Here is a 46,579-nt window from a genome sequence, read left to right as displayed (position 1 = left end):
AAACAGGACAAACAAGATAAACAGGACAAACAAGATAAACAGGACAAACAAGATAAACAGGACAAACAAGATAAACAGGACAAACAAGATAAACAAGATAAACAAGACAAACAGGATAAGCAAGTACAATCGGAAAATGTAATAATAGTACCCACTGATTCGCACAGCTTAGATGTATGGGATGAAATTTCGCTAAAAGAAATACAAGCTGGTGAACATACAAGTTTATTTGAAAAAAAAAGCAATTATCAAAACATTGATTTACTCCAAGTAAGCGATATTCGTCTATATTTGGATAAACAGCTACAATTTAGTTCCATCGATGAGCAAATCTATCATGAAGCACTTGTTCACCCGATTATGTCAAAGGTAATAGATCCAAAGCGTGTTCTCATATTAGGCGGTGGCGATGGTCTTGCTTTAAGAGAGGTTTTAAAATATGAAACGGTTACCCATGTAGACCTCGTCGACTTAGACGAAGAAGTGATTAAGATGGCTCGCAATGTTCCAGAATTAGTTTCTTTAAATCAACAAGCATTTTTTGATGATCGTGCAAATGTACATGTATGTGACGCGAAAGAATTTCTGAAATCTCCTTCCTCTTTATATGATGTAATTATTATTGATTTTCCTGATCCAGCGACAGAGGTGCTAAGCACTTTATATACAAGTGAACTTTTTGCCCTTATAGCTACATTCCTAACTGAAGATGGAGCATTTGTCTGCCAATCTAATTCACCTGCTGATGCACCTCTTGTATATTGGAGCATCGGTAACACAATTGAAAATGCCGGATTAATTGTAAAAAGCTATCATACAATTGTTCCTTCTTTCGGAACTGACTGGGGATTTCATATTGCTGCTAACTCCTCGCTTGTACTCAATCAAATCGAACAATTTTACGTAGTACCATCCCCTCGAACATTACCTTCTCTTCTTACTCCTTTATTTCAATTTAAAGAAGAACAGTTAGAGCACCGTAATAATGCCGTTTTAAATTTAGAATCTGATCTTACCCTACATCATTGCTATCAAATAGAAATGGAGTTTTAACAAGGAGGCTACAAATATATGGACTATTCTACATTTGGGCGTCATATAATAGTAGATTTATGGGGCGTAGATTTTTCTCTATTAAATGATATTCATTTTTTAGAGCATCATTTAATTGCTGCTGCGAATCGCTCTGGTGCTCACGTTTTAAATGTAAGTAACAAAGAATTCCACCCATATGGAGTGACGGTATTAATTTTATTATCAGAAAGCCATCTCTCTATTCACACTTATCCTGAAAAGGAATTTGCAGCCATTGATTGTTATACTTGCGGCACATCTGTTGATCCTCAAAAAGCCATTGATTCTATAATAAGCGTTTTAAAACCAGACCGTATGCATATAAAAAAATTAATTCGTGGTGTAGGAGAATTTGTTACTATCGATTAGTTATCACCCCCATTTATCCATGAAAAAGGAGGCTTGTTAATATAAAAATACCATCAGTGGAACTTATAACACTCCACTGATGGTAAGCACACATACATAGTTTATTCACCCCGCTATTCGCCGGGCAGTAAAACCCCCACTGATTAAAGTTTCACTTTATCTTAATTGATGATTTAATGTTGCTATTTTTCGTTTCCAATATAAAGTCATCATAAACCATATAATGAAGCTCACTTTACCCTTTCATTTTTACATAAACCTGGAAATAACACATGCAATCCTGCGTAAGTGGCCCTCTTATTGTCATAACTGTCTCTTTTAAAAACATGAAAAAACCTTGCATAAGCAAGGTTCATTCAGCTACTGACATCTTCCTATATAATTCTACAAACTCACTCGCCAATTCCTTCACTGTAATTGCGTTCATTAAATGATCTTGCGCATGTACCATCAGCAGGGTAACTTCTGTCTTTTCCCCGCCAGCCTCTTTCTGTATGAGCTCTGTTTGTAAACGGTGCGCCTCTTGCAATTCATTTAACGCTTCTTGTAGTTTAGCTTCTGCTTCCTGAAATTCACCACGCTTCGCGCAATCAATTGCTTCCATTGAACAACTTCTCGCATTTCCCCCATGCAAGATTAAATGAAAAGCTTTCGTCTCTATCGTATCCATTTTAGTTCTTTACTCCCCCTTTTCTTCAGCTAATTTTTGTTTATCCCATATTTTTAAGAATGGTAAGTAAATAAAGAATGCTAGTGCAAAGTTAACAAGTTGCAGAATAACACCTGAAATTTTCCCACCCGATCCTAAATATCCACTAAAAAGAATAGGTGTCGTCCAAGGTACAGCCGCTCCGCTCGGACGAGCAACTAATCCCCATTCCATTGCAAAATAAGAAACAATCGTTAACACAACTGGCACCAATATAAATGGAATAAGTAAAAGTGGATTCATCACAATCGGCATACCGAAAGTCACCATTTCATTAATATTAAAAATACCTGGAGCAATCGATAATCGTCCGATACTTTTTAATTGCTGACTTCGTGCAAATAATAACATTCCTACAACTAAAGCAAGTGTTGCACCAGAACCGCCCATATAAATCCATAAGTCAAAGAACTGTGCAGTAATCGTATTCGGTACGTCTTGCCCAGCCTGAAAAGCAATTCGATTTTGGTCCATTAACGACAACCAAATCGGACTCATTACACCACCAACAATTGCAGCACCATGAATTCCGCATGCCCAAAGCACATGGACAATGATAACTGCGATTACCGCACCCCAAAGGCTAGCCCCAAGTACACTAAGTGGCTCTTGCAGTAGCTTCCCTACAACATTATGAATACTTCCGAAAGTTGTGTGTTCAAAAACCAATCTAATGATCCAAACAACTGTCACAACAATAAATCCTGGAATAAGAGCAGCAAATGAACGTGTTACTGCAGGTGGAACTGTCTCAGGCATCTTTATAATCATTTTTTTCTGTACAATAAATCGGTATATTTCAGTAGATATAATTGCAATAATCATCGCTACAAATAAACCTTGACTTCCCATTAACGCCGCTGGGATTGCTCCATCTACAATCACACTTTCCTTAGTGCTTGGTATAATATATGCAACTTGAAATGGAGTCGCAAGTAAAAATGTCACAAGCGACAATGCCCCGGATGCTAAAGCATCCACTTTATAATATTCTCCAAGCCTGTAAGCGATTCCAAAAACAGCTATTAAAGCCATTATATTAAAAGTTGCACTAACTGGATACCCCAAAGCTGTTTGCCAATTCTCACCAAACAACCCTGCCATAAAATCATTATAACCTGGTATTGGTAATGCACTAATAATAAGAAAAAATGATCCAATAATTAAGAAAGGCATCGTTAAAATAATTCCATCACGTATAGCTTGCAAATGTCTCTGTTCTGCAACCTTTCCTGCCACTGGCATCACATATTTCTCTAAAAACCGTATCATCTATCCCACTCTCCTCATGGTTTCATTGACAAAGCTGCTTGTAAGATAGCTTCTCCATTACAAAGCCCGTAATGGACGGATTGAATTACATCAACAGGTATTCCCTTCTCTTTACATAATTCTTTCATTTTCGGTAATAAATAGCGTACTTGCGGCCCAAGTAAAAGTACATCTGCATCATCAATATGATTTCGTACTTCTGAACCTGATACAGCCCAAATCTTTACCTCTATCCCCTTTGCCCCTGCTGCTTTCTCCATTTTTGTAACTATCAAACTGGAAGACATTCCCGCTGCACAGCAAAGTAAAATATTCATCCCGCTTCCCTCCCCTTTTTCTACACCTAATTTATGGTGCAGCCCTTGCCACCACTAGGTTACAAATATATATGTCTAGATTTCTAACTGTATGCCGAGCTTAAAAACAAAAATTTCTTGGTTTTCATGCTATTCCATCTATCGTATTTTCCTAGTAAAGATGTCTCTAACTCGCTATAATGATTCAGTATGATTTTTTTTATAATCGATAGGAGGGTTTATTTATGAAGGCATATCGCTTTCCACTTATTTTATTATCTTCTATCCTAATTGGTGGTTTCATTGGTTATTTCATGGGTGCCGATGCAGTTGCTTTAAAGCCGCTTGGTGACATTTTCTTAAACTTAATGTTTACGATTGTTGTACCTTTAGTATTCTTTAGCATCGCGTCATCTATTGCTAATATGGATGGATTAAAACGTTTCGGTAAAATTATGTCTAGTATGGCTGGAACTTTCTTATTTACAAGTATTTTAGCTGCTATTTTTATGATTATTATCGTGAAAGTATTCCCGCCAGCACAAGGTGTTGTATTAGAACTAACACAGCCTGATAAAGCTGAAAAAGCAGTTAGTGTTGCGGATCAAATCGTCGGTATCTTAACAGTATCTGACTTCTCGAAGTTACTATCTCGTGAAAATATGTTAGCCCTTATTTTCTTCTCTATCTTAATGGGGATTGCAACTTCAGCAGTTGGTGAAAAAGGTAAACCGTTCGCTACATTCCTACAAGCTGGTGCAGAAATTTCAATGAAAGTCGTATCTTTCATTATGTACTACGCTCCAATCGGACTTGCTGCTTACTTCGCAGCATTAGTTGGTGAATTCGGGCCACAACTTCTTGGAACTTACTTCCGAGCAGCAATGGTATACTATCCTGCATCTCTAATTTACTTCTTTGTATTCTTTACGTTCTATGCATACCTTGCAGGTCGCAAGCAAGGTGTTCAAATATTTTGGAAGAACATGGTCTCTCCTACAGTTACATCACTTGCAACTTGTAGTAGCGCCGCAAGTATTCCAGCGAACTTAGAAGCAACGAAGAAAATGGGTATTTCTTCAGACGTTCGTGAAACAGTTGTCCTTCTTGGGTCTACACTTCATAAAGACGGATCTGTTTTAGGCGGCGTATTAAAAATTGCTTTCTTATTCGGTATTTTCAACATGGAATTCGAAGGACCGAAAACATTGGCAATCGCACTTGTCGTTTCTCTATTAGTAGGAACTGTAATGGGTGCCATTCCAGGCGGCGGTATGATTGGTGAAATGTTAATCGTTTCTCTATACGGATTCCCGCCAGAAGCATTGCCGATTATCGCGGCAATTAGTACAATTATTGATCCTCCTGCAACGATGTTAAACGTAACAGCAGATAACGCTTGTGCCGTAATGACAGCTCGCCTTGTAGAAGGTAAAAACTGGATCAAAAACAAATTTGCTTAATAGATAGAAAGAAGATGCTCGTTTCGAGCATCTTCTTTTTTTCGTTATTTATTAATATCAATTACTATCGCCACAAATTTGTTGAAATCTTCACAAATATTCCACACCTATCATCCATTCTCCGTACTATAATCATGTATGGAAAAGGAGATGGACACAATGACACAAAGCGCACCAGAATTTAAAGTTTTGCAAAGCATTGCATTTCTTGCTGTCGTTTTGCAAAGTTCCTTATTATATACAATGAACCAAGGAAATGTCTTACTCGAGCAATCCCTCATTATGGGCATGCTATTTAATCTTGCAAAATTTTCAGCACCTGCATTCATATTTATCGTCGGCTTCCATTTAATTCGGCTATATACGAAGCAACTCGTTTACAGAGAATATATTTATGAAAAAGCCGCACATTTACTCATTCCTTATTTCTTCTGGTCTATTCTTTATCTATTAACAACAAACGATGTCATTACACTACAAGGCGGAATAAAAAGTTTATTACTCGGAACGGCTGCACCTCATCTTTGGTACGTTATTATGATGTTCCAAATTCACTTATTGTTCCCTTTGCTATGCACACTATTTTATTGGTTTCAAAAACGAACAGAAAATAAAAAAGACATATACAAATATATGACCATTTTCGCTTGCCTATATTTCCTTTTAATGTGGTACTCTTCTCACTACATTTTTAATGGAGAGAAATTGACGAGCTCAACCATTTTACATTATACAGATCGTTCCTTCTTCTTCTACTCATTCTATTTCGTCATGGGAGGAATAGCTGCTGTCGCATTAAAAACTTGGCGTTTATTCGTCATGAAACATATCCCGCTCATAACAATACTATTTTTCATCTTATTTTTATTCATCAATTATGAGTTATTTAGTTTTTACGGCGTGAACTCTATTCATTTAACTGTTTCTACTTATTTAAAACCATCTATGTTTCTATATATCGTATGCGAAATTATCATACTATACGTGCTATCTATTACAATTGTACAGCGACGCGGTTTCTTATATAAAGCTTTACGATTTATCGGGAATTACACGTATGGTGCTTATTTAGCTCATTTTTTCTTCTTACAACTATGTACAAAATTTCTTTCTTTATTCACATTGCAAGAAAACACAATATTATATAGCCTATTATTATTTATACTAACAGCCACAATCTCTATTTCAGCAATGGTCATTTGCAGCATACTACCATTTCATACTTGGATTACAGGGCCTTCCCCTACGACAAATATGAAATGGGCCAAGATTGCCATTCGGAAGAATCATGAAAAAGTATTTAAACCATATATTTGATATAATAATACCTATATAAAAAAAGAAAGCAGGAGACACCTATGATTACTCAAATCGGACAAATTATATTATATGTAAATAACCAAGATGAATCAGTGCAATTCTGGACAGAAACAGTAGGATTCCAAATCGTTGCGGAAGAAAATAACGGTCAAGGATTTCGATGGATTGAAATTGCGCCGGCAAAAGAGGCTGGAACAAGCATTGTCCTTCACGATAAAGCGTTAATCGCGAAGATGCAACCTGAATTAAACTTAAATACACCGTCTCTAATGTTCTTCTCTACTAACTTAGATCAACTATATAAAGATCTTTCTGAGAAAAATGTCACAGTTGGACAAGTTGTAGATTTACCTACTGGTAGAGCCTTCAATTTTGCTGATAATGAAAATAATTACTTTGCAGTTATGGAAAAGAAATAAGAAAAAGCTATCCGGAAAAATCGGATAGCTTCTTTTATTTTAAGAAACTTGTTCTGCACTTTTTTCTCTATGCTGTATATGACTCGTGATCCAAGCAATCCCTCCAGCAACAACGAGGTAGCATAACAATATTAAAATTTGCATTTGTAATTGCGACCAATCTCCTAAAGAGATAACATCTTGTAATCCTCTAAGGGAATGAGACATTGGGAGAAACTGTCCAATTTTGCTAAGAACAGCTACATTTAATTCTCCTGGGAAAGTCCCCCCACTCGTCGCTAATTGCAGGACAAGGAGCGTTACCGCTGCGAACTTCCCAACAAGACCAAATACGGTTACTAACATAAGAATAAACGTCATGAACGTAAAGGAAATAACAATACTTGATAAAACAAAGAGTGGCACACTGGCAACTTCTAATTTCATAACATCTAGCACAACTACATCTACAAGTAGCGCTTGAATAAGTCCAATTAAATATACCAATCCTAGTTTATTAACAAAGTGTACCGTTCCACTTACCTTCATATTTTGTCTACGGCCAAGCGGTAAAATATTCGATGCCATAATTCCACCAACATAAAATGCAAGCGATAAGAAATATGGTGCAATACCTGAACCGTAGTTAGGCACGTCAGAAACTGTTGACTTCACTAATTGAACTGGTTCTGCAAACATCGTATTGCGTGCATCATCATTGCGAACATCTGCTATCTTCTCTGCGCCCTCTCCCAATTTCGTGGAAAGTTCTTTCGCACCCTCGTCAAGTTTAACAAGTCCGTTCGTTAACTTCTCAGCACCGTTATTTAGCTCCGTTCCACCACTCGCAAGCTGATTTACACCTTCTTGTAGAGAAGTAAATCCATTCCCCCACTTCGCAAATCCATCAGCTAAATTCGAAGTGCCATCTGCTATCTTTTTCGTTCCAGCAGTAGCTTCACTTAACTTAACTCCGAATGTATTCATGCCTTCTTCAACCTTATGCTGACCGTCAGCAAGCTTCTTCGCGCCTTGTGTCAATTGTTGTTGGCTATTATTCAAAGTATTTGTTGCTTTAGCTAATCCATTAGAAGTAGCAACGATTTTTTGAAAAGCAGGATCTTGCTGTGCTTCTGGATGATTTTTCATGTACTCCTCTAATTGTTTCTTCATACTACTTGCCGCATCATCCGCTTTTACTTGTCCCTCAGCAAGTTTCTCACTTCCGTTCACCCATTCATTTGTACCGGCACTTAATTCACTAACTCCTGATTGTAAAGTTTTTTCACCTTGCGCTAGTAACTCCATACCACTATAAAGTGATGTCGCTCCTTGACTAAGCTCATTTGCTCCCCCTGTTAACGCCGATTTGCTAGAGGCAAGCTTACCACTTCCTTCTTTCAACTTCACTGTCCCGTCACTTAAACGATTAATACCATCTGCAAGCTGATTCGCCCCATTTTTTGCATCCGTCGTTCCTTCATGTAACTTCCCAGCACCATTACTTGCATCACTCAACCCTTGTTCCAAATCTTGAAACTTTGAAAAGACACCTTCTGTATAAGATTTCGTAATACTATTTGAGATTTTTGTTTTCATATTTTCAACAGCTGTCGTTCCAATTTGAGCTGCTACAAAGTTTTTACCTGGATTTACTTTATACTGTAACCTCGCCGGCTCTGGTTTCTCATCCATAAGTGTACTTACCTTTTTAGAGAAATCCTCTGGAATCGTAACAACCATATAATACTTGTCTTCTTTTAGCCCTTCATCAGCATTTTTTTCTGATACGAAATGAAAAGCCAGTTCCTTATTCTCTTTTAAATTTTTAACAAAATCGTCTCCTGCATGAATTGTTTTTTCATCCATCGCAGCACCCTTATCTAAATTTACAACTGCAACAGGTAATTTATCTAATCGTCCGTATGGATCCCAATATCCAGCTAAGAAAAATCCTGAATAAATTAAAGGAACGATTAACAAAAAAATTAAAGCGATACGTCCATGTTTATGGTTCCACATCGCCTTCCAATCTTTAAATATAAGTTGAATTCCCTTCATGAAACATACTCCTTCTCCTAATTTAACACCCTTCGAATGGTTTAACAGATTCACTATACACGTCACTTTCCATACTGTATAATACATCTTTAATTATAAATTCATTCCTTTTGGTCTATAGAAAGGAGATTCGAAATGGAACTTCTTCAATTAAAATACTTTCAGACAGTCGCACGACTAGAACATATGACAAAAGCAGCTGAAGAATTACATATCGCGCAGCCTTCACTCAGCAAAACAATCGCTAGACTAGAAAAGGACTTAGGCGTTCCATTATTTGATCGCCAAGGTCGACAGATTACATTAAACTCTTTCGGAAAAGTATTTTTAAAACGAGTAGAACGTATTCTTCATGAATTAAGTGAAGGAGAACGAGAAATTAAAGATTTAGCTGAATTACAACAAGGCTCTATTACACTTGCAGTTTCTATTCCAAGAATATTACCCGAGCTACTCGGTTCTTTTTTACTAGAACATCCTAATGTTCGATTCCAGCAATTTCTTGCATCTACTCCTTCTATGAAAAGACAACTAGATAATATGGAAATCGATTTTTGTATCTCATCTGTGCCAATTGAAGGCGAGGAAATAGTTTGGGAACCACTTATTACAGAAGAAATTTTCTTAGTCGTTCCTTCAGGCCATCGGTTATCAAACCGCGAAAGTATTCATCTACATGAAGTAAAAGACGAACCGTTCATTAGTATGAACACTGGTTACGGATTTCGGCACTTAACAGATGAATTTTGTAAAGAAGCTGGTTTCACTCCGCATATCGCTTTTGAAGTAGATGAACCAACCGTGATTAGCGACCTCATTAAGCAAGGTCTTGGCATCGCATTTGTTCCAAGCTTAACTTTATTAAAAAACTCTACTTTAGCACCAAATAAGTTACGTATTATTGAACCTAATTGCGAGCGAACCATCGGCTTAAGTTGGTCGAAGAAACGTTACTTATCAAAAACTGCCCAGCAATTTCGTGAATTCGTGATTGATTACTTCTCCAATATTAGGGCGTAAAATTATATCGCTTTACAAACAAATAACGACACAAATAGAAGGTGCCACCCTATAGGATGGCACCTTCTATCTCTTGCTCTTCTCTAATTCCATTTCAGCTAAAAGTGGTAATACATTATCGAAAATATGTGTATTATTATTCTCACCTGTTACATATCCACCATAATATCTACTAAATACATTATCATTTCGAAATGTAGTCATCCGGTCATACAATTCCTTCGCAAACTTTGTATCACCTGTTTGTAATACGTACAAAATTGTTAATCCATAAGATGCTGGTGATTCATAGTTTACAGTTTGTTTTCCCGTTTCTAAGTTATAACGACCGTATAACTTTCCGTTCTCATGGAATTTTTTCTTTATAAATTCCAAATAAACATCTGATGAAAGACCACCTAAGCTACGATGATACGCAACGTAGGATTGATCAATAAGATTCACTTCTTTATCGTATGTAAATGTACCATCTTCTTTATACTCTTTCGGAAACGCCCAACCCTCTCTCGGATAATCTGCTAAAAACTGAACTACTTCCTGATACTGCTGTGCAGAAATTTTTCCGTACTTTTTCATATACGAGAATGCATGAGGATTTATGTAAGATGTTGTTGTAAATTTATTTTGTTTACCTGCATCTGCATCATAATAATCCACGTAATAATTATCTTTTTTATTATAACGAAGTACAGCATTGCTCAATTGATCAGCAAGGTTTTTATAGCGCTCTTCCTTATACATTTCATAAGCACGATATAATTGTTCAATAATACGAAGATCATCTATAAGTGCATTGGTGGCTGACTGCATTTCTCCCTTTTCAGAGATTTTCCATAAAATGATGTGATCCTTATGTACAAAATTATTTTGAATAACCTTTACTTGTTCATCGAATAGTAACTGATCATCTTTATCAAGCGTATATTGTAACCATAGTCCTGCCGATTCTGATAAAGCTTCACGGCCCTTCGCCTCACCTGTTCCTGCCTTTGTATCTGCTAAACGGTAGGTTGCAAGTGTTCCATTTTCATTTACCATATGCCTTAAAATAAAATGCTCCGTACGGTTTCCTTGTAAAGCTGACCAAAATACAATTCCGCCTAAAGCGATTAAGAGAATAATCCCAATCCCTATATATAAACGTTTTCGCAAACTTTTCACCTCTTTAGTAAGGCTAACCTTAATTTTATCAGAACATACGCGAATATAAAAAAGACAATCCTTTAGATTGTCTTTTTTCGCATTACCCCTCACAAACCTCTTTAGAAGGTCTATATAGCGATTCCACAAGTCGATCATATTCACGACGCGTAATTTCTTTATTATATAACTTTAATAATAAATCTCTATGCTCTTTTGAAAATGCCATCTTTTTAATGACTTCAGGATACATAAGACACCCTCTCCATTTCACATAAACTTCTTCATTTCATAAACGTAACACGCTGAATTAGAACTTATGTTCGCATAAAAGATTATAAAATATTCTTCTTTAAAAAACAAACAAAATATTACCTAATATATATTTCTTTCTTTTTCAAATATTCAAAACTACGTTAACACATTCTCTTTTTTTAATGCATATATATTTTTGGCATTTTATTGAATAAATCTTCCAATTCAATCAGAAAATAATGGCAAAAAAGAAGAGGAGTATACATATGGATACCGTAACATTAGCAAGAGCATTTTTTGGTTCTTCATTAGCATTCCACATTATCTTTGCAACACTTGGAGTTGGGCTTTCATTGATGATTTTTATAAGTGAAGTACTCTATCACTGGAAGAAAGATTCCGACTATGCCATTATGGCAAAAAGATGGACAAAAGCTTTTGCGATTCTTCTCGGTGTAGCAATTCCAACTGGAACCATTGTTGGTGTGCAAATTTCACTACTTTGGCCTGGCTTCGCTAAAATTGTTGGGCAAGTTATTTCCGTGCCGTTTCAAATTGAGATTTTCGCCTTCTTTTTAGAAGCTTTATTCATGTCTATTTATGTATATGCAGCTGATAAACTACCTCCATTTATGAGATTAGTCTCGTTATTTTTCGTTATGCTTGGTGCCACTGCATCTGCCGTGCTTATTACATCAGCAAACACATGGATGAATACACCTGCGGGCTTTTCAATGGGACCAGATGGCTCAGTTTTTAACGTTGATCCGTGGAAAGCTTTCTTTAATCCAAGCTTTGGCACAAGTGCATTCCACGTCGTTATTACAGCTTATGCAGCCGGAGCAGCCGTCATCGCTTCCATCGCTGGATTTAAATTATTAAAGAAAAATTTAAGTGCGCGTGAAATTGCTTATCATAAAAAAGGATTATTGTTAGGTCTTGTCGTTACATTTATCACAGGTGCTACGATGTGGATTTCAGGACACGAATCAGCTATTGCCTTACATAAACATTCACCTGAAAAACTAGCATCTGCTGAAGCTCTGTTTGAAACGACATCACACGCCCCTTTATCGATTGGCGGGGTTGTGGATCCTAATACACTTGAACTAAACTATGCACTCGAAATTCCGAACATGCTCAGCTTACTAGTAGGACTCGATCCTAGCACCGTCGTAAAAGGGCTCAATGAATTCCCTCAAGAAACGTGGCCACCATTTTATACACATACACTTTTCAACTTAATGGTTGGAGCTGCCGCCTTTACCTTTGCAGTTGCAGCGATTGCTCTCTTGTATTGGTACTTTGTTTATCGAAAAAAAGGGGCGGAGTTACCGAAGTGGCTTCTTTGGGGCACTGCAGCATGCGGACCAGTTATGATGCTCGGTATTGAATTTGGATGGATTTTCAGTTGTAGTGGTCGTCAGCCATGGACAATTTATGGCATGCAACGCACAATAGATGCTTCTACACGCGCTGATTTCGTCGGACCTTTATTTGTTCTATTCATCATTTTATATATCGGACTCGCTATTTTAACAGTCTTTGTACTACGGACATTCTTTAAGAAACATCCGTTAAAGAATGACTTACATCACCAAGGAGGCGATTCTCGTGCATGAGGAAAGTATTGCAATCATCATCTTATGGGCTCTTATTTTCGTATATAGCATACTCGGGTCCATTGATTTTGGAGCTGGTTTTTGGGGCATGGTATACGCTAAACATCCGACGCTCGCTGCCAAGCTTGCTAATCGGTACTTATCACCAACTTGGGAAGTAACAAATACGTTTCTTGTCTTTGTCGTTGTCGCTTTTCTCGGTTTCTTTCCAAAAGCGGCCTTTACCCTTGCAACCGTTATGTTCGTACCCGTTATGTTAATTTTAGTACTCGTTGCGATTCGCAGTACATTTATGGTATTTGCTTACTCCCTGCCAAAGTACCAACACCTTCTTCGAATTATTTCAGGTATTACTGGGCTCTTAATCCCAGCTCTATTAATTACCGTTCTACCCGTTACAGAAGGTGCCTATATTACGATGTCTGAAGGAAAAGAAGTGCTCCTTTATGGAAAGCTTCTTTCTAGTCCTGTTATTTATTGTTATATGCTCTTTGGACTAACTTCGGAACTATTTCTATCATCTCTCTTTCTTGCTGATTTTGCGAGAGAACAAGGTTCAGAAGATGCATATAGAATTTATAGAAGAAATGCCATCATACTTGGTCCTGCAACGCTCGTGACTGCTATTATCGCTCTCGTTGTAATGGACCCTGAAACACACTGGCTTATGCAAGGCTTAATAAAGCAATTCCCATGGTTTACAGTCTCTATCGTTTTATTTGTTATCGGATATTCCTCCCTTTGGTGGACAAATAAGAAATATGGCACACTAGGATTTCCTCGCATTGCAGTTTTAGCTGTCGTCGCTCAATATGCATTTGCAAGCTACGCTTACGGCGTCGCCCATTTACCGTATATCATTTACCCGGACGTAACTGTATTTACAAGCTTTACGACGGTCGAAACATTCTATGCACTTCTTATTCTTTACGCAATCGGAATTGCAATTTTACTACCCGGATTCATTTTCTTCTGGAATTTATTCTTGAAGGATCGAACTTTTTTGAAGGAAAAATAATAAAGTGAAACTTTAATCAGTGGGGGGTTTTGTTCATCCCCCACTGATTATTAGCCTGCACCAATCGGGCGTTTACGGGCAGTAAGGCTCCCACCTAACTTCTTTGCTCCAGCCGAATTTTGAGGTGGGAGTCTTACTGCCCGGCAAATAGCGGGATAAACGAGGGGCATTCGTACATAGAATGCCCCTCATTTATTAGACGTCTATCCTAATAGTTATTACACTACCACTGATACTTGTCCTATAGCTCAAAAAACACATATTCACTCCATTCCATTATATGTCTAGTTCTTCTTATTTCCTGCTGAATATACTACCAATATAAACTTGAGACAAGCTACATTTGTTCAAGGGAAAATAGAAAGGTAGGTTAAATATGAGCATTGAAATATGGATTACTATTATTGTATTCTTCTTAACGATGATTGTTATCTTTTGGCGACCTCGTGGTTTAAATGAGGCGTGGCCGGCAGCAATTGGCGCTGGTATTATCCTCATTACTGGACTTGTATCAAAGCCAGATGTCATGGACATTATAAGTAAAATTGGAGGCGCCTCCATAACGATATTAGCGACCATCGTTATGGCAGTTATATTAGAAAGCTTCGGCTTCTTCCATTGGGCTGCAGCAAAACTCGCAAATTTAGCGAAAGGTTCCGGACACCGCTTATACTGGTATATTCAATTACTATGTTTTCTTATGACCCTTTTATTCAATAACGACGGTAGTATTTTAATTACAACTCCGATTTTAATTCTTCTTCTAAAAAATCTTCAATTAAAACCTCACCAACAAATTCCTTATTTATTAAGTGGCGCTTTAATCGCTACTGCATCTAGTGCACCAATCGGTGTAAGTAATATCGTAAACTTAATTGCATTAAACATCGTCCATATGACTCTTTATATGCATACTGCTATGATGTTTGTACCTGCAACATTAGGATTATTGTTTATGTCATGGCTCATGTATACAGTTTTAAAGAAAAAACTTCCGAAAAAATTACCTGTTTCTTCATATGATATTGAAGAAATTTTCTTCACAAAAAACTTTCATCCGTTAAAAGGGAAAAATTCTGTTGATACGAAACAAAAACGTACAAAATTTATGTTAAAAGTATTAGGCTTCGTCTTCCTTATGCGCTGTCTTCTATTCGTTGCATCCTTCTTATCCATCCCAATCGAAATTGTTGCTGTACTCGGTTCAGTCGTTCTTCTCATCTGGAGATGGTACTACCTACGAACAAACCCTATCGATATTTTGAAAAAGACACCGTGGCACATTTTAGTTTTCGCTTTCTCTATGTATGTAATTATTTACGGGCTTCATAACGCAGGATTAACAGCAGCACTTGTAAGTTGGCTCGAACCAGTTGTAAGTCAGCATCTACTCTATGCCAGCTTTGCGATGGGCGGACTTGTATCAATCCTCTCTAACGTCTTCAATAACCACCCTGCCCTTATGATTGGTACAATCACATTAACAGAAATGGGACTCGATCCAGTCACATTAAAAACGATTTATCTCGCAAATATCATTGGTAGCGACATCGGTTCACTATTATTACCAATCGGTACGCTAGCTTCCCTCATTTGGATGTATATCCTGAAACAAAACAAAATTAAAGTGAAATGGAAAGACTATTTAAGCGTATCTCTCATCGTTATCCCACTCACAACAGTCGTCACATTATTCCTCTTATACTACTGGGTACAGCTATTCTTCGCCTTATAGACAATAGAAGCCCCCTTTGCTACCGTCTTAGCAAAGGGGGCTTCTTCTATATTTAAGTTAGGTACAGTGTGATCAATCAAGTAAAGAGGTGTAACGTGTTATTGATATAAGTGACTACCAGTTTCTTTGAATTCTTCCGCTTTCTCTTTCATTCCTTTTTCAATTGCTTCTGTCGTTTCTAAATCATTTTCTTTCGCATATTCACGAATATCATGTGAAATTCTCATACTACAAAACTTCGGTCCACACATTGAACAGAAATGAGCTGTTTTCGCCCCTTCTGCTGGCAATGTTTCATCATGATACTCCATTGCGCGTTCAGGATCTAAAGATAAATTAAATTGATCGCGCCAGCGGAATTCGAAACGCGCTTTTGAAAGTGCATCATCACGCTGATGAGCCGTTTTATGCCCTTTCGCAAGATCAGCCGCATGCGCAGCGATTTTGTACGTAATAACCCCTTCGCGAACATCATCTTTATTCGGTAAACCTAAATGTTCTTTCGGAGTTACATAACAAAGCATCGCCGTTCCAAACCAGCCGATCATCGCAGCCCCAATCGCTGATGTAATATGGTCATAACCTGGTGCAATATCTGTCGTTAACGGCCCAAGTGTATAGAACGGCGCGCCCTGACAAATATCAAGCTCTTTCTCCATATTCTCTTTAATTAAATGCATCGGTACATGCCCAGGTCCTTCAATCATAACTTGCACATCATGTCTCCAAGCAATTTTCGTCAACTCACCAAGTGTTTCAAGCTCAGAGAATTGCGCTTCGTCATTTGCATCTGCAATCGAACCTGGGCGTAATCCATCTCCAAGAGAGAACGAAACATCGTACTGCTTCATAATTTCACAAATCTCTTCAAAATGAGTATATAGGAAGTTTTCTTTATGATGGAATAAACACCACTGCGCCATAATCGAACCACCACGCGAAACAATACCTGTCGTACGCTTTGCAGTAATTGGAATGTAGCGAAGTAATACGCCGGCGTGAATCGTAAAGTAATCAACGCCTTGCTCCGCTTGCTCAATTAACGTATCACGATACACTTCCCACGTTAAATCCTCTGCAATTCCGTTTACTTTTTCAAGCGCTTGATAAATGGGCACAGTTCCAACTGGTACAGGAGCATTACGAATAATCCACTCACGTGTTGTATGAATGTTTTTACCTGTAGATAAATCCATAATCGTATCTGCACCCCAGCGAGTCGCCCACGTCATCTTCTCTACTTCTTCTGCAATAGAAGAAGATACGGCAGAGTTTCCAATATTCGCATTTACCTTCACATGGAAATTACGTCCGATAATCATCGGTTCTGCTTCCGGATGGTTAATATTCGCTGGTAAAATCGCGCGACCTTCCGCGATTTCCTTACGAACAAATTCAGGCTCTATCCCTTCACGAATCGCAACATATTCCATCTCAGACGTAATAACGCCATTACGTGCATAATGCATTTGCGTAACATTTGCACCTTGCTTTGCTCTAAGCGGCTGGCGATCCATTTGCGGGAAAACAGGTGTATGTTTCGAAGCCACTTTCACACCGTCATCCTCTGGTTTCACTTCACGTCCTTCGTATGCTTCTACATCTCCGCGCTCCAGGGTCCAAGAATGACGCGGCGTTGGAATCCCCTTTTCCAGCTCCACTTTATAGGCAGGATCTGTATAAGGTCCACTCGTATCATACACACGGATTGGCGGATTTGGGACACCGTTCGTTTCGCTTTGTGCAATCTCGCGCATCGGTACCTTCATACCTTCACGCGGTCCATCCACATATACTTTCTTACTTCCTGGTAAACTCGATTTCAATTCAATTTGCTCAGCTGAAACAGATTGTTTCATAACTTTTGTTGCCCCCCTGTACGTGACAAGGACGAGATATGGCCAGCGTATGCCAAAATAAAAAGAGCCAGGTCCATAAAAAAACAAGGACCTGGCTCATAAAGGCATAATTATGTAAAGCCGTTAACTTCCCTACGCTGGTACGAGCCAGATCAGGTCCAAAGGGTTAAGAAGTTCACGCGCTTCTCTCTCAGCCTACGCATACGTTAGGCACCCCTAGTTTATCACTGATTTAATTTTCAATACTTTCCCATCATACACGATAATCTGAAAAATGCAAAGTCTATTTCTTTTGCTGTTTAAGGAATCATCCAAGTTAAATAATAAGCCTGTACATAAGTCATAATCCCAACAATAATTACGAAGAATAAACTATGCTTCACTGTAAAGCGGAACAGATCTGATTCTTTCCCAGCAAGACCAACTGCCGCACAAGCGATTGCAATCGATTGCGGAGAAATCATTTTACCTGTTACACCGCCCGTTGTATTTGCTGCAACGAGAAGCACTTCAGGCACGCCAATTTGCTGTGCTGTAATTGCTTGTAAATTCGAGAACAGTGCGTTCGCTGACGTATCTGATCCTGTTAAGAATACGCCGATCCAGCCTAGGAATGGTGAGAAGAACGGGAATAACCCGCCAGTTCCTGCTAGTGCTAACGCTAATGTAGAAGATAAACCCGAATAGTTTGCGATAAATGCGAATCCTAATACGAATCCGATAGATAGAATTGGCATTTTTAGTTCGTTTAACGTTTCTTTAAATGTTGCTACTGCATCTTTTGCACTCATTTTTAAAATAAAGATAGAAATGATACATGCAATTAAAATCGCTGTTCCAGTTGCTGATAAAATATCTAATTTCAGGACTGCTTCATAAGGCGTTGGCTTATTTACTATCGGCTCTGCTTTCATTACTAAATTGTGCAATCCTGGAATTTCAAACTTAACTACAAGGCTTTCTAAAGCCCCTCCTGGAGCGAATAACGCCTTAAAGAAACTTTGGCTCCAAATCACAACCATCACCGTTAAAATAATGAACGGAGACCATGCTTTTACTACTTTTCCTACTGTTAGTTTCGGCATAGATGTCGCAGCCGTTGCTGCTACTTCACTATTTGCTTGTTTAGACTGATAGATTTCTTTCGGCTGCCAAACTTTTAAGAAGAGCGATAAACTTACTAAACTTACAAGTGCCGATGTAATATCCGGAAGTTCTGGCCCTAAGAATGTCGCTGTAATAAACTGCGTAATTGCAAATGAACTACCCGCTACAAATAGAGCAGGCCATGTTTGTCTTACCCCTTTAAATCCATCCATTAAAAATACGATAAAGAACGGAACAAATAATGATAAGAACGGTAATTGATGTCCAGCCATTTGTCCGATTTTATGCGGATCAATACCAGTTACTTGTCCAGCTACTGTAATCGGAATTCCCATCGCTCCGAATGCTACTGGTGCAGTATTTGCGATCAAACAAAGACCAGCCGCATATAAAGGATTTAAGCCAAGACCTGCAAGAAGCGCTGCCGTAATCGCTACTGGTGCACCAAATCCTGCTGCTCCTTCTAAAAATGCTCCAAATGAAAAACCGATCAAAATAACAAGTAAACGATGGTCATTCGTAATTGATAATACAGATGCACGAATAACATCAAATTGACCTGTTTTCACGGAAATTTTATATAAAAATACTGACATAATAATAATCCACGCAATTGGCCATAATCCGTATAAGAAACCGTATCCGGTCGCTGCCATTGCCATTGTGAATGGCATTTTATAAGCGAATAAAGCCACTAAAATTGTAAGTACAACTGTAATAAATCCTGCCACATACCCCTTCATGCGGAAAACTGCTAAAGCTAAGAAAAAAAAGATAATCGGAATAAGTGCGACCGCTGCAGAAACCCAAATATTCCCGAACGGATCATAAACTTGTGTCCATGTGTTCATTGTTCTCTCCCCCTCAATAATCCCCTTTTAAATAAACATAACCCCATCAATAGGCTATCAGGTCATCATACCTTTAAGTCTAAAATAAAAAACGTTTAAGAAAACGTTTTCATTAATTTTATCACAACAATTTTCATTTAAAAAGATTTTTTTGAAGATTTTATCATTTAAAACAGAAATCTTACAAAAGAGTCACGTTCTTGTAATGTTAATCGATAGGAAGCTCGCCAAATTTACTGCATACTAAAGGTATAAACAACGGACATTACTTATGAGGTGATATATATGAACGGAAACAAAATATTAGCAGCTTTATCATACTTTAGTGTACTATTCGCGCCTATCTTATTCCCTATTATCGTGTGGATTGTAGGCGATTCGGAAACAAAACCACATGCAAAACGTGCTCTATGGACACATATCATTCCAAGCATCGCTTCATTTATTGGATTAGTTATTTTAGGAATTATGGGCATCGGATCTGATCAGCCAGATGTAACACTTGGAATCGGAGCAATGATTGTTCTATGTATTTGCGGAATCATTAGCTTATACTACTTCATTTGGAATATCGTAAAAGGTGTTAAAGTGCTGAAAGCTTAACTTTAAACAAACGTTTGATTAAAAAGAAACTGTCGCATGATGATAAATGAAAATTTATTAGCGATTCGACAAGGAATATCGACTTAACTACAAAATGCGACAAGCATAACCTACCTATTAATAAGAAAAAACCGTCCCAAAATACCTTTTGGGACGGTTTCTTTATCTTCTGCGTTTCTTCTTTTTTCTCATCATTTTCTTTCGGCGTGTGTTCACTTTATCCGCTATAATGTGGAGCGTACTCGCCACTACAATACCCATTACGAACGTTACAATTTCAACCTCATATTTCTTCGCAATTTCTATTAAATTCCCATCGAGTGCGATTACATTTAATAGGAATAAAAACGGAGAAAATACGATTAACATGTATGCGATACGAATAATATCACCAATTATAATCGTATGTGTGAAGAAGGAACGATGGGGCATTACGCTCCTATATGGATACCAAAAAATACGGAGTAACCCCCATTTATTATACGCATTACTATACGTATCTAAATCAGGTGTTAAAAATGAAGTACCTACTAAAAATCCGATTGCAAAAGTTAATAAAAAATCAAAATTTGTTAATCCATACGAAAAGAGCATAAACAAAACAACCGGAAGGGATATTAAGTTTATTTTCGTATGCGTTCTTCCTGATGGCATAATGCACTTCCTCGCTTACGTTCGCCCTGTCACTCTATGACAGTTCTCACCTATTGATCTAATTTCTGATCGATAAATGATGTGTCTATATCCGAACCAAACCATTCTGCCAACTTCACTCGTGCCTTATCTTTCACATCTTCATTAACGTATAACGACGCTTGTAATAATGCAGCCGTTAACGCCCCTAAATCATCCGTATAACCAACTCCAGCAATGAAATCTGGAATGGCATCAATCGGTGCAATGAAATAAGCAAGTGCTCCAATTACAATAATTTTCACTCGTTTTGGAACATCAGGTCTTTGCAAAACGTAAAACAACAATAAACTCGCATAAATTACCGACTGCCCTGCCTGCTTCGCAACATGTTTTATTTTTTTCCAAAACACTTCAACTGAAAATTTTTGTTTCATTTAAAAGCCTCCCTATTTTTCAAAAAAAATAAGCTACAATATGTTATCAGTAAACGTTCATCAAAATTACACATAATCTATCAATGAAATTTCATTGTAACAAACAAAACCAAAAAGAACAAGTGTTCGTTAATTTTTCTACATTTTCCTTCATATAATAGTTTTCTAGACACCGATTTTAAAGTTTCTATTCCATATTTCTCAACAAAAAAACTTTCAATTTCACTTAACATTCTTTTCTATTTTTGTTATATTTTCTAGTTGACGGGTATATAAACGAATGTTAAAGTTTTCTCTGGTAGTGACAAATCACATACAAAAAATGTAAAATGTTATAGTGTTTCTCAGAAATGAATTTTGTTGTATAATACAGAAATGACGTTATGCTTATGAGCAGCAAAAGAAACCAGAAAAGGGTATGCATAGTTAAAGTCGTATATGGGTGAATATAGAAGCTCTAATTATGGCAAAAGAAACTATGTATTTTTTATTTTAACATTTTTCGCTCCAAAATCGACCAAGCCTGATAGAGAAAGGGTGGAAATGAATGAAAGAAACCTTGAAATCACAATTTCAAAATGTGCGTTTCACTTTATTCGTAGCTTTGGCCGTATGGCTAAAAACCTACATCATTACACGCACTAGCTTTGATTTAAAACTTGAATCTTTCATGCAAGAATTCATTTTATTCATTAGTCCATTAGCAGCATCATTACTGTTTGTGGGACTTGCATTATTTGCAAAAGGTAAAAAACGTAACTATATAGCACTAGGAATTAACTTTATCTTAACGTTCATTCTCGTTGGTAACGTAATGTTCTACGGATTCTACAATGACTTCGTTACTTTACCAGTACTAGGACAAACGTCTAATTTCGGAAGTTTAGGTTCTAGTGTGAAAGAATTATTTAACTACAAAATCATCCTTGCATTTGCGGATATTATCGTCTTCTTCGTTCTATTGAAGAAGACGAAAAATTTTGCACCGACAGAGCGTGTAGCACGTCCGATGCGTTCCCTATACTTCGTATCAACAATTGCTATTTTCTTCGTAAACCTAGGATTTGCAGAAGCTGAGCGTCCAGAACTATTAACACGTTCATTCGACCGCGTTATGCTTGTTAAAAACTTAGGATTATATGTACACCAAGCATACGATCTTGGCTTACAAGCAAAATCAAGTTCGCAAAAAGCATTTGCCGACGGTAGTAAGTTACAAGAAACAGAAAACTATGTAAAAACAACACAAAGTAAACCAGATCCAAATATGTTCGGTACTGCAAAAGGGAAAAACGTAATTGTTGTCTCTCTTGAGTCATTACAAACATTCTTAATTGGTGCAACAGTTAACGGACAAGAAGTTACACCATTCTTAAACCAATTTGCGAAAGAAAGTTATTACTTCGATAACTTCTTCCATCAAACTGGTCAAGGGAAAACATCTGATGCTGAGTTCTTAGTAGATACTTCGTTATATCCGCTAGACCGTGGCGCTGTATTCTTCACACACGGTAACAACGAATATACAGCAACTCCAGAAATTTTACGTCAGCAAGGGTACCACACATCGGTATTCCACGCAAACAACGCAACATTCTGGAACCGTAACATTATGTATCCGGCACTTGGTTATGATCGTTACTACAACGAGCTTGACTACAAGATTACGCCAGAAACAAAATTAAACTGGGGATTAAAAGATATCGAATACTTTGATCAGTCTATCGATATGTTAAAAGAAGTGAAGCAACCATTCTATACTCGCTTCCTTACTTTAACAAACCATTACCCATTCACTTATGATGACAGTACGAAATTAATCGACGAATACAATTCAGGTGATGGCGTATTTGACCGTTACATGGTAACTGCTCGTTATTTAGACGAAGCAATGAAACACTTTATTGAGCGTCTAAAAGCTGAAGGCATCTACGACAACTCTGTGATCGTATTCTACGGTGACCATTATGGTATTTCTGAAAACCATAACCGTGCAATGGCACAGTTCTTAGGAAAAGAAGAAATTACTGCATTTGACCATATGAACTTACAAAAAACACCGATGTTTATTCACGTTCCAGGTCAAAAAGAAGGTAAAACAATTTCAAAACCAACTGGTGAAATTGACATTAAACCAACTATTCTAAACTTACTTGGTGTAGATTCTACGGATCAAATTCAATTCGGTCACGACGTATTCTCACCAGACAATAAAGGATTCGTTGTTCTTCGTGACGGTAGTTTCATTACGGATAAGTACATGTACACGAACAGTACATTCTACGACCGTAACACTGGTGAAGTTGTACAATTACCGAAAGAAGAATCTCAACCACTAATTGATCGTGCCCAAAATGAATTGAACATGTCAGACAAACTCATTGAAGGTGACTTACTTCGCTTCTCTGAAAGTAACAAGATTAAAACTGGTGAAGTAAAAACAGCTATTAAAGAAGAAAAGAAGAGCGCTGAGTAATCTCAGCCTCTTTTTTTATTTTCTGCTATCCTTCCTCTCCTATTCATTAACTTTAAAATTACATAACCTTCACCGAATATTTACACTACATTAATGAAGTATCTTTATAATAAAATATGTAAACGAGGTTTCACATATTTCTTATCTCTCATCTGTAATAAGATCCCTTTGAGAAATATGTGCACCATTTGTTTTCAACTTTCTTATGATTGTCTTACTAAAACTTTTAATAAGAAGATGTCCCTACGAAAGATAGCTACCCTCCTTGTGCAGCATTCAATACGAATGTTGCTTTTTTTATTTCAAAAAGCAGGATTCTCATTTACTATTTTCGAATTTGTATATACAAAATGCTATAAAGTGAAACTTTAATCAGTAGGGGGGTGTTCATCCCCCACTGATTATTAGCCCGCACCAATGGGGCGTTTACGGGCAGTTCATCTCCCACTTAACTTCTTTGCTCCAGCCGAATTTTGAGGTGGGAGTTTTACTGCCCGTTAACGCGGGGTAAATCACCACTACTTCTCTATAATTTATAAATACATATACGTCATATGAAGAGAATTGCTCACATAAAAATAACTAGAGTGCTTTTTATTCATGTACTAACGAAAGGATGGGACGAAAATTGGCATACGAAAAATTTGTACTATGGAATGATGCAGTTATTGATACAACAAAACATAGCGCGTACATAGAACTTGAAGAAAGAGGCTTGCAGTTTGGAGATGGTGTCTATGAAGTTATTCGCCTATATAAAGGGAACTTTCACTTATTAGATCCGCATATCACAAGGTTATATCGCTCCATGGAAGAAATAGAATTATCACTTCCTTTCTCAAAAGCAGAGCTTATTATCCTACTTTACAAACTAATTGAAAGTAATAATTTCCACGAAGATGGTACTATTTATTTGCAAGTATCTCGTGGTGTACAAGCCCGTACCCATACATTCTCATATGACGTCCCTCCGACAATCTATGCCTATATTACAAAGAAGGAAAGACCAGCTTTGTGGATTGAATATGGTGTACGTGCTATATCAGAACCAGATACGCGCTGGCTACGCTGTGATATCAAATCTTTAAATTTATTACCCAATGTATTAGCTGCTACGAAAGCTGAACGCAAAGGTTGTAAAGAAGCACTTTTCGTACGAAACGGTACTGTAACTGAGGGGAGCTGTTCTAATTTCTTTCTCATAAAAAATGGAACTCTTTACACACATCCAGCCAATCACCTTATTTTAAATGGCATTATTCGTCAATATGTCCTTTCCTTAGCGAAAACCCTTCGCATTCCAGTACAAGAAGAACTGTTCAGCATTCGCGATGTTTATCAAGCAGATGAATGCTTCTTTACGGGAACGACTATTGAAATTTTACCGATGACCCATCTCGATGGAACTGCGATTCAAGATGGGCAAGTTGGGCCTATTACAAAATTACTACAAAGTTCATTTTCTCAAAGCCTTTTAAAATCTAACAGCACATCTTACTAAATCCGAATAATCTTCTCATTTTCTACATCAAATATATGTATTCAAATGGAAATCAAGGTGTAGATTTATACCTTGATTTTTTCTTGTAATCTTTTTGTCATATTCAGATTCCCGCATAAGTCTTGACAGTAATCGACATGCTCTTTAGAATTTTTAACAGTTGGTAAATATTTCTTAACTACATTACAGACAGAAAGGAATCGACAAATTATGAAAAAATACCTTGCCGGTCTTGCGGCAGTGTCTGTAGCAGGAGGAGCAGCACCTACACTTGATAGCGTTCAAGCTGCCCCTGAACAAAACACACAAAAAGCTGCTACACAAACTGTCCAAGCTTCCGCATCAAACAGTTCATCTTATACGGTGAATGCTAGCGTGCTACATGTTCGTGCAGGATCAAGTACTTCTCACGACATCATCTCTCGCGTTTATAATGGTCAAACATTAAACGTAATTGGAGAAGAAAATGGTTGGTTCAAAATTAACCATAATGGGAAAACAGGTTATGTGAGTGGTGAATTTGTATCAAAAAATGGAGAAAAAACAAATAACAATGTAAGTACAGGTGGAAACAATAAAGTTACTGCTGATGTATTACGTGTACGTACCGCTCCTAACACTTCTAGTTCTGTTTCAGGACGTGTATATGAAGGACAAACATTAAACGTAATTGGTCAAGAAAATGGTTGGGTGAAAATCAACCATAATGGACAAGTTGGCTATGTAAGTGGCGAATTCGTATCTGGTGTTTCTTCTAATGCAGGTTCTTCAAACAACAATACGAATAATACTGTAAAACCAGCAAGCGGAAACTATACAGTAAACGTATCTTCCCTTCGCGTTCGTACAGGTCCTAGCACTTCTCATACAACTATAGGTTCTGTGAAAAAAGGACAAGTCGTACAAGTCGTTGGTGAAGTTCAAGATTGGTTCAAAATCAATTATGCAGGACAAACAGCTTACTTAAGCAAAGACTACGTAACAAAAGGCGGTTCTAACGAAAACGCCACGCAAGGTAACAACCAGGAACAAAACAATAATGTAACTGTTCAAACTGGTGGCACTTACGTCGTTAACGCAACATCACTACGTGTTCGTACGGGCCCTGCTACTTACCATAGCGTAATTGGTGGCGTATTAAATGGTACGAAATTAAACGTAGTTGGATCTGAAGGTAGCTGGTTTAAAGTTAATTATCAGGGAAAAACTGGCTATGTTAGCAGCGAATTCGTAAAATTCGTTAAAGGTGGCACTACTACTCCTGAACAACCTGAGCAACCTAACCAAGGTGCAATTGGCGACTACTACATTAATGCTTCTGCACTAAACGTACGTAGCGGCGAAGGTACAAATTATAGAATCATAGGCGCACTTCCACACGGACAGAAGGTTCAAGTAATCTCTGAAAACTCTGGATGGAGCAAAATTAACTACAATGGTCAAACTGGTTACATCGGAACACGTTTCCTATCTAAAACACCAGTTGGGGGCGCAGTAGATAATAAGCCTAACGACAACCAAAATAACAATCAAAACAATAACAACAATAATACAAACAATAATAGCGGTGACAGTTCTTCTATTCTTGCATACGCAAAATCTATGCAAGGCGTACCATACGTTTGGGGCGGTACTTCTGCTAATGGTGTTGACTGCAGTGGTTACATCTATCACGTATTTAAGAAATTTGGTCATAACATTAGCCGCCAAAGTGTTGCAGGATATTGGAGCAGCTTACCACAAACTTCAAGTCCACAACCAGGTGACTTAATTTATTTCAAAGACACTTATAAAGCAGGTCCTTCTCACATGGGTATCTACCTTGGCGGCGGATCGTTTATCCAATCTGGAGATAAAGGTGTAGCAATCGTTTCATTAAACAACTCTTATTGGAAAAGCCATTTCTTAGGGTATACAAAAGCACCTTAAGTGATAGTTTCAGAGCCTTCTAGTTTACTAGAAGGCTCTTTTTTAAAGGGCTCAATATAGTAATCCCCTTTCATTCTCTCTACGCAAAAATTATGCGTTCATTTCTCTATTTCATACACTATATTCTATAAAAATTATCCAAAACGTTATCATAATGTATATATTTCCACAAAAAACATAACCTATTTCATGTCGATTCATTTTATATGTGTTTTTTCAAAGAATTTTCTTTTTATTTAAACTTTTCGTTAGACGTTTGACCTCCGATGTCCATTATGATACGTTACTTAAGATGTTATATTCGCAAAAGTATAGACAACTGGTTTATACACTTTTTTACTATGAGGAAGGAGCATACACTGCATGAATGTTTTATGGGGAATTGGCGGCGTGATTGGAGTATTAGCAATCGCTTTCTTATTATCTTCCAACCGCAAAGCTATTAATTGGCGCACAATTTTAATCGCGCTAGCATTACAAATGTCATTTTCATTTATCGTATTACGATGGGATGCTGGAAAAGCAGTTTTAAAACACGCTGCTGACGGTGTTCAAGGATTAATTAATTTTTCTTACGAGGGAATTAGGTTCGTTGCTGGGGATTTAGTCAACGCAAAAGGACCTTGGGGATTTATCTTCGTGATTCAAGCACTACTTCCAATTGTATTTATTAGTTCATTAGTTGCAATCTTATATCATTTCGGCATTATGCAGAAATTTGTTAGTATTATTGGTGGCGCATTAAGTAAACTTCTTGGAACTTCGAAAGCAGAAAGTTTAAACTCAGTAACAACTGTATTTTTAGGACAAACTGAGGCACCAATTTTAATTAAACCATACTTAGCACGTTTAACTAACAGTGAATTCTTCACTATTATGGTAAGTGGTATGACAGCTGTTGCCGGATCAGTTCTTGTCGGCTATGCAGCAATGGGAATTCCGTTAGAACACTTATTAGCAGCAGCAATTATGGCAGCTCCATCAAGTTTATTAATTGCAAAACTAATTATGCCAGAAACAGAAAAAGTAGATAATAACGTTGAACTTTCTACAGAACGTGAAGACGCAAACGTTATCGACGCAGCTGCACGTGGTGCATCTGAAGGTATGCAACTTGTTATTAACGTAGCAGCAATGTTAATGGCTTTCATCGCATTAATCGCTTTATTAAATGGCTTATTAGGATGGGTTGGTTCTTGGTTCGATATTAAACTTAGCCTTGATTTAATCTTCGGTTACTTACTATCACCATTTGCAATCTTAATCGGGGTTTCACCGGGTGAAGCTATACAAGCAGCAAGCTTTATCGGTCAAAAACTTGCAATCAACGAATTCGTTGCATACGCAAACTTAGGACCTCACATGGCAGAGTTCTCTGCAAAAACAAATCTGATTTTAACATTCGCAATCTGTGGTTTTGCAAACTTCTCTTCTATCGCAATTCAATTAGGTGTAACAGGAACATTAGCTCCTACTCGCCGTAAACAAATTGCACAATTAGGGATTAAAGCAGTTATCGCTGGTACACTAGCGAACTTCTTAAACGCAGCAGTTGCAGGTATGATGTTCCTATAATTTAATGTAAAGTCTCCTCTTTAAAAGAGGAGACTTTTTTGTATACCATAAATATATTTTTCGAATATACTAAACAATTAATATTTAGATTATATGTTACAACGATTAGTATGTCTGTTTATCTTTTTTGCAACGAAAGGAATACTATTTGATGTCACACTCTAAAAAAAGAATTCCAGCTACACGGTCCATTTATTAATAATTGTGCATACTACAAATATCCTACATGAATCATCTTTAAGGAGGAAAGTTTCGTGAAAGATAAATCCTATAAAGTCCTTTCTATGTGGATTTTGCAAATTTTATTTTATTTTACTACTGTACATGTGACGAAATATGAGCACGCGCTCATTTTTACAATTATATATGTCATCATAAATGTACTATTCCTATTTTTAGCTGATAAAACAGCATTTATTTTCTTTATACTGGGAACGATTATTTCAGTATTCTATTTATTTTATGAAGCGTGGCTTTACTTATGGAGTACATCAGATCAATGGGAATACATCATTACCCACTTCCTGATGGCAGCTAACTTCTTCCTTGTTTATATTTCAACCCACTTATTAAAAAAGGTTATCCTTAAAAATAGAGAGCTAACTGAGCGAGTGCTTGAGCAATACATTGGAGAATCCAAATTATTAACAAGACAAGAATTCGAAAGACGACAAGCATTATTAAAGACTGCGATGAATCGCCGCAATGAAACAGGCATTATTATTTTCTTTGATTTCACTTCCTTTAGTAAATATACGAAGGAAAGTGTCATGGATCGTGTAGCTTCATTATTAGTTGATACAGTAAGAACTAACTTTGACCTTGCTGCTGAATATGACAGCAACACATTAGTCATTTTATTACAAAACACAAATGAAAATGGTGCTGATATTGTAATGAACCGTCTACAACCAAAAATGGAGCAATGGCTTACCGCTGAAGCAATTCAAGATATTAAAATAAAACGAGAACAAATCAACACAAAAGGACAAACACCATTATGATGACACTCGTTATACTCCTTTTATTCCTTCTGTTCTGCGTACTCGTATTTTGGATTAGCATCACATTTTCAATTAAATATGTACTTATTTTTACTGCCTTTCTATTCTCAGGCCTACTCGTTTACTACTCTCTCTTAACACTCGCGGGCTTAATTCATCGAAATAGTAAACGAAAAGATCGTACGCTAGAACATTATCCAAGTGTAGATATTTTAATACCCGCCCATAATGAGGGCGTCGTTATTAAAGATACATTAGAAGCGATGGCAAAGATTGAATACCCAGGCAAATTAAACGTTTATTTATTAAACGATAACTCTCAAGATGAAACACCTGAAATTGGCGATGATTTCGACAAAGCTTATGCTCATATTCATCACATTCGTGTACCACCTGGCGAACCGAAAGGAAAATCGCGTGTATTAAACTACGGTCTTAGCATTTCAAATGGTGAATATTTCTGTGTTTACGATGCAGATAATCAACCTGAACCACATGCACTACGAATGCTCGTAGAACATGCTGAAACCATCCAGGATGCCGTTGGAGCAGTTGGACACGTTCGTACAGTAAATGAAAAGAGAAATTGGCTCACACGAATGATTTCATTAGAATTTCAGATTTTCCAGCTCCTTATGCAATCTGGACGCTGGCTATTATTCCAAACAGGCTCACTGACCGGAACAAACATGCTCCTTCGTCGTTCCGCATTAGAAGAACTTGGCGGCTATGATCCTTACGCAATTGCAGAGGATGCCGAATTAACATTGAGAATTACCCAAAAAGGCTATCTCTTACCAATCGTCCCGGAATCGATTACATGGGAACAAGAACCTGAACATTTAAAAATCCTTATTAAACAACGTACACGTTGGCTTCAAGGAAACTTATATATTTTAGAAAAAATGTTTTCTTCGCTAAGCTTCTTTAAAGGAAAGCTACTCGTCCACTCCTTACAGCAAGTTTTAGTATATGTCGTATTTTGGCTATTCTTAATCATTTCAAACGTTTGGTTTGTAATTGGACTGCTCGGGATATTCCAAATTCAATACAGCATTCCATTACTATTTATGTGGTATGTCGCATATATTACATATGTTTCTCAATTATTTAGTGCCCAGAGCGTCGAACGAACCTTTACACCAACCAACATTTTCATAAGCGTCATTATGTACTTTACGTACGCACAGCTCTTTACGTATTTGTTTATTCGCAGTCTCATTCTTTACTTACGTGCAAAGAGCAAGAAACAAGTAATTGGCTGGGATAAAACAGTACGATTTAAAAAGGAAAAATAAAGTGAAACTTTAATCAGTGGGGGTTATTCATTTCCCACTGATTATTAGCCCTCACCAATCGGGCTTTTACGGAATAAAAAATAAGCACAGAGCGCCGTAAGCTCTGTGCTTATTTTTTACCGTAATACTATATATCAGACAATACCCCTTAGCTGAAAGTAATTTCACGTCCATCCCCCAACGAACGATCGACCTTCATTTATATACGAAAAAGTGATTGCTATTTTTGTAGAACCAGTTGCTTTTCTTGCTGCTCTTTGCGCGTTTCAGTCTTAGGTTCCGTGCTTTCTTGGACATTGCGATGTGCCACACGTTTCAAACAAATATGCTTCCACTTTCTTTCGTAACGTTTCATTATTCTAGATGTCCCCCTTGAATGCGATTTAAAACTATTTGAAATCGCTTACAGGAAATAATATAGCACATATACATAAAAGTGACAACACATTTCCGACATATTTTTGTCAAAAATATGAACATAATTTACACAATATCGAATATTGTCGAAACATATCGATTTTCCTTTTCGAACTACTGATATCACCCTTTTCCTAATAGATGCATTAAAAAGGAGCTGATATAAAATCAGCCCCTTTCCTTCTATTATTTATGTTGCTTCATACGCCCTTCTTTTTGCAACTCTTTAAATAGTGCTGCAATCATAAAGAAAATAACAAATACAAATGGGAATGCCGCGATAATCGACGCAGTTTGTAGCGCCTCTAATCCACCAACATACAATAAGATCGAAGCTAACGCTGCTAGAACAATACCCCAAACCATTTTGATACGATTTGGTGGGTTTAAACTACCATGTGTCGTTAACATCCCTAGAACAAACGTAGCAGAATCTGCTGATGTAATAAAGAATGTTGAAATAAGTAAAATAGCTAACACACATAAAGCCGATCCCATGCTACCCATTTGGTCTAACATAGCAAACAATCCTACTTCTGTGCCCATCTCTTTAATTTGGTCATATATATTCGCTCCGTCGAACAATTCCATGTGAATACCTGTTCCTCCAAAAACAGAGAACCAAAGTGCACCGATTATTGTTGGTACAAGTAGCACACCGATCACAAACTCACGAATTGTACGTCCACGTGATACACGAGCAATAAACGTACCTACGAATGGTGACCATGCAATCCACCATGCCCAGTAGAAAATTGTCCATGACTGAATCCACTGATTTCCGCCTTCATTTAATGGACTTAAACGGAAACTCATGCTTGGCAATTCTTGAATGTATGATCCGATTGTTGAAGTGAAATAATTCATAATAAAGTTTGTTGGACCTGCAAATAATACAATTATCATAAGTGCAAACGCTAAAATAATATTCGCATTACTTAAATATTTAATTCCTTTATCGAGTCCCGTTTGTGCAGATAACATATAAAGAACAGTTACGATTCCTATGATTACTAGCTGTGTCGGTAGTGAGTTCGGAATGGATGTTAAATAACTAACACCACCTGCAATTTGCTTCGCCCCAAGTCCTAATGATGTTGCCACACCAAATACTGTCGCAAATACAGCTAGAACATCAAACGTATGTGCAATACGGCCATGTTCACCGCCTTTAAATAGTGGACCCACTGTCGCACTAATTGTACTCGCTCTTCCTTTTCTAAATGTAAAATACGCAATACATAATGCTACAAGTGCATATAATCCCCACGGATGTAATCCCCAATGGAAAAATGAGAAACGAAGTGCAAGACGTGCACTCTCTTCAGTCGCACCCTCTCCAAATGGAGGTGTGTATAAATGATTCAACGGTTCTGCAACGCCCCAGAAAACCAAACCGATTCCCATGCCGGCACTAAATAACATAGCAAACCATGTCATATAACTATAATCAGGTTCATCATCATCTTTACCTAAACGAATCGAACCGTACTTAGAAACAATTAAGAAAATAGTAATTCCTAAGAAAATAGAAACGGAAATAATATAGAACCAACCAAACTTACTAACTAACGCAGCTTGAATTGCCGTCGTTACATTTCCTAAGCTACCTTTTCCAATAATAGATTCGGGAATAATCCCCCAAAGTGTAAATACAATACATAATGTTAATGAGACAATAAATGTTTTCGTCAGTTTCCTCATCAAATCCCCCTTCGTATGTTTCATTTCTTGTAAATGACATAAATTCCGATGTGTTAAATCGGATAGAAAACTATAGTTTTGCGGTGATTTTCTTTCGGCGCTCTTAGTTTTGCCTTCACCAATTAGAATTCTTATGGACAGCCTTACCTTCCGTATAACCTTTTCACTCTGCAAGAGCTATAAGATAGGAATACTACTGTCAAATTGCGTGAGAAAAATGCGGATGGGAAGAGATTTTCCCAAAAAAGGATGTGTTACAGATGTAAAAAAGGGCAGATTTGTTCTTTACAACCCTTTCTTCTTGTAACAATTATGCGGTTTTTTTGCTAGTATATAGCGCATGTTTATAACTTCACAAACGAGATGTTTATGTTTATATAACTATATTACCCATAAAACGGTAAAATACTCAAGGAATGTAACTGTATAGTAATCATTATGTAACACCTCTGCAATATTTTTATTTGCGTCGAAAAAAATATGTTGCATTAAATATTTTGAATATAACTAGAAACCTAATAATGATATGGAATGAAAAACGCTTCCTTCTAATTCTAGCTATATTACAAAGTGTTAACGACTTATTACGAATGGTTTGTAATTGTGTGTTTTCCCAAAATCCGAAAAAATCTGTTGCTATAATGAGGACACGAAAACAAACGCAATGGAGGCTATCATGAAAAAATTAATTGGTATAGCAACAGCAGCAGTTTTTGGTCTTGGGATTTTCACATCATCTGCTAGCGCAGAAACTGTTGTAACAACAGACGTACTAAACGTACGCGAAAACCCTACTACTGAATCAAAAGTTGTCGGTAAATTACTAAACGGTAATAAAATAGAAGTTCTAAATACAGAAAACGGATGGTCACAAATCAAATTAGATGGTAAAGACGCATTCGTAAGTACAGAGTTTACAAAAAGCTCTTACTATGTAACAGCTAACGTATTAAATGTACGTGCTGAAGCAAACACAAACTCAGAAATTCTTGGAACGCTTAAGAAAGATGATATGATCGAAACAACGAACCAAGTACAAAATGAGTGGTTACAATTTGAATATAACGGGAAAACAGCTTACGTTCATGTTCCTTTCTTAACAGGTACAGCACCTGTTATTGAGAAACAAGAAACGCCTGCTCCTGCTAAAGCTGCAGCACCTGCACCAGCTCAAGCTCAAGCACCTGCACCTGCACCAGTAAAAACGGCTACTAAGCCTGCTGTGAAAGCTGCTGAAACTAGCGAACCTTCTGGTGGTCGTGAGTTAACAGTTGAAGCTACAGCATATACAGCTCACCCGAGCGAAAATGGCGGCACATATGGTGGCCGTGTATTAACTGCAATGGGTCATGACCTAACAGCGAACCCAAACATGAAAATGATCGCTGTTGACCCGAAAGTAATCCCATTAGGATCTAAAGTATGGGTAGAAGGTTATGGAGAAGCTATCGCTGGTGATACTGGCGGTGCAATTAAAGGTAACCGTATCGACGTTCTACTTGGATCAGATAGCGCTTCTCAAAAATGGGGACGCAAAACTGTTAAAGTGAAAATTTTAAAATAACCAATGACTGCTAAAGCCGGTTCTCTTTGTTGAGAGCTGGCTTTTATTTTTTATATAATACATATAAGGAGGCTATGCCCATGAATGTACAAGCAAAAGTAGATTGGATTGGTACACCCAAACCGTACATATACAAAGATGAAGTGACATATGACGCTACTTCAATTGATTTCTCACTCGCAAACAATGACAATCGCTATAAATTAATTGTGCTCAGCCATGAAGAAAATACACATTACAAAATTGTGCAATATGGAATAAAACCAGGCTCTCAAAAGCCATTCCCTATTGATATTCCATTCGAGCAAGGAATGCTACCGCTCATAGAACAAATATTAAATGATCCATATGTACAGGCGATATTAAAGCAAACACGATCCTAATTGCAAAAAAGGGTATCACCTAGTAGAATTTTCCGACTAAGTGATATCCTTTTTATTTTTCCTTAGTAAACACGAGTAGAGAAAATTATATCAATGATTTTTCCGAATATATCTATCATAACTTACAATATATCAACGGTTCGACATGAAATATCGATTTACCGACAAAGATTGAAAATAGCGGCGCTACATAAAAAAGAGACTGTTCAAAATTGAACAGCCTCTCTCTTATATTAACGAGTCGGACCAGATACTTCTTCTGACTTCAGCGTATTATTCGCTCCAAGAGAATGGTACAATATCTTTCCATTTCCATTAACAGTAACGATATGGTCATTATTAAAGCTTTTGAATTTTACAGAGCCATCACCATAACGAATATGATATTCTTCATATGTCGTTACTTTATATTTCGTTTCACTTTGACGCTCTACATTACGAATTTCCATTGTTAATAAATCTTCTGTAATTCCTTTTTTGTGTAGATATTGCAAGTAATCACGGTCTTCCTTATACGATTTCCCGCTCTTATCATAATCATTTTCAATTAAGCTAAAATCATTTAATGCAATTGCACGCACGTTATTATAAATATGATTTTGTACAAAGTCACCAACTGCTGATCTTGAAGCTTCTTTCGGGAACTTTAAATAATATGTGCTTTGGTCTCCAACTTTGATGCTTTCAGATTTAATGACACCAAAATCAGTGTTTTTCTCTAAATGTACTTCTACCGTTTCATCTGTCGGTACAGGACCAAGTTTATAGCTACCGTAACTTAATTTTCCGCGTTTCTTACCATTAACAAAAACAGTTGCGTCGCTTTCATCGGAAGAAATGGTTACATAATTTCCTTCAAGTGACAAATTCACTTCTACTGTCCCATCCTTTTCGTCTGCTAGATCTACTTCTTTTTCTGTCTCTAATTCAGTAAGTTCGGTCTTCGCCTTCACTTTTACAACATAAGCACCTGGGAAGTATGGACCTAATTCTTTTGAGGTTTTACCACTAGAAAGCTCTGTTTCTTTTTTATCATTTACATATATTTCAGCATTCTTTGCAGTCGCGCTAACACTCATGTAATAAGATTTCATGCTGAACTTATACTTCGGATATAAGAACCACTCTTTCCCGTCTTCTATAATTTGCCCATCTTTAAAAGATGCATTATCACTTGCTAACTTTTGATTTACTGCTTCTTTTTGTAAATAAGACAGTAATGCTTTATTGTACGAAGGATTATCCTTTAAATAACGTATGTAAGCTTTAATATCTTCTGTCTTCACTTTTAAGCTTGGATCGTCTACTTTCAAAAACTCATCGATTGCATTCACATCTTTCTTTTGGAATGCTTCGATCATTGCATTTACTTGCTTTTCCTTCGAAAACTTGCTTGCACCGAATTTATATGCGCCAAACAAAATAGCAACAACAATGACAAAACCTATAAGTAAAAACATGTTTTTCTTACTTTTCACTCGCTTTGTTTCTCTACGCATTTCTGAATGAGAAGAAGCTGTTTGATCAGCAATTTCTTCTACTTTACTTCCACACTCAGGACAAAAGTTCAAATGGTCTGCAAGCTGATTTTTACAAGTTCCACAAAACTTCAATATGCTCTCCCCCTATTTCTTAGCTAATTTCATTCCAGCGAACGCCGCTACATATGTCACAATGAAACTAAACAAAGTTAAATATATAAATGAATTTTGCATAGATAGCACCGTGCCACTTGCATTCCCATTTTCAATTGAGTAATTTCTTATGCAATTTGCAACTTCTGCTTTCCTTGTTCTATTCCCTCTTGTAACTTATTCATTCCACTACCTAATTTCGTCTGTAAATCTGACAAGCTAACTCTCTCACGATAAATATATAGTAATATACAAAATTAACTTCATATATATTACCATGATTTTCTAATTGTGTAATTAGAATTTCATTTTTTCTGTTTTGAGCATTTTTTGTTTATAATGGTAAAGGAAAGAAATCTGTGTACGGAGGAATATTATGCTGCAACACTCAATTACGAAAGATGAAATTATGATGATTGCGAATGAGTTCGTTCAAGGGCTTGATCCGCAGCAAGTTGCTGATCAGGAGCATGTCGCTACAGCTCGGCACCTATATCGTAGTGGTGTTGTCTATAACGTTGACTTTGATGGCTATACGCTATCAGGAACTGTAGATGCTGAAGGCAGTGTATATAGCGTTCACATCCCGATTCGTAACGTCGCTGAAAGCTATTGCGATTGCTTCGCGCCAACGCAATGTGAGCATATGCTTGCTGTGTTACTATCTGCAGCTTCAAGTTTTGGGCAGGTAGGGGACGTATTAACTTTATTTAAAAATAATACGAAACCTTCCCTTCCTCCTATTCGAACTGCAAGACAAGTATTGCAATCATCAGCTTTTGAAGAAATGGATTATAAAAGTTGGCACACATACTTTGAAAATGAATTTGAATCATTTAAAAAGGAACAGGCTCGGCTCACTTATAAACAAATGTATTTTCTTATGAGTCTTTTTACAGACTTCTATACAAAATTAGAACGGAAAGCTCCGCGCGTCATTGCTATTCATGAATTATTTAAATTGCACGCGGCGCTTTATTGCTTTCAAAAATTATTAGAAGAAATTCAAGAATTTGAAGCAAACAAACTATATTCTTATCACCAACCAGTTAACGTCGTTCGTCTATTCGTTGATAAAGTTGAATCTATCGTTAGGGACTTAAAAACAGAAGCGATTCCGGCAGAATCCGAACCGATTTTACAAGAAACCGCTCGGCTCACGCATGAAGTATTCTTCTCTACCGATGCCTATACACAAGAGCGATTCTTCATTTATCGTCACATATGGGGTGAATTGTTAAGAACAGAGGCACAGCTAAAAGAAGAAGAAATACGGATCGATACTAAAATTAATCCACTTTCCAAAGCATTAGCCTCTTCTCATCTGCTCTTTTTAAATAATGAAGATTTATTGGCAATGGAATTACTCGAAAAACAGCCTGCTTCTGTCGTAAGCCTTTATTTTTATTGGTTAGAAGAGTTATTAGGTGCAATGCAGTGGGATCGCGGGAAAAACTGGCTTTCCTTTACGTATAAACAAGTAAAGAAAACAATACTCGAACAAGAGAATACCGTCTTCATACAAGATATCGTTCGGTTATTTGTAATGATGTATGAAACGTATGCAACACACACGAATGAACAAGCGGGATTAGAAATGATTTTACAAGAACTCCTGCCGTATAGTTTCGCAAATTACGAACAATACGTACTAGCGAAAAAACAATACCGTGCATGGGCAGAACTTCATCTCTTATATGGATTTGAGGCAATCGAACTTTTGAAAGAACCATTGAAAGATATTGAAAAAGAAGCGCCTGAAGCAGCACTTCCTCTTTATCATCTTGCCGCAACAGAAGCAATTGAAGAACGGAATCGCAAATCATACAGACGTGCCGTTCGTTACTTAAAGAAATTACGTATGCTTTATAAACGACTGAAACGAACTGATGAATGGGATACATTCATTATTCACATTGCTAATTTACATTCACGTCTGCGCGCACTACAAGAGGAATTACGGAAAGGAAAATTAATCGATGATCATACAAACTGAAGTAACAATTAGGCTCCAGCACGTTAGTCAAGGTTGGTTCCTTTGGGGAGAAGATGATAGCGGTGCTCCCTTATCCGTAGCAATTTGGAAACAAAATGCATTCACATGGCACTCTACTTCCTTCTACGGCACTTTTCTAAAAGAAGCAACGTATGAAGGTAAACAAGGCGTTATGCTAACGAATGTGCAAGCATTTGAATACATCGCAAATAAACCGATGAACTCATTTGCAAATATGCAAATGAACGGTCCTATTACAGCACTTACAAAGGATGCAAATGAATTATGGGACGCTTTCGTAAGTGGAAGCTTCGTACCCGATATGGAGCGTTGGTCTCATCAGCCATCTTGGAAAGTTCAGAATACCCCAATTGAAGATAACACGTTAGCATCACTTTTCACTTCAGCTGTGAACGAAAGTATTTTGCAAGATAGTCGCTCAAATGATGGCTGGGAAGATGCAAAGAGACTATATGAACATTACGACTTTACGAAAAGGCAATTGGAAGCAGCACTACATGAAGAAGATTGGCTTCGAAAAATTGGTTACATTGAAGATGATCTTCCATTTATAGTTGGATTAAGACTTCAAGAACCACAAGAAGAATTTGAAATGTGGAAGCTCGAAACAATCGTTACGCCAAAACGTGGTGCGCATCGCATATATGTATATGAGAATATCGATTCCTTGCCAAAAAGATGGCACGATTACGAAGAACGTATTCTTGAAACACAAGAAGGATTCAGTAAGCTCGTACCGTGGCTAAAAGAGGACGACAAGTTCAGGGAAGAACTCTTTGAAACAGAAGCTTGGAACTTCTTAACCGAAGCAAGTAATGAATTACTCGCAGCAGGTATTACAATTTTACTACCATCATGGTGGCAAAATTTAAAAGCAACAAAACCGAAGTTACGTGTACAGCTGAAGCAAAGTACAGCACAAACACAATCTTTCTTCGGCATGAATACGCTCGTTAATTTCGACTGGCGCATTTCAACGGACGGAATTGATTTATCAGAAAGCGAATTTTTTGAACTTGTTGAGCAGAACAAACGCCTTTTCAATTTAAATGGTCAATGGATGAGACTTGATCCTGCCTTTATTGAAGAAGTAAAAAAACTAATGAACCGTGCAGATAAATATGGACTAGAAATGAAAGACGTGTTGCAGCAACATTTATCTAACACCGCGGAAACAGAAATTGTAGAAGACGATAGTCCGTTTACCGATATTGAAATCGAACTAGATGGATATTATGAAGAGCTTTTCCAAAAACTTCTGCACATTGGAGATATTCCAAAAGTAGATGTACCCTCTTCGCTACAAGCAACACTCCGTCCATATCAACAACACGGCATTGAATGGTTGCTATACTTACGAAAGCTTGGATTTGGAGCATTATTAGCCGATGATATGGGACTTGGAAAAAGTATTCAAACGATAACTTACTTACTATACGCTAAAGAAAACAATCTCCAAACAGGACCTGCATTAATTGTTGCACCAACATCAGTCCTTGGAAATTGGCAAAAAGAATTTGAGCGTTTCGCACCAAATTTACGTGTTCAGTTACATTACGGGGGTAACCGAGCTAAGGATGAGTCATTTAAAGACTTCCTTCAATCAGCAGATGTTGTATTAACTTCTTATGCATTAGCTCAGCTTGATGAAGAAGAACTTAGTACCTTATGCTGGGATGCTGTTATTTTAGATGAAGCTCAAAATATAAAAAACCCACATACGAAACAGTCGAAAGCAGTCAGAAACCTACAAGCAAATCACAAAATTGCTTTAACCGGTACACCAATGGAAAACCGACTTGCTGAGCTTTGGTCTATTTTCGACTTTATCAATCACGGGTATCTCGGAAGCTTAGGACAATTCCAGCGCCGCTTCGTCACGCCGATTGAAAAGGACCGTGATGAAGGAAAAATCCAGCAAGTACAACGATTTATCTCGCCATTTTTACTGCGTCGTACGAAGAAAGATCAAACAGTCGCATTAAACTTGCCAGATAAACAAGAACAAAAAGCTTATTGTCCACTAACTGGTGAACAGGCTTCCTTATATGAACAACTTGTTCAAGATACATTACAAAATGTAGAAGGATTAAGCGGGATTGAAAGACGCGGCTTTATATTACTTATGCTGAACAAGCTAAAACAAATTTGTAACCATCCGGCTCTTTACTTAAAAGAAGAAGAACCACAAAATGTAGTTGAACGCTCTATGAAAACAAAAACGTTAATGGAGCTCATCGAAAATATAAAAGACCAAAATGAAAGTTGCCTAATCTTCACGCAATACATTGGCATGGGGAACATGCTAAAACGTGTACTAGAAGAAAATTTCGGTCAGCGTGTCCTCTTCTTAAACGGGAGTGTACCGAAGAAAGAACGTGACAAGATGATCGAGCAGTTCCAAAACGGAACGTATGACATCTTCATCTTATCTTTAAAGGCCGGCGGAACAGGATTGAACTTAACCGCTGCCAACCATGTCATTCACTATGACCGCTGGTGGAATCCTGCTGTAGAAAACCAAGCAACAGACCGTGCATATCGTATTGGTCAAAAACGCTTCGTTCACGTTCACAAACTGATTACAACAGGAACACTCGAAGAGAAAATTGATGAAATGTTAGAACGAAAACAATCATTAAACAACGCCGTCATTACAAGCGACAGCTGGATGACCGAACTATCAACAGACGAACTAAAAGAATTACTTGGTGTATAAAGTGAAACTTTAATCAGTGGGGGGTTCCATCCCCCACTGATTATTAGCCCTCACCAATCTGTTTTTTTACGGGCAGCAAGGCTCCCACAAATAGCGGGATAAACAAAAAAGGAGCAATCTCTAAATGAGATTAGCTCCTTTTTCTATGCCAAAACCAATTACTTATTATAATTCCTGTTAACCCGCCGCACGTATCAAGCAATGAATCCTGCCACATCGGTGTACGGCCTCCTGTTAACCCTTGATGAATTTCATCAAATATTGCATATCCCGCAACGAAAAGAAGTGCATATATAAAGCACCTTTTTCTCGAGTAACCAGATTTATAAAAAGCATAATACGTCAATGAGCCGAGTATAAAGAACACCGTAAAATGAGCACCTTTACGAAGGAAAAACTCGATAAAACCACCTACACCTTTATTTGCGATACTAACAGGTGTACCTCCGCCATAATCGATAGATACCCCTGAAAAATGCTCTTTCACAAACTCAACATTTGCGGATTGCTCAATATCCGAGCGCATATCCTGTTTTTTATATGGCTGTGCTGAGGAATAGAAAATAATCCCCATCCATACTAATACAGGAATCCAAAATAACCATTTACGATTCATTCTTCCGTAAGCCCCTCTCTTGCTCTATTAAGAGTACCAAAAAAAAGAAAAAATTTCACGCCAAAACATGACATTTACTCCCTATTTATAAAGCGAAAGTGGGTGATAAACATGGCAGTTGAAACGATTGTTATGGACTTAACTTTACGTCTCGTATTAAACGGTGGATTAGACAAGAACGGAAAAACAGTTTTTAAGAACAAGCAATTCAAACATGTTAAAACAAATGCAGATTTAGGGAAAGTACATGCTGTAGCACGTGCTCTTGCTTCATTACAATGATCACCACTTCATGCTGTACAACTTGTAAGCACTTGATCTTTCTAATCTATAAAGTGAAACTTTAATCATTGGGGTTTTCCCTATTCCCTCGTCAATGTAGCTTATCCGATTTCGATAGCCAAGAACCACCGGATTTGTTAGTTAAGTATAGACGCAATACAACTTAAAGTTGTATTATGAAATTAACTATAAAAATATACAGTAGTGAATGGAAATGAAAAAAGATCTAGAAATCAAATCTAAACAACTAATCGATAAGTTGGTTGGAACTGATGAAACTTCAGTTAAGAAAAACGCCAGGTTCGGATTTAAAATTTTCGGTTCGGTTGGGAGTCAAAACATCATTTGGTCAAAATATAAAATGGACAGGATGATAAGAACATTAGACCAAACAATGTTAGAAAAAATGGTAGCTGAAAAAAACATTGAACAACAAAAAAATATTATTAAAGAGAAAACGGATCGGATTGAGAAGTTAGAAAAAAATCAAAAGAAGTTGGAAGAAGAATATAAAAAAATAGAGGCTCAACACAAACGATTATTAGAGCAATATTACAAATTCCGTAAAAACCAACAAAAAGGAATGATAAAAGAAAGAGTTCTAACTACACCAGTTAAAGAAACAATTAAAGAAGCGTGGGAACAAGGTTATAAATTAAAAGATATTCATGAAGGGCTTGTATTATCGGGTATAGATATCAGTTATGAAGCCATTAGAAAATATGTAAAAGTGGGGAAGGAAACAGGTGATTGGCGTATTTCGAAAGAAGAAAATAAAGCTTCAGCGAGTCTTGCAGCAGAAGCTATAGCAAGTGGTATAGACCAACGAAACAAACAACAAGGCAATGAATAATGGTTCATAAGAGAAATAGTAATTGGACTAAAAAACTGAAAAGTATTAGAAATTATGAAGCCTTACCTCCAGTTATTATAAGGGCCATATGGAGTCGTTATGACCGTGGACAATCACCACAGAAGATATACGAAAGGCTAAAAGAGGAAAGGCAACTTATTGCTAGTTTTGAAACTGTAGAAGCCTATATAGAGCAAGTGGTAAAACCTTATTATGAAAAAGAGAGGAAGAATTAAACCTCCCACTTTTTGAGACAGTCAGGGCATTGCCATTGCATGATTCTATCGAGTGCAATGTGTGTGATTCCTATTTTCCTTGTGAAATGAGTTGCGTTATAGGATTTTTGTGATTCTTTAGGAATTGAATCGCCTTGCAAATTAGCGTTGCAATGAGGACAAAATTCTTTGCTATCGTTCATGCAATTCACCTCCTTGTTTTTCGATGTGAGTGTTGTGTCTGAGTATAAATTTGATAAAAATAAAAAAGACAAGTTCCTCTCAAGAACTTGACTTTAAATAATAACTTTTAATTTAATTATCTAAATTATATGTAGATTAGATTTATTCAATCCTTTTGGTGCGACCAACACCGAGAGGATTTTTTTATTTTTTTGACGGACTTATTATACCATAAATTTAGTTTTTTGCTCAATTCAATGTAGTTATAGTTTTGTTTTATCATAAGGTTTTAATTTTTGTCCACAGTCTAACGAAAATCAGCTCAGTTTAGCGAAGTATCCGTTCATTCTCATAAAGCATTAGCTTAGTCTAGCGAAAGGGTAGTTTCGTTTGACGAGAGGTCAAATTGTTTTGAGGAAGGGATAGCCCGCGTTCTTCCATCATTTCGACTAAATCACGAAAACTGAGGTTGTACCGTAGGTACCATCTCACGGTTAATACAATAATATCCGGTTGATAATGTTTCCACTTGAATAGATTTTGCTCTTCCATACCAATCACATTCTTTTTTAGAGTACTAGTATCAGTATTTGCAAGTTTAAGAGGTTATTTACAAGCGTTTTGGAGTGTTTGCACCAGAACCGAAAAAACTGTATCTGAAGTTCAAATTACTCCGTAAATCAAAAAAATGAATCTGCATTATTTTGCAGATTCGTCTTTTTTCTTCGGCATTTCAATTGGAATAAAGATGTTTGAAAAACCAACACAAACATACTTATAATTCTCTCCGCCTAAATCAAACTCTGTCGTATATGTTGAGAAGAACATATAATCATTTCGCTTTGTATAATGGTCGATTAATAATCCAACTTGTGGTTCAACATACTTATTTGCCAATTTTTTCCCCGCCGATGCTAAGTCGCCAAGGAGACCCTCTTTGTTTTCTTTCTCAACCTCTTCTAGCTTCTTACTCACATCATTACGCTTCATAAATTGTTTTGCTGCCCAATCCGTATATTCTCCCTTACTCGGATTACTGTTTGCTAAATAAACTAAGAGAACAACAGCTAGAGCCATAATAATATACTTTTTCTTCATGCTATATCACCGCCTACTCTTTTCTATTTTCATATATATGTACAAGCGATGCAAATTAGAAAGACTATCATCTATTGATTGTAAACGAACAACAAAAATTTACAATACGCAACAGAAGATTAATATTGAATTTACATAATTTATATATAATTATATCCGGAATACGAAACTTTTTATAAGGGAGGATTTAGAATTATGGATAATGAAAGTAATATTTTTATTTCTAGTTCTACAAAGATGCTTGAGCCATACAAACGCCCTTATTAACGTACAAAAATTATCGACAGTAGTGAGAAAACCACCTGTACTCATGCCAAACAGCTCTCCAACTCATAAAGGAATCTTGTCTAACAAGTGTTCATTCTACTTATCAAGGTAGACGTGCTGCAGTCCAAGCAAAATTTAATTTCAAACAGAATGTTCCGATTCCAATTAATCATAGGGAATATATTTTTACTTTCCCAACAGAATCTCCTTCGTCTCCAAACTGTATTTGGTTGTTCTATAACCATATAAATGATATAGAGTTTTTCAAAAAAACTAAAAAAGCTAAAATTCATTTTTTAAACCGAACTACCGTAACAATACGAATAAGTTCCCATAAGTTAAGACAGCAAGTATTGAAAGCTGGATATGTATTATCACGGATGAACGCGCAAGATTCACTACACTTAAAAAAACCTCATGCTACATTTACTGCCTTAAAATTAATAGAATGGAAAGCAATATTTTCCTTGCCTTCCATTCTATTTATTATTCTTATCCCCTTACACTATCTCGCATTTTCTCAAGCGCTTGTCGATATAACCATCTCGTTTGATAGTACGTCATCCCCATTTCAATGGCTATCTCTCCCATCTTTTTACCTGCAAAAAATCTTTCTGAAATAATGTGCCTCTCCCTCTCATTTAACACACTCATAAAGTCCTTCTCTCTCGTTCCCGCATCTTCAGGCTCAAATCGTTCATCATACTCTCCGGCACATACATACCTCTCTTGTACTACACGTTCTTTCTTCAACCTTTACAATATATGACCACGCACCGTTACGACAGCATGAGCAAGAAAACCCCCTTTCTCCTCCTCATACCTTTCATAAGCATACCAAAGACCAATTAAACCACAGTGATAATACTCTTCATAATCTTGATAAATATTTAACCTCTTTATTTGATTTGCAATCATACCTTCTTACAAAACAACCGTATCTACAAAAGCCTCTGCCTTCACACAATACCCGTTTTTAAAAGGTATACCCAAATGCCCTATACGTTTACAAGACTTCTAGGTATACATAACACCCTTTTTTATTTTCCGTTCGTATTAAGTTACTTTTATTTTCACGCCATCAATATAAAAAAAAGCAACAAAAATATTGATGTATCAACGTTTATTACGCTTTTCCATATAAAGGAGAACACTGCAAACTAACCTCATAGAGGTCACCATATCTACCGAAACTGTTTTAAGGTAGCACAGACAAGTAGACAAAAGTCTCGTAAAAAGTGTGTACTTTTTTGACACACTTTTTACAAGACTCTATCATTTTTGCATAAAAGAAGTTGATTTATAGCCGTTTTTAAAAAAATGAACTTATACATGTCCATAAAACACCTCAAAAATAACGAGACAATAGTCCACCTATTTTACAAACAAAAAACTTTTTCATGATAATCAGTGAATAAAAACACAGCTCTTATGGTGTAATAAATTCCTCCATCTTTTTAAAAATGACACTTTGTTAGATAAAACTGATATTACCTTAGTCAGAACTAATGCTTTGTTAGATAAAGCTGATATCAACTTAGTCAGAACTTACCCTTTGTTAGATAAGGCTGATATCAACTTAGTCAGAACTTACCCTTTGTT

General features: G+C 37.0%; 39 protein-coding genes, 3 pseudogenes and 1 riboswitch. Of the genes and pseudogenes, 24 read left to right on the top strand and 18 right to left on the bottom strand.

Annotated elements, in window-relative coordinates; translation table 11 throughout:
• The coding region (locus JDS80_RS25365) for a polyamine aminopropyltransferase (protein ID WP_199640241.1) at nucleotides 1-1,053 on the top strand (1,053 nt) is incomplete at its 5' end.
• An 18-nt stretch (nucleotides 1,054-1,071) separates the two neighbouring features.
• Nucleotides 1,072-1,443, top strand: coding sequence for an adenosylmethionine decarboxylase (speD, locus tag JDS80_RS25360; protein ID WP_044738101.1), 372 nt, complete (start codon nucleotides 1,072-1,074; stop codon nucleotides 1,441-1,443).
• 352 nt (nucleotides 1,444-1,795) lie between these two features.
• Here the strand turns inward: speD and JDS80_RS25355 are convergent, their stop codons facing one another.
• From JDS80_RS25355 to JDS80_RS25345, 3 genes are read right to left on the bottom strand one after another with little or no spacing between them, the layout of a single operon-like run.
• Complete coding sequence (locus JDS80_RS25355) at nucleotides 1,796-2,113, bottom strand: PTS sugar transporter subunit IIA (RefSeq protein ID WP_071769811.1); 318 nt, start codon at nucleotides 2,111-2,113, stop codon at nucleotides 1,796-1,798.
• 9 nt (nucleotides 2,114-2,122) lie between these two features.
• Nucleotides 2,123-3,424 (bottom strand): PTS cellobiose transporter subunit IIC, encoded by a 1,302-nt coding sequence (gene celB, locus JDS80_RS25350; RefSeq protein WP_098888446.1) that lies wholly within the window; start codon nucleotides 3,422-3,424, stop codon nucleotides 2,123-2,125.
• Between the two features lie 14 nt (nucleotides 3,425-3,438).
• Nucleotides 3,439-3,741, bottom strand: coding sequence for a PTS sugar transporter subunit IIB (locus JDS80_RS25345; protein WP_071743925.1), 303 nt, complete (start codon nucleotides 3,739-3,741; stop codon nucleotides 3,439-3,441).
• Nucleotides 3,742-3,965: 224 nt separating this feature from the next.
• On the opposite strand from JDS80_RS25345, the gene JDS80_RS25340 reads away from it, so the two are divergent.
• The 3 genes from JDS80_RS25340 (at nucleotide 3,966) to JDS80_RS25330 (ending at nucleotide 6,922) form a co-directional block, all read left to right on the top strand.
• Nucleotides 3,966-5,183 (top strand): dicarboxylate/amino acid:cation symporter, encoded by a 1,218-nt coding sequence (locus JDS80_RS25340; RefSeq protein WP_000649358.1) that lies wholly within the window; start codon nucleotides 3,966-3,968, stop codon nucleotides 5,181-5,183.
• A gap of 159 nt (nucleotides 5,184-5,342) precedes the next feature.
• Nucleotides 5,343-6,500: an acyltransferase gene (locus JDS80_RS25335; protein ID WP_098888447.1), complete on the top strand. Its 1,158-nt coding sequence runs from the start codon at nucleotides 5,343-5,345 to the stop codon at nucleotides 6,498-6,500.
• 41 nt (nucleotides 6,501-6,541) lie between these two features.
• The gene (locus tag JDS80_RS25330; protein ID WP_199640240.1) at nucleotides 6,542-6,922 is read left to right on the top strand and encodes a VOC family protein; all 381 of its coding nucleotides are present in this window, start codon (nucleotides 6,542-6,544) and stop codon (nucleotides 6,920-6,922) included.
• Between the two features lie 39 nt (nucleotides 6,923-6,961).
• Here JDS80_RS25330 and JDS80_RS25325 read toward each other — a convergent pair whose 3' ends face one another.
• Nucleotides 6,962-8,962: a YhgE/Pip domain-containing protein gene (locus JDS80_RS25325; protein WP_199640239.1), complete on the bottom strand. Its 2,001-nt coding sequence runs from the start codon at nucleotides 8,960-8,962 to the stop codon at nucleotides 6,962-6,964.
• A 135-nt stretch (nucleotides 8,963-9,097) separates the two neighbouring features.
• Between JDS80_RS25325 and JDS80_RS25320 the strand changes: the two genes are divergently transcribed.
• A complete protein-coding gene (locus JDS80_RS25320; protein WP_071769816.1) occupies nucleotides 9,098-9,982 on the top strand; it encodes a LysR family transcriptional regulator in 885 nt (294 codons plus the stop codon).
• A gap of 66 nt (nucleotides 9,983-10,048) precedes the next feature.
• Here the strand turns inward: JDS80_RS25320 and JDS80_RS25315 are convergent, their stop codons facing one another.
• Nucleotides 10,049-11,134, bottom strand: coding sequence for a transcriptional regulator (locus JDS80_RS25315; RefSeq protein ID WP_142347416.1), 1,086 nt, complete (start codon nucleotides 11,132-11,134; stop codon nucleotides 10,049-10,051).
• A 91-nt stretch (nucleotides 11,135-11,225) separates the two neighbouring features.
• Complete coding sequence (locus JDS80_RS25310) at nucleotides 11,226-11,375, bottom strand: hypothetical protein (protein ID WP_000283176.1); 150 nt, start codon at nucleotides 11,373-11,375, stop codon at nucleotides 11,226-11,228.
• 268 nt (nucleotides 11,376-11,643) lie between these two features.
• Here JDS80_RS25310 and cydA point away from each other — a divergent pair, with 268 nt between their 5' ends.
• The 3 genes from cydA to JDS80_RS25295 all read left to right on the top strand — a co-directional run bounded on the left by cydA (nucleotide 11,644) and on the right by JDS80_RS25295 (nucleotide 15,752).
• Nucleotides 11,644-12,999, top strand: a complete 1,356-nt coding sequence (cydA, locus tag JDS80_RS25305; RefSeq protein ID WP_071769818.1) for a cytochrome ubiquinol oxidase subunit I — start codon at nucleotides 11,644-11,646, stop codon at nucleotides 12,997-12,999.
• On the top strand, nucleotides 12,992-14,017 hold the full coding sequence (locus tag JDS80_RS25300) for a cytochrome d ubiquinol oxidase subunit II (RefSeq protein ID WP_000544179.1): 1,026 nt from the start codon (nucleotides 12,992-12,994) through the stop codon (nucleotides 14,015-14,017). The genes cydA and JDS80_RS25300 overlap by 8 nt, the downstream gene beginning before the upstream one ends.
• A gap of 376 nt (nucleotides 14,018-14,393) precedes the next feature.
• A complete protein-coding gene (locus tag JDS80_RS25295) occupies nucleotides 14,394-15,752 on the top strand; it encodes an arsenic transporter (RefSeq protein WP_098888449.1) in 1,359 nt (452 codons plus the stop codon).
• A 98-nt stretch (nucleotides 15,753-15,850) separates the two neighbouring features.
• Here the strand turns inward: JDS80_RS25295 and thiC are convergent, their stop codons facing one another.
• On the bottom strand, nucleotides 15,851-17,611 hold the full coding sequence (gene thiC, locus JDS80_RS25290) for a phosphomethylpyrimidine synthase ThiC (RefSeq protein WP_098888450.1): 1,761 nt from the start codon (nucleotides 17,609-17,611) through the stop codon (nucleotides 15,851-15,853).
• A gap of 112 nt (nucleotides 17,612-17,723) precedes the next feature.
• Nucleotides 17,724-17,839, bottom strand: a riboswitch (TPP riboswitch).
• Nucleotides 17,840-17,910: 71 nt separating this feature from the next.
• On the bottom strand, nucleotides 17,911-19,569 hold the full coding sequence (lldP, locus tag JDS80_RS25285; protein ID WP_071769821.1) for an L-lactate permease: 1,659 nt from the start codon (nucleotides 19,567-19,569) through the stop codon (nucleotides 17,911-17,913).
• Nucleotides 19,570-19,854: 285 nt separating this feature from the next.
• Between lldP and JDS80_RS25280 the strand changes: the two genes are divergently transcribed.
• Complete coding sequence (locus tag JDS80_RS25280) at nucleotides 19,855-20,172, top strand: magnetosome magnetite crystal formation protein family (RefSeq protein WP_071743915.1); 318 nt, start codon at nucleotides 19,855-19,857, stop codon at nucleotides 20,170-20,172.
• Between the two features lie 162 nt (nucleotides 20,173-20,334).
• Here the strand turns inward: JDS80_RS25280 and JDS80_RS25275 are convergent, their stop codons facing one another.
• Nucleotides 20,335-20,826, bottom strand: coding sequence for a metal-binding protein (locus tag JDS80_RS25275; protein ID WP_071743914.1), 492 nt, complete (start codon nucleotides 20,824-20,826; stop codon nucleotides 20,335-20,337).
• A gap of 50 nt (nucleotides 20,827-20,876) precedes the next feature.
• Entirely contained in the window at nucleotides 20,877-21,242 is a 366-nt protein-coding gene (locus tag JDS80_RS25270; RefSeq protein ID WP_199640238.1) for a YkvA family protein, read from the bottom strand.
• Between the two features lie 547 nt (nucleotides 21,243-21,789).
• Here JDS80_RS25270 and JDS80_RS25265 point away from each other — a divergent pair.
• The 6 genes from JDS80_RS25265 to JDS80_RS25240 all read left to right on the top strand — a co-directional run bounded on the left by JDS80_RS25265 (nucleotide 21,790) and on the right by JDS80_RS25240 (nucleotide 31,025).
• Nucleotides 21,790-23,718, top strand: a complete 1,929-nt coding sequence (locus JDS80_RS25265) for an LTA synthase family protein (protein ID WP_199640237.1) — start codon at nucleotides 21,790-21,792, stop codon at nucleotides 23,716-23,718.
• Nucleotides 23,719-24,334: 616 nt separating this feature from the next.
• A complete protein-coding gene (locus tag JDS80_RS25260; protein WP_071743912.1) occupies nucleotides 24,335-25,219 on the top strand; it encodes a D-amino-acid transaminase in 885 nt (294 codons plus the stop codon).
• A gap of 210 nt (nucleotides 25,220-25,429) precedes the next feature.
• The gene (locus tag JDS80_RS25255; RefSeq protein WP_098888451.1) at nucleotides 25,430-27,148 is read left to right on the top strand and encodes a C40 family peptidase; all 1,719 of its coding nucleotides are present in this window, start codon (nucleotides 25,430-25,432) and stop codon (nucleotides 27,146-27,148) included.
• 363 nt (nucleotides 27,149-27,511) lie between these two features.
• Nucleotides 27,512-28,723: a NupC/NupG family nucleoside CNT transporter gene (locus tag JDS80_RS25250; protein ID WP_071769827.1), complete on the top strand. Its 1,212-nt coding sequence runs from the start codon at nucleotides 27,512-27,514 to the stop codon at nucleotides 28,721-28,723.
• 254 nt (nucleotides 28,724-28,977) lie between these two features.
• Nucleotides 28,978-29,727: a diguanylate cyclase domain-containing protein gene (locus tag JDS80_RS25245; protein ID WP_199640236.1), complete on the top strand. Its 750-nt coding sequence runs from the start codon at nucleotides 28,978-28,980 to the stop codon at nucleotides 29,725-29,727.
• Nucleotides 29,724-31,025 (top strand): glycosyltransferase family 2 protein, encoded by a 1,302-nt coding sequence (locus tag JDS80_RS25240; protein WP_098888453.1) that lies wholly within the window; start codon nucleotides 29,724-29,726, stop codon nucleotides 31,023-31,025. Before JDS80_RS25245 ends, JDS80_RS25240 begins: the two co-directional genes overlap by 4 nt.
• Nucleotides 31,026-31,245: 220 nt before the next feature.
• On the opposite strand, the gene JDS80_RS31980 is transcribed toward JDS80_RS25240, so the two are convergent.
• Together JDS80_RS31980 and opuD are read right to left on the bottom strand one after the other, a co-directional pair.
• Complete coding sequence (locus JDS80_RS31980; RefSeq protein WP_000833065.1) at nucleotides 31,246-31,380, bottom strand: hypothetical protein; 135 nt, start codon at nucleotides 31,378-31,380, stop codon at nucleotides 31,246-31,248.
• A gap of 248 nt (nucleotides 31,381-31,628) precedes the next feature.
• Nucleotides 31,629-33,146, bottom strand: a complete 1,518-nt coding sequence (gene opuD / locus JDS80_RS25235; protein ID WP_071743908.1) for a glycine betaine transporter OpuD — start codon at nucleotides 33,144-33,146, stop codon at nucleotides 31,629-31,631.
• A gap of 676 nt (nucleotides 33,147-33,822) precedes the next feature.
• Between opuD and JDS80_RS25230 the strand changes: the two genes are divergently transcribed.
• Together JDS80_RS25230 and JDS80_RS25225 are read left to right on the top strand one after the other, a co-directional pair.
• A complete protein-coding gene (locus tag JDS80_RS25230; protein WP_242477415.1) occupies nucleotides 33,823-34,710 on the top strand; it encodes a cell wall-binding protein EntA in 888 nt (295 codons plus the stop codon).
• Nucleotides 34,711-34,790: 80 nt separating this feature from the next.
• On the top strand, nucleotides 34,791-35,093 hold the full coding sequence (locus JDS80_RS25225; RefSeq protein WP_071743905.1) for a DUF3910 family protein: 303 nt from the start codon (nucleotides 34,791-34,793) through the stop codon (nucleotides 35,091-35,093).
• 233 nt (nucleotides 35,094-35,326) lie between these two features.
• Here the strand turns inward: JDS80_RS25225 and JDS80_RS25220 are convergent, their stop codons facing one another.
• Complete coding sequence (locus tag JDS80_RS25220; protein ID WP_098888456.1) at nucleotides 35,327-36,706, bottom strand: zinc ribbon domain-containing protein; 1,380 nt, start codon at nucleotides 36,704-36,706, stop codon at nucleotides 35,327-35,329.
• Between the two features lie 397 nt (nucleotides 36,707-37,103).
• Here JDS80_RS25220 and JDS80_RS25215 point away from each other — a divergent pair, with 397 nt between their 5' ends.
• A complete protein-coding gene (locus JDS80_RS25215) occupies nucleotides 37,104-38,723 on the top strand; it encodes an SWIM zinc finger family protein (protein ID WP_098888457.1) in 1,620 nt (539 codons plus the stop codon).
• The gene (locus tag JDS80_RS25210; RefSeq protein ID WP_098219350.1) at nucleotides 38,707-41,463 is read left to right on the top strand and encodes a DEAD/DEAH box helicase; all 2,757 of its coding nucleotides are present in this window, start codon (nucleotides 38,707-38,709) and stop codon (nucleotides 41,461-41,463) included. The genes JDS80_RS25215 and JDS80_RS25210 overlap by 17 nt, the downstream gene beginning before the upstream one ends.
• A gap of 130 nt (nucleotides 41,464-41,593) precedes the next feature.
• Here JDS80_RS25210 and JDS80_RS25205 read toward each other — a convergent pair whose 3' ends face one another.
• Nucleotides 41,594-42,079 (bottom strand): VanZ family protein, encoded by a 486-nt coding sequence (locus tag JDS80_RS25205; RefSeq protein WP_001080721.1) that lies wholly within the window; start codon nucleotides 42,077-42,079, stop codon nucleotides 41,594-41,596.
• Between the two features lie 111 nt (nucleotides 42,080-42,190).
• On the opposite strand from JDS80_RS25205, the gene JDS80_RS25200 reads away from it, so the two are divergent.
• The 3 genes from JDS80_RS25200 to JDS80_RS25190 all read left to right on the top strand — a co-directional run bounded on the left by JDS80_RS25200 (nucleotide 42,191) and on the right by JDS80_RS25190 (nucleotide 43,450).
• Nucleotides 42,191-42,361: a DUF1659 domain-containing protein gene (locus tag JDS80_RS25200; RefSeq protein WP_071769836.1), complete on the top strand. Its 171-nt coding sequence runs from the start codon at nucleotides 42,191-42,193 to the stop codon at nucleotides 42,359-42,361.
• Between the two features lie 214 nt (nucleotides 42,362-42,575).
• On the top strand, nucleotides 42,576-43,214 hold the full coding sequence (locus JDS80_RS25195; RefSeq protein WP_199640234.1) for a hypothetical protein: 639 nt from the start codon (nucleotides 42,576-42,578) through the stop codon (nucleotides 43,212-43,214).
• Complete coding sequence (locus JDS80_RS25190; RefSeq protein WP_176522260.1) at nucleotides 43,214-43,450, top strand: hypothetical protein; 237 nt, start codon at nucleotides 43,214-43,216, stop codon at nucleotides 43,448-43,450. The genes JDS80_RS25195 and JDS80_RS25190 overlap by 1 nt, the downstream gene beginning before the upstream one ends.
• On the opposite strand, the gene JDS80_RS25185 is transcribed toward JDS80_RS25190, so the two are convergent.
• From JDS80_RS25185 to JDS80_RS25175, 3 genes and pseudogenes are all read right to left on the bottom strand, one after another.
• On the bottom strand, nucleotides 43,447-43,632 hold the full coding sequence (locus tag JDS80_RS25185) for a hypothetical protein (RefSeq protein ID WP_071769838.1): 186 nt from the start codon (nucleotides 43,630-43,632) through the stop codon (nucleotides 43,447-43,449). The two genes, JDS80_RS25190 and JDS80_RS25185, sit on opposite strands and share 4 nt — an antisense overlap.
• A 382-nt stretch (nucleotides 43,633-44,014) precedes the next feature.
• Nucleotides 44,015-44,164, bottom strand: a pseudogene (locus JDS80_RS25180) (IS6 family transposase); the annotation flags it as partial.
• Between the two features lie 147 nt (nucleotides 44,165-44,311).
• Nucleotides 44,312-44,710 carry a DUF4359 domain-containing protein gene (locus tag JDS80_RS25175; protein WP_070170703.1) on the bottom strand — a complete coding sequence of 133 codons (399 nt, stop codon included), beginning with the start codon at nucleotides 44,708-44,710 and terminating at the stop codon, nucleotides 44,312-44,314.
• Nucleotides 44,711-44,905: 195 nt separating this feature from the next.
• On the opposite strand from JDS80_RS25175, the pseudogene JDS80_RS25170 reads away from it, so the two are divergent.
• Nucleotides 44,906-45,415, top strand: a pseudogene (locus JDS80_RS25170) (competence protein ComK).
• A 54-nt stretch (nucleotides 45,416-45,469) separates the two neighbouring features.
• On the opposite strand, the pseudogene JDS80_RS25165 reads toward JDS80_RS25170, so the two are convergent.
• Nucleotides 45,470-45,895 (bottom strand): annotated as a pseudogene (locus JDS80_RS25165) (sigma-70 family RNA polymerase sigma factor).
• Nucleotides 45,896-46,579 lie beyond the last annotated feature (684 nt).

Source organism: Bacillus cereus group sp. N8, from assembly GCF_016483685.1.
Classification (GTDB): domain Bacteria; phylum Bacillota; class Bacilli; order Bacillales; family Bacillaceae_G; genus Bacillus_A; species Bacillus_A proteolyticus.
Note: the sequence above shows the minus strand (reverse complement) of the source record. Positions and strands in the feature narration are given on the sequence as shown.

What these genes read in the sequence shown, in the direction of transcription:
- speD (WP_044738101.1), top strand. Translation starts at nt 1,072, where the DNA reads ATGGACTATTCTACATTTGGGCGTCATATAATAGTAGATTTATGGGGC.
- JDS80_RS25355 (WP_071769811.1), bottom strand. Translation starts at nt 2,113, where the DNA reads ATGGATACGATAGAGACGAAAGCTTTTCATTTAATCTTGCATGGGGGA.
- celB (WP_098888446.1), bottom strand. Translation starts at nt 3,424, where the DNA reads ATGATACGGTTTTTAGAGAAATATGTGATGCCAGTGGCAGGAAAGGTT.
- JDS80_RS25345 (WP_071743925.1), bottom strand. Translation starts at nt 3,741, where the DNA reads ATGAATATTTTACTTTGCTGTGCAGCGGGAATGTCTTCCAGTTTGATA.
- JDS80_RS25340 (WP_000649358.1), top strand. Translation starts at nt 3,966, where the DNA reads ATGAAGGCATATCGCTTTCCACTTATTTTATTATCTTCTATCCTAATT.
- JDS80_RS25335 (WP_098888447.1), top strand. Translation starts at nt 5,343, where the DNA reads ATGACACAAAGCGCACCAGAATTTAAAGTTTTGCAAAGCATTGCATTT.
- JDS80_RS25330 (WP_199640240.1), top strand. Translation starts at nt 6,542, where the DNA reads ATGATTACTCAAATCGGACAAATTATATTATATGTAAATAACCAAGAT.
- JDS80_RS25325 (WP_199640239.1), bottom strand. Translation starts at nt 8,962, where the DNA reads ATGAAGGGAATTCAACTTATATTTAAAGATTGGAAGGCGATGTGGAAC.
- JDS80_RS25320 (WP_071769816.1), top strand. Translation starts at nt 9,098, where the DNA reads ATGGAACTTCTTCAATTAAAATACTTTCAGACAGTCGCACGACTAGAA.
- JDS80_RS25310 (WP_000283176.1), bottom strand. Translation starts at nt 11,375, where the DNA reads ATGTATCCTGAAGTCATTAAAAAGATGGCATTTTCAAAAGAGCATAGA.
- cydA (WP_071769818.1), top strand. Translation starts at nt 11,644, where the DNA reads ATGGATACCGTAACATTAGCAAGAGCATTTTTTGGTTCTTCATTAGCA.
- JDS80_RS25295 (WP_098888449.1), top strand. Translation starts at nt 14,394, where the DNA reads ATGAGCATTGAAATATGGATTACTATTATTGTATTCTTCTTAACGATG.
- thiC (WP_098888450.1), bottom strand. Translation starts at nt 17,611, where the DNA reads ATGAAACAATCTGTTTCAGCTGAGCAAATTGAATTGAAATCGAGTTTA.
- lldP (WP_071769821.1), bottom strand. Translation starts at nt 19,569, where the DNA reads ATGAACACATGGACACAAGTTTATGATCCGTTCGGGAATATTTGGGTT.
- JDS80_RS25280 (WP_071743915.1), top strand. Translation starts at nt 19,855, where the DNA reads ATGAACGGAAACAAAATATTAGCAGCTTTATCATACTTTAGTGTACTA.
- JDS80_RS25275 (WP_071743914.1), bottom strand. Translation starts at nt 20,826, where the DNA reads ATGCCATCAGGAAGAACGCATACGAAAATAAACTTAATATCCCTTCCG.
- JDS80_RS25270 (WP_199640238.1), bottom strand. Translation starts at nt 21,242, where the DNA reads ATGAAACAAAAATTTTCAGTTGAAGTGTTTTGGAAAAAAATAAAACAT.
- JDS80_RS25265 (WP_199640237.1), top strand. Translation starts at nt 21,790, where the DNA reads ATGAAAGAAACCTTGAAATCACAATTTCAAAATGTGCGTTTCACTTTA.
- JDS80_RS25260 (WP_071743912.1), top strand. Translation starts at nt 24,335, where the DNA reads ATGGGACGAAAATTGGCATACGAAAAATTTGTACTATGGAATGATGCA.
- JDS80_RS25255 (WP_098888451.1), top strand. Translation starts at nt 25,430, where the DNA reads ATGAAAAAATACCTTGCCGGTCTTGCGGCAGTGTCTGTAGCAGGAGGA.
- JDS80_RS25250 (WP_071769827.1), top strand. Translation starts at nt 27,512, where the DNA reads ATGAATGTTTTATGGGGAATTGGCGGCGTGATTGGAGTATTAGCAATC.
- JDS80_RS25240 (WP_098888453.1), top strand. Translation starts at nt 29,724, where the DNA reads ATGATGACACTCGTTATACTCCTTTTATTCCTTCTGTTCTGCGTACTC.
- JDS80_RS31980 (WP_000833065.1), bottom strand. Translation starts at nt 31,380, where the DNA reads ATGAAACGTTACGAAAGAAAGTGGAAGCATATTTGTTTGAAACGTGTG.
- opuD (WP_071743908.1), bottom strand. Translation starts at nt 33,146, where the DNA reads ATGAGGAAACTGACGAAAACATTTATTGTCTCATTAACATTATGTATT.
- JDS80_RS25230 (WP_242477415.1), top strand. Translation starts at nt 33,823, where the DNA reads ATGAAAAAATTAATTGGTATAGCAACAGCAGCAGTTTTTGGTCTTGGG.
- JDS80_RS25225 (WP_071743905.1), top strand. Translation starts at nt 34,791, where the DNA reads ATGAATGTACAAGCAAAAGTAGATTGGATTGGTACACCCAAACCGTAC.
- JDS80_RS25215 (WP_098888457.1), top strand. Translation starts at nt 37,104, where the DNA reads ATGCTGCAACACTCAATTACGAAAGATGAAATTATGATGATTGCGAAT.
- JDS80_RS25210 (WP_098219350.1), top strand. Translation starts at nt 38,707, where the DNA reads ATGATCATACAAACTGAAGTAACAATTAGGCTCCAGCACGTTAGTCAA.
- JDS80_RS25205 (WP_001080721.1), bottom strand. Translation starts at nt 42,079, where the DNA reads ATGAATCGTAAATGGTTATTTTGGATTCCTGTATTAGTATGGATGGGG.
- JDS80_RS25200 (WP_071769836.1), top strand. Translation starts at nt 42,191, where the DNA reads ATGGCAGTTGAAACGATTGTTATGGACTTAACTTTACGTCTCGTATTA.
- JDS80_RS25195 (WP_199640234.1), top strand. Translation starts at nt 42,576, where the DNA reads ATGAAAAAAGATCTAGAAATCAAATCTAAACAACTAATCGATAAGTTG.
- JDS80_RS25190 (WP_176522260.1), top strand. Translation starts at nt 43,214, where the DNA reads ATGGTTCATAAGAGAAATAGTAATTGGACTAAAAAACTGAAAAGTATT.
- JDS80_RS25185 (WP_071769838.1), bottom strand. Translation starts at nt 43,632, where the DNA reads ATGAACGATAGCAAAGAATTTTGTCCTCATTGCAACGCTAATTTGCAA.
- JDS80_RS25175 (WP_070170703.1), bottom strand. Translation starts at nt 44,710, where the DNA reads ATGAAGAAAAAGTATATTATTATGGCTCTAGCTGTTGTTCTCTTAGTT.